This is a genomic window from Chryseobacterium sp. CBTAP 102, assembly GCF_003201365.1.
Lineage (GTDB): Bacteria > Bacteroidota > Bacteroidia > Flavobacteriales > Weeksellaceae > Chryseobacterium > Chryseobacterium candidae.
In genome coordinates this window covers 1-57,671 of record NZ_QICX01000012.1, presented here as the reverse complement: position 1 = coordinate 57,671, position 57,671 = coordinate 1, and the positions used below count along the sequence as shown (strand labels likewise).

63 protein-coding genes and 1 riboswitch (1 of these 64 running past the window's edge) are annotated in these 57,671 nt (G+C 35.1%); of the genes, 50 read left to right on the top strand and 13 right to left on the bottom strand.

The genetic code is table 11. The features are described 5' to 3' along the window. From yidC to C8D70_RS15950, 3 genes are all read right to left on the bottom strand, one after another. Nucleotides 1–284 carry the 5' portion of a membrane protein insertase YidC gene (gene yidC / locus C8D70_RS15960; protein ID WP_110367974.1) on the bottom strand. Its footprint begins 1,516 nt before the window's first position, so 284 of the gene's 1,800 nt are visible here — the first part of the coding sequence; its start codon is at nt 282–284; its stop codon lies off the left edge, out of view. 178 nt (nt 285–462) lie between these two features. Continuing rightward, the gene (locus C8D70_RS15955; RefSeq protein WP_110367973.1) at nt 463–2,070 is read right to left on the bottom strand and encodes a CTP synthase; all 1,608 of its coding nucleotides are present in this window, start codon (nt 2,068–2,070) and stop codon (nt 463–465) included. Between the two features lie 225 nt (nt 2,071–2,295). After that, nucleotides 2,296–2,865 (bottom strand): YceI family protein, encoded by a 570-nt coding sequence (locus tag C8D70_RS15950; protein WP_110367972.1) that lies wholly within the window; start codon nt 2,863–2,865, stop codon nt 2,296–2,298. 138 nt (nt 2,866–3,003) lie between these two features. Here C8D70_RS15950 and radA point away from each other — a divergent pair, with 138 nt between their 5' ends. Then, nucleotides 3,004–4,353: a DNA repair protein RadA gene (radA, locus tag C8D70_RS15945; protein ID WP_110367971.1), complete on the top strand. Its 1,350-nt coding sequence runs from the start codon at nt 3,004–3,006 to the stop codon at nt 4,351–4,353. Between the two features lie 122 nt (nt 4,354–4,475). Continuing rightward, nucleotides 4,476–5,069: an ACP phosphodiesterase gene (locus C8D70_RS15940; RefSeq protein WP_110367970.1), complete on the top strand. Its 594-nt coding sequence runs from the start codon at nt 4,476–4,478 to the stop codon at nt 5,067–5,069. A 5-nt stretch (nt 5,070–5,074) separates the two neighbouring features. On the opposite strand, the gene C8D70_RS15935 is transcribed toward C8D70_RS15940, so the two are convergent. Both C8D70_RS15935 and C8D70_RS15930 read right to left on the bottom strand, forming a co-directional pair. Further along, a complete protein-coding gene (locus tag C8D70_RS15935; RefSeq protein WP_110367969.1) occupies nt 5,075–5,590 on the bottom strand; it encodes a DUF6702 family protein in 516 nt (171 codons plus the stop codon). Between the two features lie 80 nt (nt 5,591–5,670). Next, nucleotides 5,671–8,889, bottom strand: coding sequence for a S8/S53 family peptidase (locus C8D70_RS15930; protein WP_110367968.1), 3,219 nt, complete (start codon nt 8,887–8,889; stop codon nt 5,671–5,673). A gap of 150 nt (nt 8,890–9,039) precedes the next feature. Between C8D70_RS15930 and C8D70_RS15925 the strand changes: the two genes are divergently transcribed. The 11 genes from C8D70_RS15925 (at nt 9,040) to C8D70_RS15880 (ending at nt 18,483) form a co-directional block, all read left to right on the top strand. After that, nucleotides 9,040–9,618 (top strand): HupE/UreJ family protein, encoded by a 579-nt coding sequence (locus C8D70_RS15925; RefSeq protein WP_110367967.1) that lies wholly within the window; start codon nt 9,040–9,042, stop codon nt 9,616–9,618. A gap of 67 nt (nt 9,619–9,685) precedes the next feature. Continuing rightward, nucleotides 9,686–12,073, top strand: a complete 2,388-nt coding sequence (locus tag C8D70_RS15920; RefSeq protein ID WP_110367966.1) for a M1 family metallopeptidase — start codon at nt 9,686–9,688, stop codon at nt 12,071–12,073. A 392-nt stretch (nt 12,074–12,465) separates the two neighbouring features. Next, nucleotides 12,466–12,600, top strand: coding sequence for a hypothetical protein (locus C8D70_RS21220; RefSeq protein ID WP_262484577.1), 135 nt, complete (start codon nt 12,466–12,468; stop codon nt 12,598–12,600). Nucleotides 12,601–12,778: 178 nt separating this feature from the next. Further along, a complete protein-coding gene (locus tag C8D70_RS15915; protein WP_228408046.1) occupies nt 12,779–13,036 on the top strand; it encodes a hypothetical protein in 258 nt (85 codons plus the stop codon). Between the two features lie 115 nt (nt 13,037–13,151). Next, nucleotides 13,152–13,430: a co-chaperone GroES gene (groES, locus tag C8D70_RS15910; protein WP_076597733.1), complete on the top strand. Its 279-nt coding sequence runs from the start codon at nt 13,152–13,154 to the stop codon at nt 13,428–13,430. A 34-nt stretch (nt 13,431–13,464) separates the two neighbouring features. Beyond that, nucleotides 13,465–13,824, top strand: a complete 360-nt coding sequence (locus tag C8D70_RS15905) for a four helix bundle protein (RefSeq protein ID WP_110367965.1) — start codon at nt 13,465–13,467, stop codon at nt 13,822–13,824. 53 nt (nt 13,825–13,877) lie between these two features. Continuing rightward, complete coding sequence (groL, locus tag C8D70_RS15900; RefSeq protein ID WP_076597731.1) at nt 13,878–15,503, top strand: chaperonin GroEL; 1,626 nt, start codon at nt 13,878–13,880, stop codon at nt 15,501–15,503. A 154-nt stretch (nt 15,504–15,657) separates the two neighbouring features. Next, complete coding sequence (locus C8D70_RS15895; RefSeq protein ID WP_110367964.1) at nt 15,658–16,986, top strand: PdaC/SigV domain-containing protein; 1,329 nt, start codon at nt 15,658–15,660, stop codon at nt 16,984–16,986. 48 nt (nt 16,987–17,034) lie between these two features. Beyond that, entirely contained in the window at nt 17,035–17,250 is a 216-nt protein-coding gene (locus C8D70_RS15890; protein ID WP_110367963.1) for a hypothetical protein, read from the top strand. Nucleotides 17,251–17,257: 7 nt separating this feature from the next. Next, nucleotides 17,258–17,758: a hypothetical protein gene (locus C8D70_RS15885; protein WP_110367962.1), complete on the top strand. Its 501-nt coding sequence runs from the start codon at nt 17,258–17,260 to the stop codon at nt 17,756–17,758. A 53-nt stretch (nt 17,759–17,811) separates the two neighbouring features. Further along, nucleotides 17,812–18,483, top strand: a complete 672-nt coding sequence (locus tag C8D70_RS15880; protein ID WP_146212895.1) for a hypothetical protein — start codon at nt 17,812–17,814, stop codon at nt 18,481–18,483. A 25-nt stretch (nt 18,484–18,508) separates the two neighbouring features. Here the strand turns inward: C8D70_RS15880 and C8D70_RS15875 are convergent, their stop codons facing one another. Next, on the bottom strand, nt 18,509–18,766 hold the full coding sequence (locus C8D70_RS15875; protein ID WP_110367960.1) for an XRE family transcriptional regulator: 258 nt from the start codon (nt 18,764–18,766) through the stop codon (nt 18,509–18,511). A gap of 236 nt (nt 18,767–19,002) precedes the next feature. Between C8D70_RS15875 and C8D70_RS15870 the strand changes: the two genes are divergently transcribed. From C8D70_RS15870 to C8D70_RS15810, 13 genes are all read left to right on the top strand, one after another. Next, nucleotides 19,003–19,800, top strand: a complete 798-nt coding sequence (locus tag C8D70_RS15870; protein ID WP_110367959.1) for a hypothetical protein — start codon at nt 19,003–19,005, stop codon at nt 19,798–19,800. A 266-nt stretch (nt 19,801–20,066) separates the two neighbouring features. Beyond that, nucleotides 20,067–20,597 (top strand): carboxymuconolactone decarboxylase family protein, encoded by a 531-nt coding sequence (locus C8D70_RS15865; RefSeq protein ID WP_076595060.1) that lies wholly within the window; start codon nt 20,067–20,069, stop codon nt 20,595–20,597. 57 nt (nt 20,598–20,654) lie between these two features. Continuing rightward, nucleotides 20,655–20,837 carry a DUF1348 family protein gene (locus C8D70_RS15860; protein ID WP_228408045.1) on the top strand — a complete coding sequence of 61 codons (183 nt, stop codon included), beginning with the start codon at nt 20,655–20,657 and terminating at the stop codon, nt 20,835–20,837. Between the two features lie 12 nt (nt 20,838–20,849). Then, nucleotides 20,850–21,731, top strand: coding sequence for a helix-turn-helix domain-containing protein (locus tag C8D70_RS15855; RefSeq protein WP_110367958.1), 882 nt, complete (start codon nt 20,850–20,852; stop codon nt 21,729–21,731). A gap of 565 nt (nt 21,732–22,296) precedes the next feature. Beyond that, the gene (locus C8D70_RS15850) at nt 22,297–23,103 is read left to right on the top strand and encodes an SMI1/KNR4 family protein (protein ID WP_146212894.1); all 807 of its coding nucleotides are present in this window, start codon (nt 22,297–22,299) and stop codon (nt 23,101–23,103) included. 235 nt (nt 23,104–23,338) lie between these two features. Beyond that, nucleotides 23,339–24,157, top strand: a complete 819-nt coding sequence (locus C8D70_RS15845; RefSeq protein ID WP_228408044.1) for a helix-turn-helix domain-containing protein — start codon at nt 23,339–23,341, stop codon at nt 24,155–24,157. Nucleotides 24,158–24,255: 98 nt separating this feature from the next. Beyond that, on the top strand, nt 24,256–25,179 hold the full coding sequence (locus C8D70_RS15840; protein WP_110367955.1) for an alpha/beta hydrolase: 924 nt from the start codon (nt 24,256–24,258) through the stop codon (nt 25,177–25,179). A 359-nt stretch (nt 25,180–25,538) separates the two neighbouring features. Further along, on the top strand, nt 25,539–25,952 hold the full coding sequence (locus C8D70_RS15835; RefSeq protein ID WP_146212893.1) for a phenolic acid decarboxylase: 414 nt from the start codon (nt 25,539–25,541) through the stop codon (nt 25,950–25,952). Between the two features lie 235 nt (nt 25,953–26,187). After that, nucleotides 26,188–26,886: a DUF4386 domain-containing protein gene (locus C8D70_RS15830; protein WP_110367953.1), complete on the top strand. Its 699-nt coding sequence runs from the start codon at nt 26,188–26,190 to the stop codon at nt 26,884–26,886. Nucleotides 26,887–27,119: 233 nt separating this feature from the next. Further along, nucleotides 27,120–27,527 carry a helix-turn-helix transcriptional regulator gene (locus C8D70_RS15825; RefSeq protein ID WP_110367952.1) on the top strand — a complete coding sequence of 136 codons (408 nt, stop codon included), beginning with the start codon at nt 27,120–27,122 and terminating at the stop codon, nt 27,525–27,527. Between the two features lie 20 nt (nt 27,528–27,547). Beyond that, the gene (locus tag C8D70_RS15820; protein WP_110367951.1) at nt 27,548–28,102 is read left to right on the top strand and encodes an ADP-ribosyltransferase; all 555 of its coding nucleotides are present in this window, start codon (nt 27,548–27,550) and stop codon (nt 28,100–28,102) included. Nucleotides 28,103–28,104: 2 nt separating this feature from the next. Then, nucleotides 28,105–28,464: a hypothetical protein gene (locus C8D70_RS15815; RefSeq protein ID WP_110367950.1), complete on the top strand. Its 360-nt coding sequence runs from the start codon at nt 28,105–28,107 to the stop codon at nt 28,462–28,464. A gap of 477 nt (nt 28,465–28,941) precedes the next feature. Then, the gene (locus C8D70_RS15810) at nt 28,942–29,448 is read left to right on the top strand and encodes a hypothetical protein (RefSeq protein ID WP_110367949.1); all 507 of its coding nucleotides are present in this window, start codon (nt 28,942–28,944) and stop codon (nt 29,446–29,448) included. A 185-nt stretch (nt 29,449–29,633) separates the two neighbouring features. Here C8D70_RS15810 and C8D70_RS15805 read toward each other — a convergent pair whose 3' ends face one another. Continuing rightward, nucleotides 29,634–30,062, bottom strand: a complete 429-nt coding sequence (locus C8D70_RS15805) for a CBS domain-containing protein (RefSeq protein WP_076595046.1) — start codon at nt 30,060–30,062, stop codon at nt 29,634–29,636. 424 nt (nt 30,063–30,486) lie between these two features. Between C8D70_RS15805 and C8D70_RS15800 the strand changes: the two genes are divergently transcribed. The 14 genes from C8D70_RS15800 (at nt 30,487) to C8D70_RS15735 (ending at nt 41,391) form a co-directional block, all read left to right on the top strand. Further along, nucleotides 30,487–31,662, top strand: coding sequence for a T9SS C-terminal target domain-containing protein (locus C8D70_RS15800; protein ID WP_181416146.1), 1,176 nt, complete (start codon nt 30,487–30,489; stop codon nt 31,660–31,662). A 92-nt stretch (nt 31,663–31,754) separates the two neighbouring features. Further along, nucleotides 31,755–32,408 carry a DUF4919 domain-containing protein gene (locus C8D70_RS15795; protein WP_110367947.1) on the top strand — a complete coding sequence of 218 codons (654 nt, stop codon included), beginning with the start codon at nt 31,755–31,757 and terminating at the stop codon, nt 32,406–32,408. A gap of 62 nt (nt 32,409–32,470) precedes the next feature. Then, complete coding sequence (locus C8D70_RS15790; protein ID WP_146212892.1) at nt 32,471–32,914, top strand: hypothetical protein; 444 nt, start codon at nt 32,471–32,473, stop codon at nt 32,912–32,914. A 138-nt stretch (nt 32,915–33,052) separates the two neighbouring features. Then, the gene (locus C8D70_RS15785) at nt 33,053–33,712 is read left to right on the top strand and encodes a DUF2461 domain-containing protein (protein WP_110367945.1); all 660 of its coding nucleotides are present in this window, start codon (nt 33,053–33,055) and stop codon (nt 33,710–33,712) included. An 84-nt stretch (nt 33,713–33,796) separates the two neighbouring features. Next, the gene (locus C8D70_RS15780; RefSeq protein ID WP_146212891.1) at nt 33,797–34,273 is read left to right on the top strand and encodes a hypothetical protein; all 477 of its coding nucleotides are present in this window, start codon (nt 33,797–33,799) and stop codon (nt 34,271–34,273) included. A gap of 58 nt (nt 34,274–34,331) precedes the next feature. Next, nucleotides 34,332–35,300, top strand: a complete 969-nt coding sequence (locus tag C8D70_RS15775) for a hypothetical protein (protein WP_110367941.1) — start codon at nt 34,332–34,334, stop codon at nt 35,298–35,300. A 68-nt stretch (nt 35,301–35,368) separates the two neighbouring features. Then, the gene (locus tag C8D70_RS15770) at nt 35,369–36,010 is read left to right on the top strand and encodes a hypothetical protein (protein ID WP_110367940.1); all 642 of its coding nucleotides are present in this window, start codon (nt 35,369–35,371) and stop codon (nt 36,008–36,010) included. Between the two features lie 69 nt (nt 36,011–36,079). Further along, nucleotides 36,080–36,634, top strand: a complete 555-nt coding sequence (locus C8D70_RS15765) for a hypothetical protein (RefSeq protein ID WP_110367939.1) — start codon at nt 36,080–36,082, stop codon at nt 36,632–36,634. A 52-nt stretch (nt 36,635–36,686) separates the two neighbouring features. Then, nucleotides 36,687–37,070, top strand: a complete 384-nt coding sequence (locus tag C8D70_RS15760) for a 5-carboxymethyl-2-hydroxymuconate Delta-isomerase (protein WP_110367938.1) — start codon at nt 36,687–36,689, stop codon at nt 37,068–37,070. A gap of 31 nt (nt 37,071–37,101) precedes the next feature. Then, nucleotides 37,102–37,605, top strand: coding sequence for a DinB family protein (locus C8D70_RS15755; protein ID WP_110367936.1), 504 nt, complete (start codon nt 37,102–37,104; stop codon nt 37,603–37,605). A gap of 399 nt (nt 37,606–38,004) precedes the next feature. Next, on the top strand, nt 38,005–38,784 hold the full coding sequence (locus tag C8D70_RS15750; RefSeq protein WP_110367935.1) for an alpha/beta fold hydrolase: 780 nt from the start codon (nt 38,005–38,007) through the stop codon (nt 38,782–38,784). Between the two features lie 39 nt (nt 38,785–38,823). Further along, nucleotides 38,824–39,264: a DUF1801 domain-containing protein gene (locus tag C8D70_RS15745; RefSeq protein ID WP_076595030.1), complete on the top strand. Its 441-nt coding sequence runs from the start codon at nt 38,824–38,826 to the stop codon at nt 39,262–39,264. Between the two features lie 126 nt (nt 39,265–39,390). Then, nucleotides 39,391–39,516, top strand: a riboswitch (FMN riboswitch). A 92-nt stretch (nt 39,517–39,608) separates the two neighbouring features. After that, on the top strand, nt 39,609–40,256 hold the full coding sequence (ribB, locus tag C8D70_RS15740; protein ID WP_110367933.1) for a 3,4-dihydroxy-2-butanone-4-phosphate synthase: 648 nt from the start codon (nt 39,609–39,611) through the stop codon (nt 40,254–40,256). Between the two features lie 136 nt (nt 40,257–40,392). Next, on the top strand, nt 40,393–41,391 hold the full coding sequence (locus tag C8D70_RS15735; protein WP_110367931.1) for a T9SS type A sorting domain-containing protein: 999 nt from the start codon (nt 40,393–40,395) through the stop codon (nt 41,389–41,391). Between the two features lie 62 nt (nt 41,392–41,453). Here the strand turns inward: C8D70_RS15735 and C8D70_RS15730 are convergent, their stop codons facing one another. Next, a complete protein-coding gene (locus tag C8D70_RS15730; RefSeq protein WP_110367930.1) occupies nt 41,454–43,538 on the bottom strand; it encodes an outer membrane beta-barrel protein in 2,085 nt (694 codons plus the stop codon). A 166-nt stretch (nt 43,539–43,704) separates the two neighbouring features. Between C8D70_RS15730 and C8D70_RS15725 the strand changes: the two genes are divergently transcribed. Then, nucleotides 43,705–44,457 carry a DUF3575 domain-containing protein gene (locus C8D70_RS15725; RefSeq protein ID WP_076595026.1) on the top strand — a complete coding sequence of 251 codons (753 nt, stop codon included), beginning with the start codon at nt 43,705–43,707 and terminating at the stop codon, nt 44,455–44,457. A gap of 107 nt (nt 44,458–44,564) precedes the next feature. Next, entirely contained in the window at nt 44,565–45,857 is a 1,293-nt protein-coding gene (locus tag C8D70_RS15720) for an MFS transporter (RefSeq protein WP_076595025.1), read from the top strand. Between the two features lie 57 nt (nt 45,858–45,914). Here C8D70_RS15720 and C8D70_RS15715 read toward each other — a convergent pair whose 3' ends face one another. After that, on the bottom strand, nt 45,915–46,130 hold the full coding sequence (locus C8D70_RS15715) for a hypothetical protein (protein WP_076595024.1): 216 nt from the start codon (nt 46,128–46,130) through the stop codon (nt 45,915–45,917). Between the two features lie 218 nt (nt 46,131–46,348). Between C8D70_RS15715 and C8D70_RS15710 the strand changes: the two genes are divergently transcribed. After that, entirely contained in the window at nt 46,349–47,023 is a 675-nt protein-coding gene (locus tag C8D70_RS15710; RefSeq protein ID WP_110367928.1) for a DUF4919 domain-containing protein, read from the top strand. 204 nt (nt 47,024–47,227) lie between these two features. Continuing rightward, entirely contained in the window at nt 47,228–47,842 is a 615-nt protein-coding gene (locus tag C8D70_RS15700) for a class I SAM-dependent methyltransferase (RefSeq protein WP_110367926.1), read from the top strand. 88 nt (nt 47,843–47,930) lie between these two features. On the opposite strand, the gene C8D70_RS15695 is transcribed toward C8D70_RS15700, so the two are convergent. The 3 genes from C8D70_RS15695 to truA all read right to left on the bottom strand — a co-directional run bounded on the left by C8D70_RS15695 (nt 47,931) and on the right by truA (nt 51,029). Continuing rightward, on the bottom strand, nt 47,931–49,682 hold the full coding sequence (locus C8D70_RS15695; RefSeq protein ID WP_110367925.1) for an ABC transporter ATP-binding protein: 1,752 nt from the start codon (nt 49,680–49,682) through the stop codon (nt 47,931–47,933). A gap of 243 nt (nt 49,683–49,925) precedes the next feature. Continuing rightward, a complete protein-coding gene (locus C8D70_RS15690; protein ID WP_110367924.1) occupies nt 49,926–50,270 on the bottom strand; it encodes a hypothetical protein in 345 nt (114 codons plus the stop codon). A 27-nt stretch (nt 50,271–50,297) separates the two neighbouring features. Further along, the gene (gene truA, locus C8D70_RS15685) at nt 50,298–51,029 is read right to left on the bottom strand and encodes a tRNA pseudouridine(38-40) synthase TruA (protein WP_110367923.1); all 732 of its coding nucleotides are present in this window, start codon (nt 51,027–51,029) and stop codon (nt 50,298–50,300) included. A 108-nt stretch (nt 51,030–51,137) separates the two neighbouring features. Between truA and lpxK the strand changes: the two genes are divergently transcribed. From lpxK to C8D70_RS15655, 6 genes are all read left to right on the top strand, one after another. Then, nucleotides 51,138–52,163: a tetraacyldisaccharide 4'-kinase gene (gene lpxK, locus C8D70_RS15680; RefSeq protein WP_076595018.1), complete on the top strand. Its 1,026-nt coding sequence runs from the start codon at nt 51,138–51,140 to the stop codon at nt 52,161–52,163. Then, on the top strand, nt 52,147–52,962 hold the full coding sequence (locus C8D70_RS15675) for a purine-nucleoside phosphorylase (RefSeq protein WP_110367921.1): 816 nt from the start codon (nt 52,147–52,149) through the stop codon (nt 52,960–52,962). Before lpxK ends, C8D70_RS15675 begins: the two co-directional genes overlap by 17 nt. Nucleotides 52,963–53,171: 209 nt before the next feature. Further along, nucleotides 53,172–53,687 (top strand): TlpA family protein disulfide reductase, encoded by a 516-nt coding sequence (locus C8D70_RS15670; RefSeq protein ID WP_076595081.1) that lies wholly within the window; start codon nt 53,172–53,174, stop codon nt 53,685–53,687. Between the two features lie 85 nt (nt 53,688–53,772). Beyond that, nucleotides 53,773–54,228, top strand: a complete 456-nt coding sequence (locus C8D70_RS15665; RefSeq protein ID WP_110367919.1) for a GNAT family N-acetyltransferase — start codon at nt 53,773–53,775, stop codon at nt 54,226–54,228. Between the two features lie 181 nt (nt 54,229–54,409). Then, nucleotides 54,410–55,507, top strand: a complete 1,098-nt coding sequence (gene dinB, locus C8D70_RS15660) for a DNA polymerase IV (protein WP_110367917.1) — start codon at nt 54,410–54,412, stop codon at nt 55,505–55,507. Between the two features lie 44 nt (nt 55,508–55,551). Further along, nucleotides 55,552–57,024 carry an alpha-amylase gene (locus C8D70_RS15655; protein WP_110367915.1) on the top strand — a complete coding sequence of 491 codons (1,473 nt, stop codon included), beginning with the start codon at nt 55,552–55,554 and terminating at the stop codon, nt 57,022–57,024. A gap of 75 nt (nt 57,025–57,099) precedes the next feature. On the opposite strand, the gene C8D70_RS20880 is transcribed toward C8D70_RS15655, so the two are convergent. Continuing rightward, nucleotides 57,100–57,267: a hypothetical protein gene (locus C8D70_RS20880; protein ID WP_181416145.1), complete on the bottom strand. Its 168-nt coding sequence runs from the start codon at nt 57,265–57,267 to the stop codon at nt 57,100–57,102. Nucleotides 57,268–57,671 lie beyond the last annotated feature (404 nt).

The following is a 57,671-nucleotide window of genomic DNA, read 5'->3' as shown; positions in this document are numbered from 1 at the left end:
TCTACTTTGGAAACCTGTCCTCCTAAGCTTGAGAATTCAAGTTTTAATTCATTATTTCCAAGACTTGCTGTCTGAATTGCAGTAGGAGTTACATTTGGATTGATATTGCTTGCCTGAGTTTGCTTTACGGCATTTTTAGCCTGTTCCGTTTTCTGCTCCTGAGCTTTCAACTCCGCTTCTTTCGTTTGTTTGTTCTGGAAGTAGAACATAAAACCGAAGAGAACAAGGCATAAAACCGCGAAACTAATCATTTGCTTCTTATCGATTCCGTTGTTTTGTTGCATTTTATTTTATATTAAAATTTTAAATTTAAAATGTACATACTGGCGTACGTAATTTGAGCTGACAAAAATACTGTTTTTTTATCAAAACTCTATGCTTTACGTTGTTACTATATAATAAACTCAAGCTGAGAATAATCAGCCTGAGTTTATGGGTAGACGTTTATGATAAAATTTTACCTTATTTCTTTTCGCAAGCCTTGATGAAAGCTCTGAATAAAGGATGCGGTGTTGCTACCGTACTCTTATATTCCGGGTGATACTGAACCCCTACATAGAACGGGTGATCAGGAAGTTCCAGGGCTTCTACCAAACCTGTTTCAGGGTTAGTACCTGTAGCCAGGAAACCATTTTTTTCAAATTCCTGAAGATAATCACTGTTGAATTCATAACGGTGACGGTGTCTTTCAGAGATATTTTTGCTTCCGTAGACATCATATAATTTAGAACCGTTTTTCAAAGAACATTTCCATGCTCCAAGGCGCATTGTTCCTCCTTTATCTACTACATTTTTTTGTTCTTCCATCAAAGAAATTACAGGATCCGGAGTAGCCGTATCAAATTCCATAGAGTTTGCTTTGGTATATCCTAAAACATTTCTTGCAAATTCAATCGTCATAATCTGCATTCCTAAACAGATTCCCAACATTGGAATTTTATTTTCTCTTGCATATTTTGCGGTAAGAACTTTTCCTTCAATCCCTCTGTCTCCGAAACCAGGAGCTACAAGGATACCATTCACACCTTTCAGTGTATCTTTAATATTTTCTTCCGTAATATCTCCACTGTAAACCCATCTTACTTTTACTTCAGTTTCAAGGTCAGCTCCTGCATGTTTGAAAGCCTCAGCAATAGAAATATAAGAATCCTGAAGGGAAACATATTTTCCTACCAATGCAATTTCAACGGTTTTCTTAGGGTTCTGGAATTTTTTAAGGAAACTCTTCCAGTCTTTAAGATCAGCATCTTTATCACTTTTCAGATCCAGCTCTTTTAAAACTACATCATCAAAGTTTTGTTTCTGAAGATACATTGGAACTTCATAGATGGTTTCAAGGTCTTTACATTCGATAACGTTATCTAAAGGAACGTTACAGAACTGAGCCAGTTTTGCTCTCTGATCTTTAGGAATCTTATGTTCTGTTCTGCACACTAAAACATCTGCCATAATTCCGCTTTCCATCAACTGACGAACGGAGTGCTGGGATGGTTTTGTTTTTAATTCTCCACTTGAAGCAAGATAAGGCAGTAAAGTAAGGTGGATCACCATAGAATTACTCTCTCCCAGCTCCCACTTTAACTGGCGAACAGTTTCAATGTATGGTAAAGATTCGATATCCCCTACCGTTCCTCCGATCTCAGTAATGATGATATCGTAGTTCTGTTTTGAAAGGATTTTAATTCTACGTTTGATTTCGTTAGTAATATGAGGAATTACCTGAACTGTTTTTCCAAGGAAGTCTCCTTTTCTTTCTTTTTCAATGACAGTCTGGTAGATTTTTCCTGTAGTAACGTTGTTGTTTTGGGATGTAGGAGCATCAAGGTAACGCTCGTAGTGGCCTAAATCCAGATCTGTCTCCGCACCATCTTCAGTCACATAACACTCTCCGTGCTCATAAGGATTCAAAGTTCCTGGGTCGATATTGATATAAGGATCTAATTTTTGGATCGTTACATTAAAGCCGCGTGATTTTAGTAGAAGTCCCAGAGAAGCAGAAACGATTCCCTTTCCCAAAGATGAAGTTACACCTCCTGTCACAAAGATGTACTTTGTATTCTTTTTACTCATTAGATTAGGTTTGTGCAAAGTTAGGGGAAAAAGAAATACAAAGCAATCTTTTACATTTTGAAAATGATAAAACATCCCTCAAACAATTATAAAACCTAATAAAATTTTTATCTATATTTGATATAAGCAAATGAAACAAAGCTATGATCAAAAGGATTTTATCTATCAACGAAAAAGGTTTTCCGCTCCAATGGAAAACCTTTTTATAGTTTATATTCTGAAATATTATTGCTTAGTCAGTTCAAAGTAAGCCGTTACTTCAACATCTTTTGCGATTCCTGCTCCTGACGGATCATATTTGATACCATAATCCAGACGGTTCACGGTAAATTTTGTCTGAATCCCCATAATCTCTTTTCCGTCTTTATTTTTTGTAATTCCTCCAAACGTAACCGGAGCAGTGATTTCTTTTTCCACTCCTTTCATCGTCAGCTTCCCTTTTACAATGTAGTTGTTGTTCTTATCTTTTGCAACAGAAGAACTTTTAAATTCAATCGTAGGATATTGGGCAACATCGAAAAACTCTTCACTGATAAGATGTCTGTCTCTCATATCCACTCCGGTATTAATGGAAGGGACACTGATAGAAAAGCTTACATCGGCATTATCCAGATTAGCGCCTCCTGTAGCTGCTTTTCCGTCAAATTTATCAAACCTTCCCTGTACAAAACTAATCCCCATGTGCTTGATATTAAAGTTGACCGATGAGTGCATCTGGTCTACCTGCCAGGTTCCCTGTGCAAAAGCAACGATATTTAAAAGCGTAAATACGAAAGATAAAAATACTTTTTTCATTGTAATGATATTTTACATTAATATTTTAATTGAAGAAAGCTAAGATAAGAAAGATATTTCTACCGCAGACGTATTAGTTTTTTATATTAAATCCATTTAGATTCCGAAAGAAAAATGCTTTTTTTATAACTTCGCAGTATGGCAAAACTGAAAACAGCATATTTCTGTCAAAACTGCGGAACCCAGTACCCTCAATGGCTGGGACAATGTAAAAACTGTGGAGAGTGGAATACTTTAGTAGAAGAAGTTGTAGAAAAACCTTCTCACAAAACTCCTCCTTTCTCAAAAACCAAACAACATGTTATCAATATTGTTGAAGTGGAAACAAGTGAGGAACCAAGGATAAAAACACCTTCTGAAGAACTGAACCGTGTCTTAGGAGGCGGTATCGTTTTGGGTTCTGTGACTTTGATTGGCGGCGAACCCGGAATCGGGAAATCGACCCTTCTGCTTCAGCTTGCTTTAAAAATGAAGAAAAAAATCTTCTATGTTTCCGGGGAGGAAAGTGCTTCTCAGATTAAAATGAGAGCGGACAGGCTTACTGATATTCAGAATCCGAACTGTTTTCTTTTTACTGAAACTTCACTGGAAAAAATCCTTCATGAAGCAAAAAAACTGGAGCCTGATTTCATGATCATCGATTCTATCCAGACTCTGCAGTCTCAGCTGATAGAAAGTTCTCCGGGAACCGTATCCCAAATCCGGGAATGCTCCAATGAGATCATCAAATATGCCAAAGAAAATAATACTCCGGTATTTCTTGTAGGCCACATCACCAAAGACGGACAGATTGCCGGACCAAAGGTTCTGGAGCATATGGTGGATGTTGTTTTGAATTTTGACGGAGACCGAAATCATCTTTTCAGATTATTGAGAGCCAATAAAAACCGTTTTGGTTCTACTTCCGAAATTGGAATTTATGAAATGGTTTCCCAGGGATTGAAAGAGATTAAAAACCCTTCTGAAATTCTGATCACCAAAAAATTTGAAGAACTTTCCGGTAACTCCGTTGCGGTAACCCTTGAGGGAAACAGACCTATGCTGCTGGAAATTCAGGCATTGGTAAGTACGGCCGTTTATGGAACTCCACAGAGAAGCTGTACCGGTTTTGATTCCAAAAGACTGAATATGCTTCTGGCCGTATTAGAAAAAAGAGCAGGTTTTCAATTGGGAGCAAAAGACGTTTTCCTGAATATTACGGGCGGAATAAAAACAGATGACCCTGCACTGGACCTGGCGGTCATTGCTTCTGTTCTTTCCTCTAATGAAGATATTGCCATCTCAGAACATTACTGCTTTGCCGGAGAAATTGGTCTGAGCGGAGAAATACGCCCGGTAGCCCAGATTGAACAGAGAATTACTGAAGCGGAAAAACTGGGTTATGAAAAAATATTCGTTTCCAATCTTAATAAAATTCCGAAAAGAAAATTTGGAATCAAGATTGAAGAAGTGAGTAAGATTGAAGATTTTCACGAGAGGCTTTTTTAATGTGAATAGTCAATTTTGCTACGCAAGTCAATAGTCAATTAATATCACGATAAAAAATTAACAAGCGAAGCGAATTCACTTTTCACCTTTCACTATCCACATTTAATTCATACCTTTAAATTATGAATTATCTGGCGCATTCTTTTCTTTCTTTTACCGACGGGCAGATCGTGGGGCAATTTCTTGAAGACTTTATCCGCAACAGAGATCGTTTCTCTTTCCCAAAGGAAATTCAGGACGGAATTACCCTGCACAGAGCAATTGACACTTTTACAGATTCCCATCCGGCTATCCATGAGGCCAAAAAAGTGTTTGCCCCATTGGTAAGATTGTACGCCGGTGCATTTGTGGATGTTTCTATGGATCATTTTGTAGCCAGAGACCTATCACTGAATTCTCTGACAGAATGGAAATCGCATTCCCTCAAAGTTTATCGTGTTTTAAATACCCATGAACAGTGGCTTCCTGAAAATTTCAAAAAGATGCTGGTAAAAATGGAGCATGATGACTGGCTTTATAATTACCGTGAAGACTGGGGAATCAAATTCAGCATTCAGAATGTACTTAATAAAGCAAAATATCTTGATAGGGATATTCCTGTTTTTGAAGCTTTTTTAAAGAACAAGGATCATCTTCAGCAGTGTTATGATGATTTTTTTCCTGATCTGATGGCTCACGCAAAAGGAATCAATACATTGCTTCAGCTGGAAAATTAATATTCTCAGAACTGTTTATAGAGATAGCGGTTAGGATAGATAAGTTTTTCACTGTTTCTTTGTCCGTTTACAATGATATGAACAATATTGATCTGATCATCAAAAAGATTATACAGAAAACTTACCGCGGTTTCTACTTTTTTCGGAGGGGACACAGGTTCGGATTCTAGAAAGATATTTACAGATTCCTGGTCTTCTTCATAGCCAATATAATTTACTTTTAAAAATTTATTATCAACTTTTAGTTTAAAATATTCTGAGCTGTATTTGTGCAGGGCATCATTCAGTTTGGTCTTGTATTTTTCGTCATTAAAATGAAAAGCGCCTCCATATTTTTTTCCCAAGCCATTTTCCAGGTCATCAAGAAAGAATCTTCCGGTCACTTCAAATGTTCTGGATTTTGAATTATAATTAATTTCTACAGAGCCTACGTGATAGGGGTGAAAAGCTTCACTCCCTGTAAAACTCTGAAAAGTCATTATTAATACGAAAAGAAAACTCCCAAAAAACTTACCTGACATGAATCTTATTTTACAGCAAATATAAAAAAAGCAACAGTTTCTATAACTGCTGCTTTTCATTGAATATCATTGACGAAGATTTATTGTTTAATTATTTTTTTTGTAATTTTTGTGTTATCCTCCAGCATTATGGTGAACAGATACGTTCCTTTTATCAGCTCTGAAACATCAATTTTACCTGAATTAGTATTCACATTTACGGTTTTAATCAATTTTCCTGAAGCATCATAAATGGTTACCGCCCCTTTAGAGTGTCTTCCCAATATCACATTAACAAAATCTTTCGCAGGATTCGGAGTGATATTCACTTCTGAATTCATCTTAACATCGGCTGTGCCTAATGTTGTTCCTGTTTTAACAAAATATCCCCCGAAACCTGTTGCCTGGAAACTGACTTCCCAGTATTGATAGGTATCATTCCAAATAATATCTGCAATATCAGGAGTAATAATTGTTGCTGCTCCACCAAAAGAAGCTATGGTACCAGTAGTGCTTGTTCCCGTATATTTTTCAATAAAAAGATTCGCTTTGTTCGCAACATCAGTGGGTGAAGTAGGTAATTTCACTCCATTGGTCAGATTATAGGCATCGAAATCACTCTGCTTGAAATATAAAGTTACTTTTCCGGTAGCCGTAGTAGTATTTGCATCTGAATTGATTTCATATCTTCTTGCAACATAATTGGGCTGTGCATTATCTACCCATACTTTTGATGTCACATTTCCTGTTACTGTACTGGCTGCTTCTTTTTCTATTCTTGAGATAAGCTGGCAGGAATTTGTAAAATAGTTATAACCATTAGCCACCGTACTGGCTTTTGTCTGGTTGGAAGTTGCTAAATTTTTTACTTCAGCAACATTTTCATAAACTACGGCTCTCATTTTAAGATCAAATGTTCTTGAAGTCCATGCAGTACCATCTGTAGAAGTTTTAGACCTGTTATTCAACACCGCATTCTCAGCTTTCATGGCAATCCTTCCGCCTAATCCGTTTACGACGATATAAAAGTCTTTCCCGGTTACCATTTGTACGTTCAGATCTGAAAGATTTACATAATTCCACGTAAATCTTTGAGAACTATTCAGCCATGAAGTAATGGTTTTAGTGGCTATAATATCTCCTGGATTTCCATTGGCATTCACTTTTCTGATTTGAATATCAACAGGAATATCCGAAGGAAGAGAAGTACCCGTTAAAAATGAAAAGCCTCCCAACTTCCCTGTTAATGTAGGCGTATATCTTACTGCCAGGGCAACATTATCAAAGTAATAGTTAGATTCTGTATTGGCAATAATATAAGGTTCATCGTACCCTACTGTTTCAAAATTAGATTTAACACATCCTAATTCATCCGTAACAGCTTTGTAGATATCCAATTTTCCATATCCCCATCTCATATTAGGAACAGTTCCTGTTGCTCCATCCATTCTTGCATTGGAAGTAAGACGTGCTTTCACCTGTGCCGCCGTTAATGAAGGATTAGCCTGAAGCAATAATCCGACAGCTCCTGCTACACCTGGTGAAGACATACTTGTCCCCTGATTTTTCACATAATAATTGGTTCCTGCAATAATATCTGTCGCTCCGGGAGAAGAATCAGCAGATCTGGAAGAAATTACGTTCTGGCCCGAGCCTGCGATATCTGGTTTCTGAAAACCATCTACTCTTGGTCCCTGCGAACTGAATGAAGAGATTGATTCCTGTGGAGTAAGTGTAAAATAACCGCTTGTTCCGCTATACCAGCTTGCTCTTCCCATGTATGAAGCTACTGTAATTGCATTGGAAGCATTCCCCGGAGATCCTACTATATATTCATTATCTCCGTTTTGCAACGTGGTTTGCACTCCCTGGCTATACAGCCAGCCGTGGGTCGTGATCTGCTGTGTTCCGTTATTCGTAATTTCCAATGCATAATTCCCCTGAACATTGGTGGTTCCTGAAGTTCTGGTAACAACCAGCTGAACATACCTTTTGTTGTTATCATTGCTCCAATAGTTATACATGGTTGCTGTAAGGCCTCCTCCCAATATAGTGTGAGCTGTAGTTGTACTGATATTCTGCGTATACTGCTGGCCGTCCGGAGTAGTCAGCTTGGCAGTAACAGGAGTATTATCATTGGCATACATAATGAATGAAAATACCGAAGCTGCAGAAGTATTGCTTACTACTGTAAAATTATATGTCTGTGCCGCACCAGCTGCAATATCTACTTTTCTGTGAAGATTAGCTCCATAATCATTTCCAGCAGAAATCACAACTACTCTTCCCGCTCCTGAAGTGGTGAAATTATTAACTGCTACTTCATGGCTGGAAGTTCCGTCGTGGGCAGATCCCTGTCCGCCGATACTCATATTGACAACGATGGGTTTGTTGAGAGCAGTAGCTACATTTTTGAAATAAGTTAAGGCATTAATGGTATTGGTTGTGGGAAAAGACCCGTTTCCTCCTTTTACAAAAACAATATCCGCATCAGATGAGAATCCCTTATGTCTTTTATCGGTAAAGGCAGCACCATTCCCGGCTGCCGTGCCAGAAACGTGGGTTCCGTGACCATTGGTATCATTTTCACGAACAAAGCCTGTTGGTGTTCCGTCCAGTTCATCTTCAATCTGCGCTCTGGTATATTCTACACCGGTAGAAAATCCTGCGGGAGCAGTTTCTCCCGCCTGTGCAGTTAATGTCTGATCCCAGATGGAGACAATTCTGCTTTTGGTCTGATCATCAGCTTTTCTGAAATCCGGATGTTTCCAGTCTATCCCACTATCATAGATTCCTACCAATACACCAGTACCATTATAGGCTGTGTTATTGAAAACTCCATCCTGCAAAAGACTTGCCCCGGACTGAGCTCTGCTCACATCGTTATGAAGTACATCAAATTCCGGTGCCATTACTGAGGTTACATAGGGAAGCTGAATCAGTCTTTCAATGTCTTCAATAGAGACTAAAGCTGTAGAAAAAGAAGGCAATTGGCTTTGTACCAGAAATCCGTCTTCCTTTAGTTTTTCAGGCTCTTTAGTGTAAACAATACATGAATACATAGTCTGCGCTCCCTTTGAGGTCACCACCAGGTGCTGGTCTAGTTTCATATCAGGACGTTCCAGTTCTTTTACCGCTCTTCCATTAGCAATACTCTCTTTATTTTTCAATAAAATATCAAAACGAGAATCCAGTTTCTGTACCTGCCCGTAAAAAGCGTAGGAATACAATCCCAAAAAGGCTGCTGTAGCATTTCTGAGAAGCTTCGCTCCTCCATATGAAATGTTTACATTTGTAAAAAATAATTTTTTAATATTCATATTATATTTTTAAGCAATACAATTATACAATTTTTATTCAAAACACAAATGACATAAAATATTAACAAATATTGAGTGCTAAAATTACTCAAAATAATAAAATCAATAACAATTTAACAATATATTCAAAATATATTTTTTTTAACCAAAATGCAGGATTTTCTTTTTTATTTACACCTTGGATGGGAACATATTATTTCTCTGGATGCTCTGGATCATCAGCTTTTTGTTCTGGCCCTGATCGCTGTATATTCTTACAGTGACTGGAAAAAAATTCTGATTCTTGTGACCGCATTTACAATTGGACATTCCATTACCTTAGCCCTAAGCATTCTGGATGTTTTCAGGGTTCCTTCTGATTGGGTAGAGTTTTTAATTCCTTTAACCATTGTTCTGACTTCACTGGATAATATTATCATGAAAAATCAGAAACAGACTTTGATGCGGGCCAACTATTATCTTGCCCTGATCTTCGGCCTTGTGCATGGAATGGGATTCGCCAATACAGCAAGAGTAATGATTGCCAAAAGCCAGAGTATAGCTTTACCTCTTCTTGGGTTCAATATTGGTCTGGAGCTTGGCCAGATTGTAATTGTTGCTGCAATTTTAATCATCCTGTTCCTTTCACTCAATCTTTTCAAGGTGAATAAAAAAGACTGGATACTTTTTGTTTCTTCGGGAGTATTTGCTTTATCCTTAAAAATGACTTTGGAAAGAATTCCTTTTTAAAAGTTAAATATTCTTATGAATTCAACAGGTTATTACTATCTTTGATCATTAAAAAATCATTCCGGTTATGAAACTAAAAGTTGTTATACTTTCACTTTCTGTATTTGCATATACAGGTTTCACCGCACAAAATATTCAGAATAATCCGGGCAGTAATCATGGCAACAGGTTTGAGCAGCTGGGAACAATTCTGCCAACACCCAACATCTACAGAACGGCATCAGGAGCTCCCGGACACGGATACTGGCAGAACAGAGCCGATTATAACATTACCGCTTATCTGGATGAAGATAAAAAAAATCTGAAAGGTTCCGAAACGGTGACGTATTACAACAATTCTCCGGATGATCTGGACTATATCTGGCTTCAGCTTGATGAAAACGAGCATTCCAGCATTCGAAATTCGGGGTATGATACTTCATCTGTTCTTCATCCGTCAACAACAGACCAGCAGCTTAAAGTAACTGAACTTCCTGTTAAGGATAACGGGTATGGTGTAAGTCTTGAGAAAGTGACTGATGTTTCAGGAACTCCCCTGAAATATACCGTTAACAAAACCATGATGCGTATTGATCTTCCCAAAGTTTTGAAAAAGGGGGAGAAATTCGTTTTCAAAGTAGACTGGAACTACAATATTCCCAACAGAATCAGGATGGGAGGCCGCGGCGGTTATGAAAACTTCCCTGAAGACGGAAACGATCTGTACACCATGGCACAATGGTATCCAAGAATGTGTGTATATAGTGATTTCCAGGGCTGGCAGAACCATCAGTTTACCGGAAGAGGTGAATTTGCACTTGTTTTCGGAGACTTTAAAGTTTCCATGAATGTTCCTTCCGATCATATTGTTGGAGGAACCGGAGAATGTAAAAACTACGATCAGGTGTTGACATCTGATCAGCTGTCAAGATACAGAAAAGCTGAAAATGCTTCTGAACCTATTGAAATTGTAACATTGGATGAAGCTAAAAAGGCAGAAAAAAATCATTCAAAACAAAGAAAAACATGGGTTTTTGAAGCAAAAGATGTACGTGATTTTGCATGGACTTCTTCCCGAAAATTTGTCTGGGACGGAATGCGCGTAACAATTCCAGAAAATAATAATAAAGTAATGGCCATGAGTTTCTATCCCAAGGAATCTTATGGTCTTTACAGAAAGTTTTCCACAAAAGCAGTTGCTCATACCATTAAAACCTATTCGGAATTTACGATTCCTTATCCATACCCTGTAGCCCAATCTGTAGAAGCAGCAAACGGAATGGAATATCCGATGATCTGTTTCAACTTCGGAAGAACGGAGAAAGACGGAACCTATTCTGAGGGGACCAAAAACGGAATGATTGGAGTAATCATCCATGAGGTTGGTCATAACTTTTTCCCTATGATCATCAATTCTGATGAAAGACAATGGGCATGGATGGACGAAGGTCTGAATACCTTTACAGAATATCTTACGGAAGAAAAATGGGATAATAAATTCCCATCCAAAAGAGGACCGGCATGGACGATCGTAGATTATATGAAACTCCCGAAAGATCAGCTGGAACCCATTATGAGCAACTCTGAAAATATTGTTCAGTATGGTCCGAACGCCTATTCAAAACCCGCCACAGGACTGAATATTCTTCGTGAAACGATTATGGGAAGAGAGCTTTTTGACAAAGCTTTTAAAACGTATGCTAAAAGATGGGCATTCAAACATCCTGAACCTGCTGATTTATTCCGTACCATGGAAGATGCCAGCGGTGAAGATCTTGACTGGTTCTGGAGAGGATGGTTCTACGGCACAGATCCTGTAGATATCGCTATTGATAAAGTAACGGCAGCTGTTCCAAACCTTGAAACGGATCCAAAAGCAGCTGCTGAAATAAAATATCAGGTTGAAAAACCTTTGGTAAACAGTTTTGAAGACCTTTCAAAAATCAGAAACAGAGAAGATAAGAATATCAAATTCTACGTAGAGGGGGACAAAGATCTTCAGGATTTCTATTACAGATATGACAGAGGCCAGGAAAAGCTTGATAATAATAAGCAATACACCATCAAAACTGAGGCTGGTCTTCCTTTAGATACCAGGGATAAAGAGAAATTCAAAAATATTACAGCATATCAGATCGATTTTGTAAACAAAGGTGGTCTGGTAATGCCTATCATTCTTGAATTCACTTTTGAAGACGGCTCAAAATTATACGATAAATCTGCAGCACAGATCTGGAGACTGAATGAACAAAAAGTTTCCAAAACCTATTATTTTGATAAGAAATTGAAATCTATTCAGCTTGATCCCATGAGGGAAACTGCTGATATTGATACTACCAATAATTTCTGGAGCAGCACCGGAACGGGTACTGAAACTTCAAAATTCCAGCTCTTTAAACAAAAACAGGAAGGCGGAAGTGTAAGAGGAGGCTCAACCGGAAAGGTTAATCCAATGCAGGCTGCAGGAAAAAGTTAACATCAGGAAGTTGTAGACTTTAACAAATACAGCACTGCTTCGTATTAAAAGATGATAAGAATAATTCTTTTTAATACGAAGTAGTGTTTTTTTTTGCTTACAATCTATCTAGTCAAAAAGTTCAGAGATCAATTGCCCTTCCTTAGACAGTGGTCTTATCATAATTATCATAAAGCCGGAAGTGTCCGTATTTTCTATTTATATTCTCAACCTCAGGATTTCGAACAAAAGCCATTAACAACTGATAACCAAAATTTTATTAAAAAAAACACCAATAAAATATATCACATAACAAGGAAAAACAATATCTTTGATTCACTTCTTTTACACCAAATGTCAAAATCCTGATTGACTTTAAATGCTCAGGATGTACAACCAAAATATTTTTAACTATGAAAAATGCCAAAGTATTAAGCAGAGATGCTCAGAAATCTATCAATGGCGGAGCTGCAGGACGTTTTTGCTGCGAGTACAATTACAAAGGACAATGTATTCTATGGATCGGTCCGGGGCAGTATTGTCCGTAATCCGTTACTTGACAACCATTTAAGATAAAGCCGGAAATTTCCGGCTTTATCTTTTTAACTTAAATGTTCTTTTACATTCTTTTTACAGGTTCTCCCCAAAGGAAGTTCTTCACCTTTTTTAAAAAAACATGGCTGGAATTATACGAATTAATATGTTCTGATTATAGGAATTTTAGCGATGAGATTTATCGCGCAGGGGTTTGTTTGTCTCACACAGGTATTTCCTTTCCTGGAAACGGCCGCTTTTATTGTGATTGCTATTTTAGGAATCAAACCAAGTATGTCTTTATATGATCACTTCTACCCTGCTGCGGTATTTGCTCATTTTTTAGCCAGCCATACTATGGAAATTTTAGTTTCCGCTATTACCTTTCTTTTGTTTATAGTACCCATAGCAACGAGTTATCTTTTCGGATTCCCAGCCCGCAAGAAATAATTTTTCTGCCAAATTTTCACATTCACAAATAAAAATCTGCCATTTCAGCCAGCAGTGTCTTATGGCATACATTTAGAGAATTACAAGACAGAATAATTAAAAAATAAATAATATTATGTCAGTAAACTTTAAACCATTGGCAGACAGAGTTCTGGTAGAGCCAATCGCAGCAGAAACTAAAACAGCTTCAGGTATTATCATCCCGGATACTGCAAAGGAAAAGCCGCAAGAAGGTACTGTAGTGGCAGTAGGTCCCGGTAAGAAAGATGAGCCTACAACAGTTCAGGTAGGTGACAAAGTTCTTTATGGAAAATATTCAGGTTCCGAATTAAAATTGGAAGGGAAAGATTACTTAATTGTAAAGGAAGGAGATTTATTGGGAATCATTGGGTAAAATGCAGTAAGCATTAAGCTATAAACAGTAGGCAATGAGAGACTACAAAAAATATGATACCTGGAAAATTGCCCATGAACTGGTAAAAGAAATTTATATTATTTCTGAAAATTTTCCTAAGTCTGAACTTTTTGGTCTTACCTCTCAAATAAGAAGAGCAGCAGTCTCTATTCCTACCAATATCGCAGAAGGTTGTGGAAGATCCACAGAGAAAGAATTTGCAAGATTTTTAGAAATAAGTATAGGTTCCACAAATGAAACGGAATACCTTCTTTTACTTTCTTGTGATTTAGGATTCACTTCTGAAGATAAAATAGCAAATCTTAATGCAACACTGAATTTAATCAGACAAAAACTTATACAACTCAGAAAAAAATTATTAAATAATAATTAATTGCTAAAGGTAAAAGCTTATTGCTTAAAGCCTATAGCCTAAAGCTTAAAATTATGGCAAAAGAAATAAAATTCGATATTGAATCAAGAGACGCTCTGAAAAGAGGAGTTGACGCATTGGCTAATGCAGTAAAAGTAACTTTAGGTCCTAAGGGAAGAAACGTAGTGATCGAAAAATCTTTCGGTGCTCCACACGTAACTAAGGATGGTGTGTCTGTTGCAAAAGAAATCGAACTTGAAGACAGAGTAGAAAATATGGGAGCGCAGATGGTAAAAGAAGTGGCTTCCAAAACCAATGATATTGCAGGTGACGGTACTACTACCGCTACTGTATTGGCACAGGCTATCGTAAGAGAAGGTCTTAAGAACGTAGCTGCGGGTGCTAACCCAATGGATCTTAAAAGAGGAATCGACAAAGCAGTAACTGCTGTTGTTGAAAACCTTAAAACACAGTCTCAGGCTGTGGGAGATTCTACAGATAAAGTAAAGCAGGTTGCTTCTGTATCTGCTAACAATGACGAAACTATCGGTGCTTTGATCGCTGAAGCTTTCGGAAAAGTTGGAAAAGAAGGTGTAATCACTGTAGAAGAAGCTAAAGGTATCGATACAACAGTAGATGTTGTAGAAGGTATGCAGTTCGACAGAGGATACCAGTCACCTTACTTCGTGACGAACCCTGAGAAAATGTTAGCTGAACTGGAAAACCCATATATCCTTTTAGTAGAGAAGAAAATTTCTTCAATGAAAGAATTACTTCCGGTTCTTGAACCAATTGCACAAGGTGGTAAATCTCTATTAATCATTTCTGAAGAAGTGGAAGGAGAAGCTTTAGCTACTTTGGTAGTCAACAAACTAAGAGGTTCTCTTAAAATTGCTGCAGTAAAAGCTCCGGGATTCGGAGACAGAAGAAAAGCAATGTTGGAAGATATCGCAATCCTTACAGGCGGACAGGTGATCTCTGAAGAGCAAGGTTTCACTATGGAAAACATCTCTTTGGATATGCTTGGAACTGCTGAGAAAGTAACGATTGACAAAGACAACACTACAGTTGTAAACGGTGGTGGTGACGAAGCGAAAATCAAAGGAAGAGTAGCTCAGATCAAAGCTCAGATGGAAACTACAACTTCTGACTACGACAGAGAGAAACTTCAGGAAAGATTAGCTAAGTTAGCTGGTGGTGTTGCCGTACTTTACGTAGGTGCTGCTTCTGAAGTGGAAATGAAAGAGAAAAAAGACAGAGTAGATGATGCCCTACACGCTACAAGAGCAGCTGTAGAAGAAGGTATTGTTGCTGGTGGTGGTGTTGCTTTAGTAAGAGCAATTAAATCTCTGGAAAGCCTTTCTGGTGCTAACTCTGACGAAAATACAGGGATCAAAATCGTGAAAAGAGCCATCGAAGAGCCATTAAGACAAATCGTTGCCAACGCAGGTGGTGAAGGTTCTGTAATCGTTGCTAAAGTAGCAGAAGGTTCAGGAGACTTCGGATACAATGCAAAAACTGACGAGTATGTAAACATGCTTGAAGCAGGAATCATTGACCCTACTAAAGTAACAAGAGTTGCCCTTGAAAACGCAGCTTCCGTTTCCGGAATGCTTTTAACAACTGAGTGTGTAATCACTGAAGTGAAAAAAGATGAACCAGCTATGCCAATGGGTGGTGGAATGCCAGGAATGATGTAACGGTCAGCGACCGAGGCAAATTAATATACTAACCGTTCTGCTTTTGTAGAGCGGTTTTTTGTTTTCAAAATTTGAATTTTCATAAAAAACATATCATTGTATTAATATATTTTGTAGATTTAGTTATTAACTGTTATTTATAAAATTCACAATAATGACAAGATTAATTGGAATAGCAATTGATGAATATGAAGACAAATCAATTAAAAATCTAAATAATTGCAAGAAAGACATACAATCAATAATAGCATCATTGACCTCAAAGTTTGTTTTTGATGAAGTAGACTTATTTTCTGAAAAAGAACAAACAACTAGAAGTTCTTTATATAATAGTTTATATGACATACTTATTAATTCGCTAGAAGAAGATCGAATTTTAATTATTTTTGCTGGGCATGGTGAATATAACACAAAAACAGAATCTTCATATTGGTTATTAAATGACTCACTAAGACATGAGACGACTTCATGGTTTAATGTTAATGAATTATTAAACCTCTTGAAGTACTCTCCTGCAAAACATATTGCAATTATCTCAGATAGCTGCTTTTCTGGAGCAATATTTGAAAATGAAAGAGGTGGAGGATATGAAGCCTTAACATCAAAAAGGTCAAGATTTGCTCTAACATCTGGCAGTATCGAAAAAGTTAAAGACGGAAAGCCAAATGAATCAAGTCCATTTGCACTAGCTTTAAATAATTTTATAAATAAATTCAATTCTGATAAATTAAGTATTAATGAACTTGGAGAAAAAACTTTAATAGAATTTAGTAAGTACCACCATCAAACTCCTTGCTTCGGTCCCTTATATAACTCTGGCCACGAAGGAGGATCTTTTATATTAGAATCAATTACAAGTATGGATAAATTCCAAGACTTAAATCTATCTTTAGACATCCATAAAGATATTAAGATTGATTATGATTTTAAAATTCCATTAATAAAAAAAAATGATGCATTCAATTGCGATTTCATTAATAGTTTTATAACTCAAAAAGGTTATTTAATAGTCAATGAAGCCAGAATCTACTTCAAAGAAATGGAAGAATACTTTATTGAAAAAGCTAAGGAGGAAAATCCTTTTTTATTAGAAGTAGGGTACCAAATTCAACTTTTTAATGAAAAATTTTTAAGTATTACAATTTCCAGATTTGATTATTTTGGTGGCGCTTATCCTAATAATTATATATATACTTTAAATTTCACATTCAAACCTGAAAGATTTTTAAACTTCTACGATTTAATAGATTATTCAGAATATGGGAATTTACAAGAGTTCTTATCAGTCAAAATTGATAAACATGCAGACAGTGATTCAAAAGATATTCTCCATCAATACCTAAAATATGTAAGGGATAATGATTTAGATTTTACATTTGACGAAAACACCCTCACTATTTACTTTATGAAATATATGCCTAGAGTTGTAATGGCATCAAGTTTCTTAGAAATTCCAATTGATGATTTAATTTTTAAAATATAATTTACGCAAATTAACAGTTTAATCATCATTAATCTAAAAAATAAAATTATGCATCCTTTAAATTATAAAAAAGAAGATTTAGATAAAATTTTAAATCAAAAAATTGAAGTTAAATACAAAAATTATCAAAGAGAAATCGAAACAATCAAAGGCTTTTTAATAAGATATGACTTAACAAATCTTGGAGATATTCTTCCACATACAATTACTCTTGATTTGGGAAGAGAAGAAAGAACAATAAATATGTTTGATATTGAATATTAGTAAATGAATGATTAACTATATCAAAAGAAATGTTTATACAATAATATTTCTTCTTCTTGCTGTTCTTATTTTAATTTGCTTTTATTTTGATTTACTAAAAAAAGAGTTAATTATTACAACTTTAGGGGTCTTAGTTGCACTATATATAGGTTTACAAAAACAAAAAAGTGATGATGATAATTTATTTAAGAATCTGTTTGAATCATTCAATGAGAAATATGATTCTGAGCTGAATGATTTGATGAATACTTTAAGGATTGAAACAGAAAAAGAATTAAACAGAAGAGAAGTTAATCAAATTATTGACTATTTTAACTTATGCGCAGAAGAGTATCTTTGGTACAAAAAACGCAGAATTCCTAATGATGTTTGGAAAGCTTGGAAAAATGGAATAATTGAAAATTTAAAAATACCTCAAGTTAAAAGTATTTTTGAAAGAGAAATAGCTTCAAAAAATAGCGAATTATCTTATTATGGTTTAATTGAAGAATTAAAACAACATTGTTAATCTACAAGCGGAAGTTAAGTAAACAAAAACCAACAGTAATAATAAACACATTTATGAATATAAACTTGGATTCTATATCTCTAATAATTAGAAAACTTGAAGAATTAGAACAAAATTTTCAAGAGAATAAAGCCTTAATTTTAACTGAAAATGATTTAAAGTGTCAGCTATTCAGATTAATTTATGATTTGTTCCCAGTCAGTCAGGAAACATTTACACCAGATATTAAAGGATGTGCTGTACATTCGGAAGTGAAGTTCTTTGATGAAGACGGTAAACTGACTTTAGTTCCTGACTTAATAGTTGTAAACACTTCAAATATTAGCATTTATCATTCAACGGAATATAAAATTGTAAAACATATACCAGTTTATAATAGTAATCCTTCTAAAAACTTCACGATTGCTGGTGGGGCAATACTAATTGAACTTAAATTCTGTAGGGATAAGAATGGAATTAATGATACTGATATTTTTAACTATCAACAAGATGTTGATAAAATGATTAGATTAAAAGAGATTATTGAAAATAAAAATAATGGTAACGAAAAGGTTTATGGGATATTTGTAGCATTTAATAAGACAAACCTTGGGGAAGATAAATTTCAAATTTTTAAAGATTTAAATAATAACGATGACGAAATTAAAATATTTTATGGAACAGGAATGGTAGACTTTGCAAATAGTACTAAAAATCCATTTAATTATATAGATGATCAACTTTAATCCATAATTCTACTCAGAGAGTACTTTACTTATCTAATTCAGAATAATATTCTTCAAAATCAAAAACGATATCAAATAATTCTTTGGGATGTATTCTTAGTCCAGTTGCAATTTCAATAAAAGTACTGAGTTGACAATCAATCTTGTTATTAGCAACATCACTGATTCTTGCAGCAGTAACATTACATCTTTCAGAAACCTTAGAATAAGGAGTTTCTCCTTTTATTTCTTTTATTTTTTCTGAGACCATTCTTTTGATTTCATCAGTCTTAAACTCGTTCATAATCGCACTGTTTAGTGCAAATTGTAATTATTGGCATAAATTATCATTACCGAATTCGGTAACATTGAAATATTTTTATTATATTTGTCTAAACATTACATCCGAAGATGTAATTTTGCGATACTTCAAAGAAAAAAAGAAGCTATTGCTTAGAATCTCGATCTGAAAACTGGTACTTTAAAGCAACGAGACGATAAGCAGGAAGCTCACGACCTAGGCGTGGGCTCTCTTATCTGTTGCAGGGTATACCAGTACCTCAGATCGGATATTGTAGAGTCTCATGCCGTTTTTATTTTCATGCTGTTCTGCTTTTCTACAATCATCTTTTTCTAAGCCTGCTTTACCACATAAAGTATCATGATACGGTACAATGGGGTGTACAATCCATTGCGGCTTTCGGGCTTTCAGAAAAACACAAATTCTATCATATTACCCTTGGTTCGTATGGGCAGGAAGTTCAGGCATTGCCGGGGCTTCCTCCTTTACAACCAGTAAAAAAACACAAAAACATGACAAAAACCAAAGCAGATATTCAACCCCAGCCCGGGAAAAGCCGAAAAAAACATGGCGGCTTACAGCGGATGGAGACCTTCTTCCGGTTCAATGATCTGGAAACCTCCAAAAAGAAACTCAACAGCATTATGAATCATGCCATAAAAAGAAATAGCTGGATCAAAGAAGATCCGTCCGTTATCTATCACTTTCACCAGTGTATGCAGTCGTTTGTACAGGCAGGCTATCTCATGGCACTGAAGGAAAAGAAACAGACCTTCAATATTCATGTTGAAGAGGTCTATCCTCCTTTTCTTGGCTTGCTGTCTGAGAAAGAATACCAAAATCCTCTGCTGGTCTTCAAAAAAGCATTCAAAGAATACAGCGTACAGGAATTTAATTATTTTTTGTCCGGGATGGTCTATTTCTCCCTCAGGGTTTACCACAACCTGCCGGAAAGGAATATCATCAGTCCGTACCTCCATCTGACCAAAATGCTGGATGCAGCGTACCTTATTCTTGAAAGAAGAGGAAAACAGTAAAGCTTTAAAAATTAAACTGAAAAAGGGTTTTGACGGTATTCGGATCAGATTTAAACTCAACTTCGTTTGTCATTTTAAATAGCACTATTGTATATTAGTGCCGCGGGTAAATTTGGATATTATGTATCATTCTATGAAAGCATACAAGATAAACACCATACTAAAAAAATTGTCCATCTAATTGCGTTGTCTGTCCATTTTATAAGCACCTAAGGAGTTGCACCTTTGTATTGTCAATAACGACAATAATTTAAAAAAATAAAAAGATGACAGTATTCACAGTTCCAACAAGAGAAGAAGTAGCCCCGGCTAATCAAGCAATTTTTGACAATCTGAATAAAGCTTTAGGTTTTGTACCCAATCTGTATGCCACTATTGCTTATTCCAAAAATGGTTTGGAAAGATTTTTGACCTATCAAAATGCAAGGACATCACTTTCAAACAAAGAAAAAGAAGCCGTAAATTTAATTGTAAGCCAAATAAATGGCTGCATATACTGCCAAAGTGCTCATTTAGTATTAGGCAAAATGAATGGGTTTAATGAGGAACAATTAGCTGAAATCAGACACGGCAAATCCTCTGACAGCAAGCTGAATGCATTGGTTGCATTAGCTGCCGATATTACGGAGAACAGAGGTAACGCAAGCGAAAAAAATGTAGATGCTTTTTTTTCAGCGGGATATACCAAAGAAAATTTAGTTGACCTAATCCTACAGGTAAGCGATAAAACAGCTATGAACTATTTGCACAATCTTACCAAAGTCCCTGTAGATTTTCCTTTAGCTCCAACAATTTAAAATGAATACATTTGCGAACTAGCTGTAAAGCCGGTTCGCAAATTTTAAACAAACAGGATGGAAAATATAAAACAACACCTGCCTTTATCACCTTGTACCCCAGAAACAGTTCTTCAAAAAGTACAATTGGCAGAAAATGCATGGAATATCCAAGACCCGGAAAGAATATCCAAGGCTTACCCTATAGATGGCCGGGAAAGAAAATCGGCTATTGATGAAAAAAACAGAAAACCAAAGTAATCTTACCTATATATGATGAGTTCAGATACCTATACTTTGATTAATCCGCAAACGGGAAACTTAGCATTTAAAGTTTTTTCGTTGAACGGCAGCAGCCATTTCGACCATATTCAGCGACTTAATTATTACTCATTGATTTGGATAAAAAATGGGAAAGGAATTGCAAAATCTGACTTTTCGGAATACGATTTCAGACCAAGTACTTTGTTTGCATTTTCGCCATACCAACCTTTTATGTTTCAAACCGATGAGCACATACAAGGCGTTGTAATAAATTTTCATCCCGATTTTTTTTGCATTCACAAGCATCAGCAAGAGGTAGCCTGTAATGGTGTATTGTTTAATAATATATACAATCCGCCATTGGTAGATGTTGATGAAAATGCAAACAATACCTTTAACATGTTGCTGGAGCAGATAACAGCTGAAATGCAAAACCCTGCATTGGCTCAATATGAATTATTGGTTTCTTATTTAAAAATATTTCTAATTACTGCATCCAGGCTAAAAGCTGAACAACAAACCGAAATCCAAATGAATCCTAAAGAATACAAAGAACCTTTTATCCTTCAAAATCTTAAAAACTATATCGAAATCCATTTTAAAACCAAGCATTCGGCTAGTGATTATGCAGACTTGCTGAATATATCAACTAAAGTATTAGCTAAAATTACTAAGACCCATTTTAATAAAACACTCACTGATTTAATTTCCGAGAGAATAATTATAGAAGCCAAAAGAGAACTGTATTTAACAAACAAAGCGGTTAAAGAAATTGCGTATGAGCTGGGCTATGCAGATGAATACTATTTTAGCAGATTTTTTAAAAACAATACCGATATTTCACCGCAAGCGTACAGAAATACGGTTGGCTTTGGAAGAGCAATGGTGTAACACAACCTCTTTATCTGATAGGTTAATAAATATAAAGCCTAACTCTAATCAGAGTTTCTCAACTGTTTGAAGCCGAACAATTCCTGAGGATGAATTTCTAAACCTTCAAAAACTTACTCGTATCCGGAATACTTTTAACAACGGAATGTGTGATCACTGAAGTGAAAAAAGACGAACCAGCTATACCCATGGGTGGTTGAATGTAAGGAATGATATAACGGTCAGCGACCGAGACAAATTAATATATAAACCGTTCTGCTTTGTAGGGCGGTTTTTTGTTTTATGGTTACCGCACGATAATGTCGTGCAGCTTTGTTTTTTATATTACTGGAATCTTTAATCTATGCTATTATAAACCATACGAAAGGAGTCATGCGGAAGCGGGATTTAAATTTTCGTAAAAGTAATCCGCAAAGAACCATTTTTGTTTTTGATTTTTTTATTAATTTCACCAAAAGAAAATGTTTTTTTGCTACGCCGTTTTTAATATAAAAATTTGGTTTTCAAAGCTCTAAAACTGCAAAGCCATTTTTATTTGTCTGTAATTTTACACAAAATTAGAAAATTGAAACAAAATTCATACAAAGAATATTTTGACACTTTAAAATATTATCTAACAATTCTTAATATTGATAAAGGTAAAGGACTTCTTGGTTGTACAGAGGAAGAAATAGAAAGTATAAAATCTAAAAAAGAAAACTTTCCACTTGCATATGAAGAATTTTTGCGAAGTATTGGCAAAAAATTTTTATTTGAATTTATGGATGCTGAAGATATGGCATTTGAAGATTTAGATTATATTAATGAATTTGCAAGTGAAGTATTTAGCAATAATTCTTTGAAATTAGAAAATGAATTTTTAGTAATTTCAGAAAGAAGAAATGATTATATATCTATAATTTTTACGGAAAATGAAAACCCTCCGGTTTGGATGATGAGTGAGTATTGGAACGAAAAAGATGGAGAGAATTTATCAATCAGAACAAAATCATTTACAGACTTAATGAATGTGTTTTTTAGACAGACATTACAAAATCACACAGCGTCTTTTCATTTTGTTTCAAGTAAAATAAAAGATACTGAAAAATACATTCGGAATAAATATATTTCCTGGGGCAAAGGTCTAAATCAAATAAAAGAAAAAATTGATGATAATAAAACTGAAAATAGTTTAGTTAATCAGCTAAACCAATATTTTCTTGATTATTATTTACCTAATAAAAATGCTTTTGCCGAAATATTGAATGATAATAAATCTAAACAAAGTAATAAACAAGAAGGAAAAACTATTATTGAAGGTAGTAAAGCAAAAGAGTACAATTCTGAAAAAAAACAAACACTGTTAGAGAAATTTTTTAATCTCTTTAAATAAAAACTACAGACAACATAGCATTGCCAAAAGCAGGGCTGAAGGAATTCTATTTAAGTTTTGTGCTAAAAATCCTCCACATCGCCAAACTGTGAGCCATTTGGCGATAATTTGAACAAAATCCGTAAAAATTGAAAGCCTTTCTGTAATATTGAAAATCTATTGGAAACAGAAACATATAATTTTGCATTAAAAAAATTTGAACAAAACGTATAACATAACAGAATTTCTTTCCTACTTGAATTTGGAACCACCCAAAAACAAGCATATCCACTTTACCCAATATGGAGCTGAACAGAAAATGCGTCAGCAGTCAAAACCAATCAATATCGATTTTTATTTGTTGGCAATAAAATGTGGTTACGACAAAAGCAAGAATATAGGACAATCAAAATATGATAAAGCCGATTCGTATGTATACTTCGACCAACCGCAAAACACCCTGGAATGGAATATTGAAAGTCAAATAAGCGGCTATCATATTTTACTGGATACAAAACTCTTTAAGCGTTTCGCCAAAGAATATTCCTTTCTAAATTATACAAATCACGAAGCACTTTTTCTTACAAAAGACGAGGAAAAAGAACTTTTAGACTTGTTCGCAAAGGCCTATAAAATCTATTCACAAGATTCATTTTCCCAAGACATCTTATTGTCCTATGCTTCGTTGATTCTATCTTACATCCATACCTTTTACAAACGGCAGTTTGAAACTCGTGCCAATATTTACAATAAAGTAGTTGCGGATTTTTACGAAAATCTGGAAAACTACTTTGAAAATGAGAATGAAATTAAATTGCCATCGGTTCAATATTTTGCTAATAAGGCCAATCTTTCTACCAATTATTTTGGCGACCTGATAAAACAGTTTACGAGCAATTCGCCACAGGAACACCTTAATCAACACATCCTTCAACTTGCGAAAAACCAACTGCGACAAACAACCAAATCTGTAAGCGAAATTGGTTATGAACTTGGTTTTGATTCGGCATCTTACTTTACCCGGTTTTTCAAAAAAGAAACAGGTATTACACCCTCCGTTTTCCGCAATCAGTAAAAAGTGAAACTGATTCCGTAAAACCTGAAAACACAATTGACTAAGTCCCCCATATTTTTGTACTGTAATTTAAAAACAGTAATTTAAAAAGTTATCTAATGAAAAAAGTAACATTTAAAAACAGAAATTGGAATGTAGCAGCAGTATTGCAGTTCCCAAAAGATTTTGACGAAAACAAGAAATATCCAACGATTGTTTGCGCTCATCCAATAAGCAGTTGTAAAGAACAGACCTCCGGAAATATTTATGGAAAAGCTTTGGCAGAAGCTGGATTTGTAACTTTGGCTTTTGATGCTTCCAACCAAGGCGAAAGCGGAGGAAATTTACAATATATTGAAGACCCTGCTTTACGCGTTGAAGACTTCCGATGTGCAGCTGATTATTTGACTACTCTTGATTATGTTGATGAAAACAGAATTGGAGTGATGGGAGTTTGCGGAGGTGGAGCCTATTCTGCCAATGCGGCAATGACCGAACGTAGATTTAAAGCTGTTGGAACAGTTGTGGCAGCTAATTATGGCAGAGTAATGAGAGAAGGAGACTATACAGCAGATTCGGCGATAAAAACCCTGGAAGCGGTTGCCGCTCAGAGAACAGCCCAAGCTCGTGGAGGAGCAGACCTGATTACACAATATATTCCAAACTCTGAAGAAGAAAGAAAGCAGGCAGGAATGGAAGATATTGACATCATTGAAGCAGTTGATTATTATAAAACCCCCAGAGGACAGCAACCAGGTTCACCAAACAAATTGCGTTTTGATAGTTTTGATAAAATTATTGCATGGGATGCCTTTCATCTAGCGGATCATTTATTGACCCAACCATTGCAAATAATCGTAGGCGATAAAGTGGGGGTATTTGGTTCTTACAAAGACGGATTTGAACTTTTTGGAAAGGCAGCTTCTAAAAATAAGAACATCCACGTTGTTCAAGGTGCAAGTCATTATGATTTGTACGACCAACCCAAAGCAACAAGTGAAGCATTGGAAAAACTGATTCCGTTCTTCAAAGAAAACTTATAATAACGTTTAACGAATTTTAAATGCTGAAGCGATTTTAAGAATGGTATCAACCCTCGCTAGCACGACTGTATTATGCAATTTTAACTTTTAGATGTTATTAAAATGTTTAAACCATACGAAGGATTCGTACGGTAGCAGAGCATTAGTAAGACAATTTAATACTAACCGTTCTACTTTTTGTGGAGCGGTTTTTTATTTGGATTATAGTTTTCTGTAAGGAAATAGTATATTTAAATTTTAATTTAATGATTACCCAATCAACACAACATTAGCGCAATTATATATATTGTATATTGGCAATGTGCAAATTTGGATCTTGTATGCAAGCTTAAACCGAAAAATCCTTAAATATCGAAACTATGAAACAAATATTATTTATTTTACTGACAATTTCAATTTTCTTAACTTCTTGTGATGAGAAGAAACAATTTAAAATGGAGAAGCAAATATTAAATAAAACAGAATTAAAAGACATAATTGGCAAAACATACGAATTCAATTACTCAGACAAATATGTGTATCATATAAAATTTGAATCGGATTCTACAGTTAACTGGAAATTAGTAAAAGGAGAATTTCCGGGAGCAAGAGAAGAAACTGACAAGTATATTTCTACTCAAATAAATGAAAATGTGCTTTTTGTTTCCTGGGTTGAAAAAAGTGGATTGGGATATTGTAATATAATGGACTTTAACACAAATAATTTGACAACTCACGCAAGACAAGATAATTCTGTTTTTGTTAATCCCGGTAAATTTAAGGAAGTCAAATAAAGCCTTCATATAAAAAGAGTTTTGTGTCAGGCGGACTGAAATGCAAAACTCAACGGCAGTTTTTCAATTGAACTTTAGTAATCTTATCAGCTATTGTACTTTGATTTCCCACCCGAGCGCAAAGCCCAAACCGTTAAGCCAGTCAGGAAAGCAACCTCCCAACTCAATATAACGAAAAATAAATTTAACTGAAAATTATAAAAAATAACAATCACAAATTTACATTCTCCACAAAATGATCTCAAATAAAAATTTAGCAAGAACTGCAGGCTTTTGCTACTTGATTGTAATAGCTACAGGGCTATTTTCAGAAGTTTTCGTAAGACAGGCATTAAGGGTGTCAAACGATGCATTAACAACGGCTCACAATATTCAGACTAATGAAATGCTTTTTCGTTGGGGGTTTGTGGCTGACCTAATCAATTTTGTAGTTGGCATACCCACAATATTGATAATTTATCATTTTTTTAAAAAATCAAATAAAATTATACTGCAAATCGCTTTAGCATTGGTTATTATCCAAACAGCAATTATTGCAGTCAATCTATTAAATCAAATCACACCATTATTACTATTAAGCAATGACACTTACTTGAATACTTTTCAGCAAAACCAACTCGCAACACTTGCTCTTTTGTCCTTAAATATTCAGGCACAAGGTTATGGAATTGGTTTAGTGTTTTTTGGATTTTACTGTATATTAATTGGATATGTAATTTTTAAAACAAATGCCATCCCAAAAATTATTGGATTAGCTTATGCAATAGCAGGAATATGCTACTTGATCAATAATTTTACAATGTTTCTGTCAAAAGGATTTGTAAATCCTTTGTTCATTTACCTTGCAATTCCGATTTTTTTAGGAGAACTATCTCTTTGTTTGTGGTTACTCATAAAAGGTATCGACATATCAAAACTAGAAAACAACAGATGAAAATCAATACACTTGAAAATGCCTGAACCATTATACCAAAAATGAGAAGGGCTTGAAACCCGAAACAATACTTTTGAAGACATTTTGTAAGTTTCCCTGATTTCCACAATAAAATAAGTAATACGAAGTCTCCTGACTTCGTATTTTTATAATCTTCCCATCTAAAATACCTCACTCTCGCATTTTCTATCCCCCAACTTTTACCTATATTTGTTTCTATAACATACACAAATATGCAAAACAAAAAAATACATCAGGGGAGAAATATCAAGCGTTTTCGGGAGATGCTGGGCATCAAGCAGGAGGCTTTGGCTTTTGATCTTGGTGAAGACTGGAACCAGAAGAAGATTTCGCTTTTGGAGCAGAAAGAAACTATTGAAGATCTTTTGTTGCAAAAGATTTCCGAAGTGTTGAAAATTCCGGTGGAAGCTTTTCAGAATTTTGATGAAGAGCAGGCAATTAATATTATTTCTAATACTTTCGATAATTGTCAGCAACCAGCTTCTATTTTCTATAATTCTACACTTAACCCTGTAGATCAATTGATTAAAGTACACGAAGAAAAAATTGCGCTCTACGAAAGAATGCTGAAAGAAAAAGATGAGATGATGACCAGGCTGGAGGAGCTGATACAGAAATAAAAAACGCCTCCTATTAAGATATGGACAGAGCCCTCATTAAATATGTCAACGAAAGTTTGTCCGCAGAATTGCGAGAAATCTTAACATCAAAACGTGCAGGATATGAGAATGGGTTAACTATTCATGAAAAAGCCATTATTTATCACTACACAGATTCAGGATATGACTCTTTAAATGAACGATTAAGAAATGGGCAAGATATCAATGATTTTGGACTTTTTTTAAATCATAGCTTAGATAAATTACCAGATTACCAAGATCTTTGTTACCGTACCATTCGGTGTCCAAAAAGAGATCTTGAAAAATATTACTCAGCACTCAAGAACAATGGCATTATTATTGAGAAATCTTTTTTATCTTGCAGTAAATCAAGACTATTGGCACTTCAATTCAGTGAGAGCCCCGTCTTCATAATTTTATCAAAAAGAGGAAAAGATATTGAAAAAATCGCTAAATTTGGAGTAGATAGTGGACAAAACGAAAAAGAAATTGTATTTAAATCGGGTTCAAGATTTAAAGTATTAGACATTAAGGAATCAGAAAATAAAATTACGATAACGTTAGAAGAGGTATAAAAATGGATTTAATAAAAGAATATTATAAAAATACAAATTTCAAAAATGACTCTGATTTTTTTGAGAATTTGGAAGACATTTTTATGTTCGGAAATATTAAATCTGAATATAAAAACAATGATTTTATCAACCATAAAGAGTTAATCAATTCACACCTAATAGATTTTCTTAAAAGTTTATTATCAAAAGATTTATTAACCAACAAAAAAGAAAAAGTTGCTGCTATTAATTTGATTTCAGAAATGGATCTTAGAAATGAATTTTTGGAATTAATTAAAGAGAAAAACAACAATAATACAGCTGAAATTTCTGAGAGATTAGGAGCTAAGTTTATGTCATCAGTAGATAAGAATAAACATTAATATGTACTGAAAAAGACTTTCACTATAAAGTTTTACTATACTATATGAAATTTTATACTCATAATAACCGTTCTATTTTTGGAGCGGTTTTATCTTTTAAATTCTGTTACTTTTCGATGATAAATTATCCAACTCTTTTTTATCTTTCCAATTCTCTTCTATATTTATTTCAACAAATAACCAATCAATGGTGCGGACATCCCTCCATGCTAAGTTTCTCCCGAATTTGTATCAATAAAAATCCTCCCTACGCAAACTCTCCCAACTCTGCTACTCTAAAAACTAAACCCGAAGTCTTCCCCACTTCGGATAGCAATGTATCAAACAACACAAGAATGGGACACAGATCTTTTTTCATTTTCTTATAAATTCAGATAGAATCATGTTATATTATTGCATAATTTAAATGTTCAACAAGAATTTATATTAAATTCTTTTTTGATATTTTCGTAGCAAATCATTACAATCACATCATATATGGGAATAACAATTCATTTTGAAGGACAACTTAAAAATGAAGAAAACTACAATACATTTATAAAAAAAGCAATTGAGTATTCATCATTTCAAAACTGGGATTATTTTCAATTTGAAAATGAATCTGTAACTCTGAAAAGAGTAAAAGATGACGAAAATATAGACTATGAAGGTCCTACCAAAGGTGTTCATATACAACCTCACGAAAATTCAGAACCCTTAATTTTCGAGTTTGATAAAGATTTGTACATTCAGGAATTCTGCAAAACACAATTTGCATCCACTGAAATACACATAAAAATAATTGAATTACTTGAGATTTTAAAAGAATATTTCGAATGTCTCAATGTTGTTGATGAAGGAGAGTATTGGGAAACAAAAAATTATGATCAACTAGAAGAACATTGGGAAAACTTCTATATAGCTATGGATAGAGCAATTCAGGAAAATAGCAGTTTGCAGGGGCCATTCAAACTTAAAAGTGGCAGAATCATTGATCTGATGTAACCCAATATTATAACCACACGAAGGATTCGTGCAGCAGCGGGGAACATTCAACAGTCTCTAAAAAAATAAGAACCCTGAAGTCCGGACTTCGGGGTTCTTATACCTATGCAATTTTCAATTACTCTGAATTTGGAAATTTTAAGGAACTCAGTATAAATGGGCATTTAAAGTGAATACTGATCCATTTAATACTGCTGCAATAAATACTTTAAAATATCTGTAGTAGTTACAATACCTTTTAGGTCACCATTTTCTACCACCGGAACAGAATGAAAACTATGTTCGGATAAAATCTCTGCTACCTCTTTTATGGTAGTATCAGGATTTACAGTGAGAGGAGCTTTTGTCATCACCTGCGAAATAGTAAATACGTCGTATACCACTGCTGACACAGGAACATCTTCCGCATCATCCGATTGTTCTACATCCGCATAGCTGATTTTTAATAAATCACTATAACTTAATACTCCTAATAACTTTTGATTTTCTACAACCGGAATATGCCTGATTTTATTTTTTTTAAATAAACTTTCAGCCTCATACAATGATTGTGTAAGATTAAGTGTAATCAGCTCTTTGGTCATAATTTGGGAAATTGGAACTCTTTGTTTCATACCATTTTTGTTTAGATTATTGTGAAAATTAACAATGAAAAACGAACCCTAAATCCCTTTTTCATACTCAAAGTTAGCGAAGAAACACCCGCCTTATCATACAATTACGGCTGATATTTATCAATTTTTCCCGTTGTATGATATGTTAAATATCATGATTGCATTTTTGTGATTTCCCAAAAGACTTTCTAACTTTAGTATATCATTTTCAATACCTTACCAAAAATCAACCTGTTTTTTGCATGCAGGCAAAGCAGATCTTGATGCTGCAGGAAAATATCTCTGCCTGACCAAAAGCATATGATAATTCTCTTCAACTTTTTCCTATCTTTAAACCACAAATATTCGCTTAAAACCGGTATTAAAAATAAACCTGAATCACTGAAAGAAAGTTAAACAGAATCCAACACTGAAACGCATGCCATTGAAAACAAAATTATTATTCCTGTCATTTTTAAGTTCACTGCTCGCCCATGCACAGACGCTTAACTTTAAAAGTCTCGCCAATATGTCTGTGGGCAGAGGTGCTGCAACCAGTATCATTGTGGATGATAATATCTATGTGATCAATGGATATCTGGCAAGCGGAGGTAACGCCAATTATATTGAAAAATATAATATTACGGATAATAAATGGAGTGTTCTCACTGCTACTCTCAGTCCCAAAAAATTTGCTAATTCGGAGACTTACAATAATAAAATTTATATTTTTAACGGTTGGGGAAACAGCCATCTTGAAATTGTAGACCTTGCCACGCATAAGGTAACGAAAGGAGCTGTTAACCGTTCCTATACAGGAAATGCAGGTTCTGCTATTCATAATGGCAAAATATATGTGTTTGGTGGCAGCGGACTCAACGGCGCTGCAACTACTGTATTTTCTAACAGATTCCAATATTACGATATTGCTTCCAATACATGGCATCCATTACCTAATATGCCCACCGCCAGAGAAGCAAAAGGCAAAATAGTGAACGATAAGCTTTATGTCATTGGTGGTTTCAACGGTACTTCATCCCGCCTGATCAATGTTTATGACCTCAACACCAATCTGTGGACCGATCAATTTACGATGCCTGCCGGGATATCCGGACATTCATTAGCGGTATCCGGTGATAAGATTTTTATTGCCGGAGGTTACAATAATCAGACTTTTCTGGCCTATTTTGATACAACAACCCATAAATTCCATCAGCTATCATCCAATATGATTCCCCGAAGACACGCCGCAGCAGAGGTATATAATAATAAATTATACATCCTCGGCGGAAGTACAACGTCTGTAACGAAATCAGCTATTAAAAGTATACAGGCAGCCGATATTACTGAGAATGCCCTCTCTTCAGATACAGCCAGTAAAGATCATGAAACTAAAACAAGAGTGTATACCAATGCACAAAGAGATGGCTTTATCATCAGCAATAAAAATAACAGCAATCAATTTGAATTTACCGTTTACTCTTTAGATGGAAAGGAAATAAGTAAAGGTTTTGCTTACTATAATAAAACGATAGATTTATCCAGAGTAAAACCCGGAAACTATATTTTCAGTTTTAAAAATGAGAAAGGGGTTTTGCAGAAGATTAAAATTTTCAGGTAATTAGGTTATAATTTAATTACCCATATCTTGTTAATACGTATCCCATTTTCATCTGGCTGTACTTATTTATTGTATAATTCAACATATAAACAATGAGAAAATATATTATTTCAGGTATTTTAATTTTATTTTTTCAGGCATTCTCTGCACAGATAAACACTGAGCTTATTAAAAAGAATGTCACTGAAAATCCACAGGAAAATTTTTATAAACTTTTAGATGTATTTAAAGTAAATCCTTCTGAATTGACGCAGGAGCAGTTGAATCAATTGTATTATGGAAGTAAATTCATAAAAATTGATTACACCATTGGAAATTATAACAGTGAATCCGGTACATTCTGGAAACCTGCTCAAAAAAGACTATCAAAAAGTAAAGCGGAAAAAATGCTTGCTGAGGCAGAATCAAAATACGCCATCAATCCTCTTAATAAAAATTTACTGGATGATATGATGAATATTTACCGCGCACTTGATGATCATAAAAAAAGAGAATTATGTGCTAAGCAAAAAGATGTAATCATTCAAACGATAGAAAAAAGTGGTGACGGGAAAAGTGAAGAGACTGCAATTTGTGTTTTAACCCCTGGTGAAGTTTTACAACAGCTTGAAAACCTTGCTACCTCAGGACCAAGAGCTGAATTCAGTCAGAAAATGAGACAACTTTCAGACGGAAGCATTCTAACCATTTATAAAATTGGAGACAGAGAAATATTTGTAAAATTAGTGGGCGGATATTTTTTTTAAATGGCATTCTACTAATAGTATAAAAACAATAACTTGCAACCGTAAAAAACACTATGATTAAAATGAATTTAAATTTTAGTCCTGCTAAAATTGATGAAGCTATCAGAAAAAACTCAAAAAGAAGTTCTATGATATTAGATTTAGCTAACACTTCTTCATACACGAGTGATGGAAAATTATTTTATGGAAGAGAGTTTAAAAATCGAATTGAGGTTACAAGAATAAAAACTCTTTTTTCAAAAGTTCTTCCCACCCTAATTATTGTTTTTAAAAAGAACGATTTTCAAAATCCTAATTTAAGATTAAGTTTTTTCGGATATATATGGTTTTCAATTCTCTTGTTTATATTTTTGTTTGCTTTTATCAAAAAAATTATCGATCCGGACTTTCAAGGAGATCTTGTATTAGTTGCACTTTTAACAGCCTTTTTTTACTCATTATTTGGGATAGAATTCTATCTCACTAAAAAAGTTTTTAATAGACTCAAATTAAGAATCCGAGACTAAAATATGATGTATATTATCAATAGAATAGTTAACAGCTGAGTTTATTTCTATCATTCAAATCCCAGAGTTTATAAATTACATTACAATAAGCCAGAAGACTTTCAGAAATATTCAGGAGTAAAACATCCATACAACAACATGAAAAAAGCATTTGAATTTCTCACCCATTTAAAAGAAAACAACAACCGGGAATGGTTTGCCCAACATAAATCCGAGTACGATGTCATTGTAAAAGAAAACAAAGCTTTTTTTACTCAGATCTATCATGAACTTCAGGAGCATGACCAGCTGAAGGGAATTCATATTTTCAAGATTTACAATGACGTTCGTTTTTCCAAAGACAAGACACCCTATAAAACCAATTTTGGTGTTGGATATTCGCGGTCGAAACCCATGTTGAGAGGCGGATATTATATTCAGCTGGAACCCGGCAACAGTTTTGTAGGAGGCGGTTTTTGGGGTCCGGAAGCCAAAGATTTACTTCGTATCCGTAAAGAATTTGAAATCAGCAGCTCAGAAATTGAAAAAATTATCTCAGATAAGACTTTTATACAATATTTTGGAGAACTCAAAGGTGATGCTGTAAAAACAGCTCCGCGAGGTTTTGATAAAAATCATCCGTCTATAGATTTAATCCGGAAAAAGCAATTTGTTGTAATGCGGAAATTTACAGACAAGGAGGTTTTATCAGACAATTTTCAAAAAGAAGCACTGCAAACCTTACTTGCCATGAGACCTTTTTTTGATTATATGAGTGAAATTCTGACCACGGATTTGAACGGAGAACCTTTATTTTAAAAAGTCATGAAAAAAATGCTCTTATTCATTTTTACCTCTTTCATAATATTTGGTTGTTCTAAGAATTCTCAGAAAACAAAATCCATGGATTTTCGCAGTTTTAAACTTCAGGCTCCTAAAGACTGGAGCAAGTTGAAACTGGGTGCATATGATAGTAATGCCGGAATTATCATTACAAAAAATAATGATTCGATTTTTTATGATTACGGACCTTATTCCTATACATTAGAAGAAAATGTCACGATTATTAACAGAAAAGATTTCAACAAACTTCTAGCAGTGAATCCAAAGGCTGATACAACACAATTTATTGTCATTGATAAAAATGTAAATAGAGAAGATTTTGTCAAAAGTAAAATAACCTATAAAAAAATTGATGGGCACAAGGTAAAAATATTAGAGCCCAAACAAGTGGGAAAAGGAATAACAGGAGTTTATATTGACAGCCTCAAGACTGGACCAATAGGAAAAATCAGATTCAATCTATATGGTACAAATCTGAAAAAAGAAAGTCAGGTAGAACTTTTAAAAGCAATTCATACATTACAGTTTACACAATAATATTCAGGACACAGAAAAAATCAGATTTCCTTTTTTTATGTTAACCAATTAAAAAAACATGAAAATAAAAATTCTTCTCATTTTTTTATTCTTCGTCAATGCTGTCAAAGCACAAATCACGGAGAAAATAACCATTCCCAATGGCGTGGTTTATCATTATGCAGATGATAAAATCAACGAAAAAGTAAAAAAAACACTTAATGAGAGCCTAACCAATACAACCAATTATGATGTACTGGGAAATAATTTAATTATAGGACCAACTCTGTGGAAAAGATTTAAAAATATAGAAAACTTAAAAAGTATTCCTGATAGTTTGATTTTCTATATAGATGATGTGGAAATTGAGGGGAAAATGGCCAAGAAACCGGATGACTCAAAAAAGATATGGAATGAATTTAAGAAAGAAGTTTTTGGAAATTATCAGATTAGAAAAGCCAATGAAGATGAATTAAAATACTATTGGTCTACCATTTCATTTGACATCGAAGAGCCTTTATTCATTCTGCAAACCGAAAACCAGCGTTATATTTTAAACTTTCTGAAAAAAAATCAGACATTATTCTGGCTTGATGAATTCCCGTATAAAAACTCTTACAATAATCCTATTGATAACGGAACCTATACAACGGAAGGAACAATTAAAACCTATAAAAATGGCAATGAAGTGTATGTTACCGATAAAGGAAACAGAGAAACTAAACTGGAAAAGGTCATATTTTTGACCGGTGATTCTGAATTAAAGGCGAATTCTTCCATTGAGGATATTAAGTCTGTTATTGACAAAACCAACAAGATATTTGAGAATTTGTTTAAAAATTCCAAAAGGGAAGGAAAAATAATGGTCCAATTTGAATTAGGAAAAAAGAAAAATGACATTCAGTTTGCAGTTAAAGATGATCTGGATCTGGAAATTATGAAAGAATTCGAAAAACAGGTAAATGAAGAAAAATATCCGAATTCTAAAAAAGATACCATCAAGTTCCAGCTGCTTTATAAGGTTAATTCTTACAGCGAAACCGAATAAACTTTCTTTTTATTCTATTTTCGCTATCTACTTATTTGTAATTTAGCCGCTGAGAAAAAACAAAACCCATGAAACTGTATATTTTATTTGCTCTTCTTTTTATTTCCAGCATAGTAACAGCACAAGAAAAAGAATATCCATCCATCAAAAAAGGAGATTTTCCGGAAGGCATTTATATGACTTTGGAAGATGTTTTAAATAAAAAGCCTTCTTCAACCGAAGAGGTCTATTTCAAATCCTGTGAAAAGTGTGATTCTCTTGATATGCCGGAAAAAGCATTCTTTTATTTCAAACAAAAAAATAAAAAAGTAAAAATTCCATTAGCTGTTTCGCATAAAGGAGAAATGTATTTTCAGACTTATCGGAAATATACCAACAAGAAAGACAATGGCTATGATCCTGACCAGTATTCAAGATTCTGCAAAGTTTTAAACTATGGAAGATTCATTTATTTTGAAGAAAACATGAAAGGCTTATGGTCCAAGGCTTTTTGGGGAGCATTAAGTCCTCTTACCTACTCTATCAATGGGAAAACCAAAGGAATTGTTTTAGATTTAGACAATAAAGAATTTAATATTCTGCAAAATTGTGATGATTTAAATGATTTCTTATCCAAGCACGATATTCCTGAATTCCAATGTAATTCAGAAACCTTTACCATTGGAGATTTGAGAACAAAAATTGAAGAAATCAATTTGCCTTATCGATAAGCTGATGTTGACAATATATTGAAAGCTGTTCCGTTACAAGAGCGGCTTTATTTGTTTAAAATTTAACCTATGAAAAAAGCATTATTATTCATTCTACCCTTTATATTCAATCTTCTTACTGCTCAGAACAATGACAATATATGTAAATACTTATCTGAAAACCTTAAAGAAAAACCTTTAGAATGTATTGATAAATCGACCTTTAAAGAAAATAATGAAGTATATCAGTTTTTCAAATGGTCTGCATTTCGAGATAATCATTTACTCAGGATAGAAAAAAAAGGACACAAATATATTCTTGTCAAAAAGAAAATATATACAAGTGAATACGATCAGAAGACAGGTGAAAAAAGAAATTCATTGTTTACCATTCTTGTACAGAAAAATTTAACTCAAAAACAATATGTACAATTCATGAAATTACTATCTGAAAATCATTTTTGGCTCAATAACAATTATGATGTTCCTTCAAATTGTACAGACGGAAATGGAATATTTATTTATGCAATGAAGAAAAACAGTCTGTTAAAAATGAGCAATGGCAATTGCGCCCCTCATAATGAATATCTGAATGATCTGTATCAAAAAATAACCAAACTATTTAATCTAAGTACTGAGGCATAAACAATTTTTATTACTTTTATCTCACACAAAATCAAACCACAAAATATAGTCTATGCCTCATTTTATTATAGATTGTTCACAGGATATTCTTCAGCGGAGAATTCCCGATGAATTGATGGATGCCGTTTACGGAGTGGCTGGCGCTACTGGTTTGTTTGCTCCCAATGATATCAAAATAAGAATCCAGCCTTATCAGTATTACAGATTAGGGGAAGGCAAAAAAAATTTTCTTCATGTATTCGGATACATCATGCAGGGACGAAATACAGAACAAAAAGCCAGTCTGTCAAAACAAATCAGTATCCGGCTTTCAGAATTGCTGCCTGATATTTCTTTTCTTTCTGTAAACATTAGTGATTTTGAAGCAGCAACCTACTGCAACAAAGCACTCATCAATCCTGAAAACATTAATAAAGACCGGCATTTCGGATTATAGCACCTTCTTAAAACCTACAAAATATAATACTATGAGCCTAAAAACATTAGTCAACAAAAGCGTACAGTACAACAATTGGGTAGTCAATAAATACATTGACTGGTTATCCACAAAGTCTGACGAACAGCTGAATCAGGAGACAATCTCCAGTTTCCCGACTATCTTAAAAACCCTGCATCATATCTGGCAGACCCAGGAATACTGGTGGAGCCATATTTCAGAGAATAATGATTTTGATTTTACCCAAACAACAGACACCAGCAGTAAAGAAGATGTTTTTAATGCGATAAAAAACAATTCTCAAAAACTGGTGGATTATGTGGAAAGCTTATCTGAAGAAGATCTTGCAAAAAATGTAAAGATAGAATCCCAATGGTTTCAGTGCAATTTTTCAAAATACGAATATATCCAGCATGTTATTCTTCACGGAACATATCACAGAGGACAAATTGTAACAATGGGAAGAAATATCGGAATCACGGATGCACCCATGACCGATTTTAATTTCTGGAATATTTACAAAGATCAGCAATAAAACCAATCAATTTGTGGATAAGTCTGATAAAGAATTTCACATCATCAACTTAAATACTATTAAATCATTGATTTAAAACAATTTAAATCAAAAACAAACCGTTATCCACATTTCAAAATATCTGTGGATAACTTTTTATCCTTGAATATACCTCTGTGGATAAACTATGGATAACTTTTTGATGAATTAAAAAGTTATCCATAATTACCTGTATTTCTTTAATTTACAATAAATATAAATTTTCGCAAAATTCCCATAATACAAGATCATGTTGATAAGTTTTGTGGATAACTTATCCGCATTTTTAGAGTGAGTTTCCATTTATCTGCGGTAACAATTCTTATATGATCACTGCGATTTGTAAATTTGATTTATAATAACCAATACTCACAATTTTAAATGGAAAAACACACAGTATCATCAGACGGTCAGAAAATATGTTACAAAGAATCCGGAAGCGGAAAAACAACCCTAATCTTCATTCATGGATGGCTTGGGAATGCTGAATGGTGGGACGCTCAGCAAAAATATTTAAACAGTCAGTATCACATTGTACAAATGGATCTCGCAGGGCACGGAAAATCTGATTCCTCAAGAAAGGAATGGACGAGCGCCGGATATGCTGATGACATTAAAGCAGTTGCCGATACTGTGAAATCAGATGCAATCATTCTTATAGGACATTCTATGTCCGGCGCCTATGTACTTGAAGCTTCTTTGAAAATACCAAAGGTAAAAGCTCTGATTCTGATTGATACCCTGAAAAATCTGGATGAAGCTTTCACAGAACAACAGGCTGAAGAAATTTTATTCACACAGTATATGACGGATTTTAAATATGCGGTGGAAAACTTTTTGCCTCAATACCTGTTTGTTGAGCAAACTCCTGCTGACGTAAAAGAAAGACTGCAGTACGAATTTCTTCAGAATAAGCCTGAACTAGCCATCAACCTTCTCAGACCTCTATATAAAACGGATTTCAATACCATTGCGAAACAAGTTCAAATACCAGTTATTGCCATCAATTCTGATGCCTCTCCTACTGATCTGGAAGCAAACCGTAAATATTTGAAAAACTATGATTATGTTATTATCGAAGGAGTCGGACATTATCCTATGCTGGAAAAACCGGATGAGTTCAATGCTATTTTAGATAATGTCCTGAAAAGACTGATTTGAAATATATGATAAAAATGATAACTAAAAAAATGGGAAACCATGGCTAAAGCAAATAAAACTAACGAAACTGACGTAAACGTAACTGATTTCATTAACTCATTTGTAGAAAAAAATGAAAAAAAATCGGATAGCTTTCAATTAATACAATTGATGAGTGAATGGTCGGGATTTGAGCCTAAAATGTGGGGACCAACCATTATCGGATTTGGAAGTTATCATTATAAATATACAAGCGGACATGAAGGCGATATGCCGCTCATAGGCTTTTCACCACGTAAAGCAGAGTTTTCACTGTATGTTTATTCGCCTACCGAAGAAAGCAAGCGGTTATTGGATGACTTTGGAAAATTTAAAATGGGAAAATCCTGCATTTACATCAAGAAGCTTTCTGACATCAATATTGACATCTTAGAAAAAATATGCAGGACAACCATTGCTTATTTAAATGAAAATCATGAATGTGCCTGTAGAGAAAAATAATGTAAGCTGATTCGTCATCAATTTCTTCTCCAATTCAAAAAACTTCCCGAAATTAGCAGTCTGTGCGTTAAATACTATTCAATGAAATAAAAATTTAAATTACAACATACAGCAAAACTTAGTATAAGTTTTCTTCGGGGCAGGGTGTAATTCCCTACCGGCGGTTACAGTCCGCGACTCCTTTTTTCTGAAAGGACTGATCTGGTGAAATTCCGGAACCGACAGTTAAAGTCTGGATGGGAGAAGAAAATGAGATGACCAATAAGAGTCCTAATGGATTCTTGTTGCGTTGTATTTCATTTCCATGTACCGAAGAGTATTTTAACTTTTAAAAGTAAAATAACATGGAAAAATTATTAGAACAATTCGGAGCTAGCTCCAGAGAACGTGTAGAAAAAGCACTTCAAACATTACAAAAGGGAAAAGGTATTCTTTTAGTAGATGACGAAAACCGTGAAAACGAAGGTGATATCATCTTTCCCGCTTCCACGATTACAGAACAGGACATGGCACTTCTAATCCGTGAATGCAGCGGGATCGTCTGCTTATGCATTTCTGAAGAGAAAAGCCGCCACCTCAACCTTCGCCCTATGGTGGAAAACAACAATTCAAAAAATCAAACTGCCTTTACCATTTCCATTGAAGCTAAAGAAGGTGTGGAATCAGGAGTTTCAGCAAAAGATCGTATAACCACAATCAAAACAGCGATAGCATCAGGCGCACAGGCAGAGCATATTGCCAGCCCCGGGCATGTTTTCCCGCTGATTGCCAGAAAAGGTGGTGTATTTGAAAGACGTGGACATACCGAAGGAAGTGTAGACCTTGTAAAAATGGCCAACCTGGGTGAAGATGCTGTACTTTGCGAACTAACTAAGGAAGATGGTTCTATGGCAAGGCTTCCGGAAATTGCAGACTTTGCTCTCAAAAAAGGAATGAGTGTGGTAACCATTGAAGATATTTATGCTTACCGTAAAATGATAATGAGTAACTAGACCTAAACATTTTTTAACGCACACACCGCCTGTTGAACCGATCAACAGGCATTTTTTATTAAAAACTCAACCAAAAGGCAATTAATTTGATAATTGAATGCCATTTTTTATTTACATTTAACAAAAATTTTTGACTATGAGAAAATCTTTACTCCTTTTATTAGGAGCTTCTGCCATGCTTTCTGCGCAGATTACGCTTACAAAAGCAGCCAATGATCCTATTTCCGGAAATATTGTTAATTACAACAACACAACCGGCACCGTAAACAATTCTGCAACAGGACCTAACGCAACATTTTCAAATGGAGGACTTACCATGGGAGCCGCGTCACAAACAACCTATTCAACTCCTTCTTCTACTGAAATAGCAACTTTCCCGGGTTCTAATCTTAAAATGGTAGACGGCTCAACAACCGTTTATTACAAAAGTTCTTCCACTAAACTGGAAATTACAGGAATTGTAAATACACAGGCAACTTTAAACTTTAATGTGGATAACGGTACTCACATTAATTATCCAACAACTTACGGACCTGCACAAAACGACACTGCCAAAGGAACTTTCTCCTCATCATCTGCCAGCGGATTGTTCAGTGGTACAATGACTGCCATTGCTGATGCATATGGAACTTTAATTATAGGCAATCAAACATACAGTAATGTTCTCAGAGTAAAATTCACACAGAATTTAAATCTGTATTCATCTCTGGACGTTACTTATTCCAACCCTATCGGAGCAATAACCAATACAGCATATTCTTATTACGATGCTTCTCACAGGTATGCTCTGCTTAGTTCTACAAGCGGAAATATCAGTATTCCATTGTTGAGTATCAACCAGAATGTAAAAACTTCATTTGCATTAAGTGAAACATTTCTGGCGGTAAACAATGCAGTGAAAAAAGAAAACCTAGTGGTTTATCCAAATCCTGCACAGGATTTTATCAGTTTCAAAGGAAATACAGATCATTATTCCAAAGCAAATATTTACAGTCTGGACGGAAAACTGGTTAAAACTTCAGACGTAAAATCCGGAAATATACAGATCTCAGATCTTCCTCCTGCATCCTATTTCATTCAGATCAGTGGAAAAAATGCTGCAGACACAAAGAACACGAAATTCATTAAGAAATAATAAAGCAAAATCCCCGCTCCTACAAATGAGCGGGGATTTCTTATTAACATTCAAAATAGCTTCTAAAAGGTAGCTGCAGGAGCAGTTTCGTTATTAAGCTTTCGCTGAATTTCTGTTTTTTTTCCTTTCGAGAAATCATAACTCAGCCCTAATACAAACATGGATTTATTGTTCATAATCTGTGTATGTACCTTATAATCTACCAGGCTTTCCGATAAACTTTTTGTTTTATACTCTGAAGGCATTCCTATCCAATACATCCCTGTGGAAAAGGTCCAGCTTTTATGTTTATAGTTCACAAAAATATTATTTTGGTTTTCATTCGTATTCAGGAATGCTCCACTAAGGCTATACACCGGAATATTAAACTGGTACTGAACGGAGAAAGATTTATATTCTGAAGAAATCGAAAAATAATTTCCCAAATAATCATTCTTTATCAAAACACCTTTACTTGTTTTCACAGTTTCGGAAGTAGGTGTGATCACAGCCTTTATAACCAAAAGGCTATTCCCGAAAGGTTTATAAGAACCTGTTAACTGAACTCCATATCTCTGAGCATTTTTTCCGTTTTCGTAAGTTAATGCATATCCATTCAATACCTCATCCTGAACATAGTACTGATTGATCACCCTGTTGGTATATCGGTAAAATAAACCTGCATTAAAATCAAAATACTTATTATTAAAAGAATAGATAAGGTTATTAGAAAAAACCTGTTGGGATTCTAAAAAAGGATTTCCCCTCTGAACAATATTAGGTACCAACTGTACCACATTACTACTCAAAGCATTACTCCATGGACTTACCGGATTATAACTTACCGTAAAACGAAGGTTGTGATTTCCTTTAATCTGATAGGCTAAAATAACCTTTGGAGTAAAAGTCCATTCATCAAAAGTATTTTCTGCACTTTTATTGTGAATATTGGTAAGCCCTGCTCCGATACGATAGCTAAATTGATCAACTTTTCCGGCAAATTCACTATAAAAATACTGTTCCAGATAGTTGACATTGTATTGGGAATATCCTGCAAGATTATTCAAATCATTGGATATAGAAGACCTTGAAATACGGTATCCGGATGAAAGTTTTCCTGCCTTGAAATCATGTATATGCGCCAGCTCTCCAACCCAGCTCGTTTGTTTTGCTTTCAATACCATATCATTATCATACACAGACAATCCTGAACCTACTATCCATTCTTTGGCTGTTTCTGTAGTATTGGTAGTGTAATGAGAACCTAATACATTAATACTTAACTCATCTTTTTCACCAATTTTTTTAGAAAAATAAAGATCCAGCTTAGGAATCACATAATCCGAACCATTATTTTTGAACATATTATGTTCTTCCTTCAGATTATCTTCAGTAAAGACACTTTGTCCTACTCCTTTCGAAAATCTGCTGAAAATATCCATATTCAGCTTTGTCTGAAAAGCATAATCGTCAGGAACAAATCTCGTATAACGCAAAGCAATATTCTGGAAAGTATATCCAAAATGATCTTTGCGGTTTTCATCAGAGCGGTAATGCTTCCCGTTCAGCTGATAATCATAGATACTGTTGACTCTTCTGTCATTATAATCTCTGAGGTTGAGGGAATACTCAAGTCCGAAATTATTTTTTCCTTTTGTATAATTAGCATAAGCAGAACCATTCACAAAACCGGTATTCAAAGCCGCAGACACATCTGCCCCGAACATATACCCTGTTTCTGTAGATTTTGTCAGAATATTAACTACCGTATCTGCTCTTGTCGCCCATCTTGCAGGAGGAATATCATAGTACTCTACTTTCAAAACCTCGTTGGGCGCAACACTACGGATCTGCATATCTGTAGCTTCAATCCCGTTGATAAGAAATAGTATGGTTCCTCCTTTAGTACTCGTAATGGTGTTTTCTACCGGATTCAGCTGCAATTCCGGAAGGGTACGAAGCAGATCTTTTGCATACTGGGCCTTTTCCAGTGCTTCTTTATCAAAAGTATAAACGGCTTTGTCTGCAAATTGCTTTTTACGCTGTGATTTCAAAATAACTTCCTGAATTTCTTTAGTGGCTGCTGCATCCATTGTATCATTCTTCTTCTCCTGTGAAAATATAAAAGCACTGCAAAGAAAGAAAATGGTATATATAGTTTTTTTCATGTCTGAAGATGAATTATACTATCAGGACAATCAATTCCCGGTAAATATTACATTTATAAAAGCAAACAAATAAATAATTGACCTATTTTTCTTTAAATTCAAATTATTATGTTAAATCCAGCCCGTTTTTTGCTGGTACTTTTTTTATATCACAAAATATTGAGTCATGAAAAAAGCATTTCTATTAATTCCGTGCTTCCTGTTTTCTGTTCTGGGAGCTCAGGAAATTCATAACAGCGCGGCAGAGAAGATGAATATCATCAAGACCAATGGTACGGCTTATGCATTCAGAAATATCAATCTGTCTTATGAAAGAGCCATTAACCAATGGTTTTCTGTGAATATCGGATTCGGGACTATGACTGAAGGGAAAGTCCCTTTTATCAATGCTTTTCTGAAAGATAAAGATGAAGAAAGATTCCAGAATCTGAGAGTAAAAGCTACCAATTTCACCATAGAACCCCGGTTTTATATTGGAAAAGGCTATGGGAAAGGTTTCTATTTTGCACCGTATTACCGTTATTCAAGTGTTACCTCAAATACTTTTAATTTTTATTATGACTACAATGGTCCTGACGGGAACACCTATCCAATTCCTCTAAGAGGCCAGGGAGACACCAAAGGCAACAGCGGTGGGTTAATGGTAGGCGTACAGTTCTTTCTGACCAGAAGTCAGAATCTTGTCCTTGATTTCTGGATCGCAGGAGCTCATTATGGAAGTGGAAAAGGTGATTTTACCATGACCTCAGATTATGTGCTGACACCTGATATGCAGGCTGAGCTTAAAAAAGAAATTGAAAATCTGGATATTCCATTTGTTAAGTATACCGTAGAAACCAATGCCAATGGTGCCAGAATAAAAGTGGACGGGCCGTGGGCAGGTTTCAGAAGCGGACTTTCCATTGGATATAGGTTTTAGAAAAATCATTCTTATTTGGGATTAAACCGCTCTTTTAAGAACGGTTTATTTTTTCCTGAAATTTGTATCTTGGATGCCATTATTAAAAACTTTCTGGAAATACTTCTATGGACTCACACTCAATCACCACAGGCCAAAGGATCAAAGCCATCATTGGCGGATCTATCGGAAATCTTGTTGAATGGTATGACTGGTATGCGTATGCAGCCTTTGCCATTTATTTCTCCCATTCATTTTTCCCGGATTCTGACCTGAATGCCCAACTGATGAATACCGCAGGAATATTTGCTGTCGGTTTTTTAATGCGCCCAATCGGCGGATGGATGTTCGGAAGTATTGCAGATAAAATCGGAAGAAAAAAAGCAATGACGCTTTCCGTTCTGCTGATGTCTTTTGGATCTCTGCTGATTGCTCTTACACCTACTTATCAGTCCATAGGTATTCTGGCTCCTTTATTACTTTTACTGGCAAGGTTACTTCAGGGATTAAGTGTTGGCGGTGAATATGGGGTTTCTGCAACTTACCTCAGCGAAATGGCCACGCAGGACAGAAGGGGATTTTATTCAAGTTTTCAATATGTCACTTTAATTGGCGGTCAGCTTATTGCTTTAGGTATTCAGCTTATTTTACAAAAACTATTACTCACAGAGGCTCAGCTTGAGGAATGGGGATGGAGAATTCCGTTTGTGATTGGAGCAATGCTTTCTATTATTGCATTATATCTTCGCGCCAACCTTCATGAAACCGAAGCTTTTGAGAATAAAAAAGAAGTCAGCGAAAAGAAAAAAGGAACAGTGAAAGAACTGATGAAACACCCTAGAGCATTACTTACCGTTGTAGGGCTGACATTAGGAGGAACACTGGCATTTTATACCTATACAACGTATATGCAGAAATTCCTGGTGAATACCGTACACCTTACAAAGGAAGAATCTACATTAGTCTCTTTTATTTCACTCTTTATATTTGCATGCCTTCAGCCTGTATTTGGAGGTTTATCTGACAGGATCGGAAGAAGACCACTTCTTTTAGGCTTTGGTATTTTGGGTACTTTGTGTACCGTTCCGCTTCTTACAGCACTAAGTACAACCACATCAATCTGGGGTGCATTTTTCCTGATTATAGCAGCTTTAATTATTGTAAGCGGCTACACATCCATCAATGCAGTAGTAAAAGCAGAACTTTTTCCTTCTGAAATCAGGGCACTTGGCGTTGGTTTGCCGTATGCAATAACAGTTGCGGTATTTGGTGGAACGGCAGAATATATTGCACTCTGGTTTAAAAAGATGGGTTCTGAAGAATACTTTTATTGGTACATTACCGGATGTATTCTTTTTTCACTGGTTGTTTATATCGGAATGAAAGACACCAAAAAAACGTCAGCACTGGATAAAGATTAGTATCAGAAAATTATAAAAAGCGAGCGCCGCAGAAAATCTGTGGCGCTCGTTCTATTTTTAATGATAGGCCTGTTTAAATTTTTCAATCATACTATCCAGATTATGACGCTGGACGTATATGCTTTTTATCTCTTCATACCTCGGTGATTTGTAGAAAACCTCGTGAAAATCCATACTACCGTTTCCTACTTTTACCACTTTCTGTACTTCGATATTCAACTTTCTTAATTCGTCTTTGAAGACTTTAAATTCATCTTGGATACTACTGCTCATTAATATTTATAGTTTTTTAGTTAAAAATTCCTTTTACCCCTTCAAATGTCAGGGGTAACATCTTAAATTCCGAATAAAGTTAGTAAATTTATCAACACAAAGTAACACTCTGGTAATATTTTATTGTTTTTTTTATAAATAGCTAATCGATATTATTCAATTGATGTATATTTCGTATTTTTAACCTTACAGAAAATTGTCACAACCTTATACAAACCATGAATATTAAAGCATTTTTCTCTTTATTCTTTTTCACGCTGCTTACTTTCCTTCATGGTCAGAAAATGGAATTTAAAGCACCGGATTATGCTGTCATTCAAAAAAATATTGAAGATAAAAATTCAGAATTCTATTATCCGAAACTTTTAAAAAGATTAAAACAGAACGATACGCTCCTTACCAGGAATCAATATCGTCATCTTTATTTCGGATATACATTTCAAAAAGCATATCAGCCTTATAAAACAGGAAAGAAAGCCGAAGAAGTTGCCAAGTATTACCGAGGCGAGGGTATTTCACAAAAAGATCTGTCCAAAGGAATCCAGTTATTTCTCGATGCTTTGGATGAAAATCCACTGGATCTGCGTGCTATGAATTATCTGGCTTATTTATATCATTTAAATAAAGACGATGCCACTGCTGAAAAAATTGCGGGAAATTTCCACGGATTATTAAATGCTATCCTTACCTCCGGTGACGGACTTACATGTGAAACAGGTTTTCATGTTATTTCCGTAACGGATGAATATGTACTTTTAAACAGATTCCAAATGGAAACAAAATCACAAAGTCTGAAAGGAAAATGCGACTATCAGGAGTTCGAAAAGGACAAATACAAAGTGGGAGGATTTTATTTTGACATCAGCAGATTCTACGGAAGAATATTAGATTAATCATTTTCCGGGAATGTGTTTTTTATGTATGAATATACTTCAGGAATGACGGTTTGGATCAGGTATTCTCACTTATGCAGTAACGCTTGTCTGGACTCGCTTCAATTGGTTTTATCTGAAACCACTAACCATAAAGAAACAGCAGGGTAAACTTGGCGAATTAATTAATAAATTTGAAGAGATCAATAATCAATTAAAAGAATCATGATATCTTCAGACAACAAAAATCATTGGGAAAATGTATATGAAACCAAAAGTCCTGATCAGGTAAGCTGGACTCAGAAAAAGCCTCAGAGATCACTTGATTTTATAAGATCTTCCGGATTGGGAAAAGAAGCCAGCATCATTGATATTGGCGGCGGAGACAGTAACCTTGTTGATTTTCTTCTTGAGGATGGTTACGAAAATATTACCGTACTTGATATTTCTGCCAAAGCTCTGGAAAAAGCACGGCAAAGACTGGGTGATTCTGCAGGTAAAGTAAAATGGATTGTCACTGATATTACGGATTTCGAGCCTACAGAAAAGTATGATATCTGGCATGACAGGGCTGCTTTTCATTTTCTCACAACCCCGGAACAGGTTTCCAGATATATTGGTATTGCAGAAAAAAATGTGAACAATTTTATAATCGTCGGAACTTTTTCGAAAAACGGTCCAACGAAATGCAGTGGATTGGATATTCAACAGTATGACGAGGAATCATTATCAGAAAAATTTGAAAAAAGTTTTAAAAAATTACAATGTATTACTGAAGATCACACGACTCCTTTCGAGACCATTCAAAATTTCATATTCTGTAATTTTAAAAAGCAGTAACGAGTGTATTATTTAGATAAAAAAAGAGAATCATTACTGGCTCTCTTTTTTGTTTATCTCATTTCAAAGGAATGATTATTCTTCCTGATTATAATTCTTTTTCTTCTTCCACTTCTACTCGCAGCTGGGCTTTGTAAAGAGTGGCATAGTAACCGTTCTTATCCAGAAGTTCAAGGTGCTTGCCTTCTTCCACAATTTTACCATGCTCCATCACAATAATCTTATCTGCTTTTTCAATAGTGGAAAGTCTGTGGGCAATAATAATGGAGGTTCTGTTTTTGGTAATATTCTCTGTTGCTCTCTGAATCAGTTTTTCGCTTTCGTGGTCAATAGAAGATGTGGCTTCATCCAGAATTAAAATTTTCGGATCTGACAGATAAGCTCTCAGGAAAGACAGTAATTGTCTTTGTCCTAAAGAGATGGATGAACCTCTTTCACTTACTACATAATCATATCCGCCGGGAAGCTGCTGGATGAATTCGTCTACTTCAATTTCCCGTGCACCTGCTTTTATTTTATCCAGTGTTATACTGTCATCCCCGAAGGCAAGATTTTCAAAAATACTTCCATGGAAAAGGAATACATCCTGCAATACCACTCCGATATGGCTTCTCAGATTATACAATTCATAATCCTTTAAATCCACATCATCAATGAGAATATTTCCGGAGTTGATATCATATAATCTTGTAATCAGGCTGATGATGGTAGATTTTCCGGCACCAGTTGCCCCTACAATCGCTACCGTTTCTCCCGGGTTTACTTTAAAATCTATTCCTTTCAGCACTTCCTGCTTTTCATCGTAAGCAAAGTGTACTTTTTGGAATTCAATTTTTCCGTCAAAGTGATCTTTCTTCACGGTGCCGTTATTTGGCATTGAGTTTTCTTCATCCATTAATCCCAGTACTCTTTCCGCTCCTACAATTCCCCGCTGGATATTGTTAAAGCGGTCTGCAATCTGTCTTAATGGACGGATCAGCATTGAAATATACTGGATAAATGCAATTACAACTCCTGCACTGATGGTAATATATCCTCCATAGAAAAGAATAAACCCTATGAATAATGAAGAAATAAGTTCCACTACAGGAAAGAACAGTGAGAAAATAAATACCGTTCTCAGTAATGCTCCTTTCAGCGTAATATTGATATCATCAAATTTCTTAAACTCAGATTCCTGTCTGTTGAAGACCTGAATGATCGACATTCCTGCCAGTCTTTCCTGAACAAAAGAGTTCTGATTGGCCGTCCAGTTTCTCTCATCCCCGAAAGCTTTTTTCAGTCTTTTCTGGAAGAATCTTGTAATCACAACCATTAAAGGTAAAATGGCCAGCGTAATATAACTCAGGTGAACATTGGTACTGAACATCATAATCAGTACAAACAAAATTCTCAGAATATCCCCAAATACCATCAGGAAACCATCTGTGTATACCGTTGCAATGGTCTCCACATCTCCTACAGCACGCGTTACCAGCTGCCCGATAGGCGTTTTATCAAAAAATGAGGTCTTAAAATAAATCAGCTTGGCATATAAACGCTCTCTGATATCCCTGATTACATTCTGCGAAATGAAATTTGAAAAATAAACCAGGAAAAAGTTTAAAACTGTTTCAGCAAAGACCAATCCAACAAGGATATAGATATGTTTCATCATCAAAGCCTTATTATGCAGCTTTGTAATATCATTATCCACCACCTGCATGGTAAGATAAGGCCTGTAAGTAGAAACGATAGAAAGGAATATGGAAATGATAAGGGTAAGGATGAACCATGAACGAAATTTCATTCCGATAAAGAACAGCCTTTTTATAATTCCCCAGGTATCTTGTTTTTTCATTGTACGAATCGAAAGAAAGAATTAAAATAAAATTCTATGCAAAAATAAGACATTATAACCGGACCGCCTTTACAACTTCTGCAAATCGTAATAGAAAATATAAGATACCTACTATTTACAATATGAATATATTAAACACTTTTTTCCATTCAGACCAGTATATATTTTTCATCAATTGCAAACCTCTATTGATAGTAAAACTCTTTTTATTAAAGGATAATCTTAATTTCCAATACTCAGATCTTACTGATCCGAGATCTTTCCTATTTCTTCAATTTCGATAATTGGTTTTACAGATCTTTCTTTGACAAATTTATTTTCAAGGAATTTATAAACACCCCAAACAGCGACAATAGAGATTAACCAGCCAATGATATTCACGGCGGAAAATCCTGTATAATTAACATTTTCTGCGGATTCAGGATCTGTTAATCCCATATACATACCATAACCGAAACCTAATAAAAGCTGGGTACCCAGATAAATACCGATGGCCAGAATACCATACTGCCACTTTGTTTTTCCAAACCTTTCTGCTAATTGCGCATAATATCGGTAAGCGCCGATAAGAATAAAAATTGATAACATGATTATTATTTTGTTTTTAGTTTTTATTTAAAATTCATATCCCACATCTACAAGATACAGCCCGTGCCCTGGTGCTGAAGTTCCTGCAGCGTTCCTGTTTTTATCTTCAATTATTTTACGGAGATCTTCAGGTTTCAGTTTTCCTGTTCCAATTTCCACCATCGTTCCGACAATAGCACGAACCATATTTCTCAGGAAACGATTGGCAGAAACGGTGAATTTCAGCTCTGAACCATTCTGTTCCCACTCTGCTTTGTATATTTTACAGATATTGGTTTTGTTGTCGGTTTTTAATTTGGCAAAGCTGGTGAAATCTTCATATTCAAAAAGAATTTTGCAGGCCTCATTCATCGCATCCATATCCAGCCCTCTTTTCCAGTGCTGCCATGCAGATTCCTGAGTGAACGGATTTTTTTCCAGGGAGATATAATATTCGTAGGTTCTGTAAGTCGCATCAAAACGGGCATGAAAATCATCTTTTACCGGAAAAATCCTTTTAATGGAAATATCGGGTGGAAGAAAACTGTTCAGTCTGCGTGTAAGCTGATCATCCAACTCTTTTCCGGTATCAAAATGGGCAAATATTTTTTTGGCGTGAACTCCTGTATCTGTTCTTCCTGCTCCTGTTGTTTTAATCTCTTCGCGCAAAATTGTAGACAGCGCTTTTTCCAGTTCTTCCTGTACAGAAATAGCATCCGGCTGTATCTGGTAGCCGAAATAATTCTTTCCGTTATAAGAAAATTCAATAAAGTATCTCAATGTATTGTAATAACTCCACAAAAATACTTTAATTTAACGAAATATTTGTTGAAAAGTCTTCGAGAATATTACATCAATGCTTATGAAAATTCCTATTTTTGCAATCGTATGAAAAGATGGTACCTTTATCCTTTTTCCCTTGGTTATCATTTGGTAACGGGTATCCGGAACACAATGTATGATCTGGGAATTTTTAAGTCGACGAAATTCAAAACACCGATAATCAATGTCGGAAACCTTTCTGTGGGCGGAAGCGGAAAGTCACCCATGGTGATGTATCTTGCTCAGCTCCTATCCAAACATTACAGAACCGGAGTGCTTTCACGTGGCTACGGAAGGCTTACCAAAGGCTATGAAGTAACGAATTACGAAAGCAACTACAAAATGGTAGGTGATGAAGCAATGCAGCTTTTTGAACGCTTTAAAAACCGTTTCGTAATTGCCGTTTCCGAAGAACGTGTTCCCGGAGCCAAAAAAGTGATTGATGACATGGATCTTGAAGTTCTTGTACTGGATGATGCTATGCAGCACAGAGCCATTAAGGCCGGATTCAATATTCTGATGACTGATTTTAATGATCCTTTTTTCAAGGATTATATTCTTCCTGCCGGAGATCTTAGAGAATCAAGAGCAGGTTATAAAAGAGCAAACATCATCATGGTCAGCAAATGTCCTGATGAACTCACAGAAGAAACAAAAAGGTATTATATCTCAAGAATAAGACCTTCTTACGGACAAAAAGTATTCTTTTCATCCATCGGCTATGACGAAAATGTATACGGAAAAGATAAAATGCTTCCGGATAACAACCTGAATTATTATGATATTTTACTCATTACCGGAATTGCCAATCCTAAACCGCTTCTGGAACATCTGGCAAAATTCTCAAAAAGAGTGAAACATTTAAAGTTCAGAGATCATCATAATTTCACAGATGATGATATTAAAAAAATTATTGCTGAATACAAAAAACTCGGAGAATATAAACTGATATTAACCACGGAGAAAGATTATGTACGTCTGAAAACTTTTGACTATCTTAGAGATATTGTTTACTACTGGCCTATCAATGTACTTATTGATAAGAAAGAAGAATTCAACCAAATCATCTTAGATTATGTTAGAAAAAATTAAAGAGACCGCAGATTTCATTAAAAATATCATTCAGGAAACTCCTGATTTTGCAGTTGTTTTAGGATCCGGTCTTGGAAAGTTACAAAATGAAGTAGAACCCATCCACGTTTTAGAGTACAAAGACATTCCCCATTTCCCACAAACTACTGTTGTCGGACACACCGGAAAACTGATTTATGGACTTCTGGAAGGAAAAAAAGTACTGATGATGAGCGGACGTTTCCATTATTACGAAGGACATTCAATGGAGACGGTCACTTTCCCGATAAGAGTTTTTCATCTGCTGGGAATTCAAAATCTTATTCTTTCCAATGCCTGCGGCGGGGTAAACCCTGCCTATAGCGTGGCTGATATTGTTATTCTGAAAGATCATATCAATATGATGCCCGAGCATCCGTTACGCGGAAAAAATATAGATGAGCTTGGACCACGTTTTGTGGATATGAGCGAGCCTTACAACAAAAAAATGATTGCCATTGCGGAACAGGCAGCTGCAGATCACCAGATTAAAATCCATCAGGGAGTTTACGTGGCATTACAAGGTCCAACTTTTGAAACTCCTGCCGAATACGGAATGATTAAAGCCATTGGTGGTGATATGGTAGGAATGAGTACTGTTCCCGAAGTCATCGTTGCCCGACATATGGGGATGGATGTATTCTGTATTTCTGTCATCACCGATCTTGGCGGGCCAGATGTGGCTTTTGCCGTTTCTCACGAAGAAGTTCTGAATGCAGCCAACAAAGCAATGCCGAATGTAATTGCTGTTGTCAAAGGTTTGATTAAAAACTATCGGTAAAAATAACCTAATACTACAACTGAAGACGTAACATTCCCATCCTCTGGAGGGGTGGCAAAAATTCAAAGAATTTTTGATGGGGTGGTTTTCACACTCCCACTCTCCCATCCCATAGAATCCATCAATATTATAAATTTTTCCTAATTCCAGATAAATCAATCCCAGATTGCAATTCATTGTTTAGATTTGTACAAATGAAATTGTACGGGATGAGAAAGTTGATATTATTATTTATGATAGGTATTTTTGGAATAAGCTATTCACAAAAAGCGCCTTCAGTCCTTAAAACAGGATTTTCAAAAGAAGCTTTACAACAGAAACTGGAAGATGAAGAAGGAAAAGCCATTACCATTCAGCAGATACTGGATCAGCATAAAGGAAAAGTTTTAGTGATTGATTTTTGGGCAGGATGGTGCCGAGACTGTTTAAATGCTCTTCCAAAAGCCAAGGAATTAGAAGAACACAACAAAAATATTGATTTTGTATTTCTGTCATTAGACCGTTCAAAAGAAGGGTTTGAAAAAAGTCTGGAAAGATTTGATATGAAACACAAAGAAAATTACTGGTTTTCTACGGGCTGGAAAAACGATTTTAATAATTATGTAGATCTTAACTGGATCCCAAGATATATGGTGATTGATCAGAAATCTTCTATTGCCAAATATTATGCAATCTCCCCTGACGATCCTGAAATTCAGCAAACCATAGACAGACTTTTAAAATAGTTGCCATTTATTTTTAATTCGAAAAACATAAAACTCATTGGAACTCATCTGCTTTCAATGAGTTTTTAAAATTTTATTAAACACCATGATCACAAGACAAGCCACAGAACAGGATTTAGAAATTCTTTTAGAATTTGAACAGGGAGTTGTTACTGCAGAAAGACCTTTCAACAGTACATTGATTGATGGAGAGATTCATTATTATGATTTAAAATCTCTGATACAATCTCCGGAAGCAACCTTAATTGTTGCCGAAGAGAATAATGAAATCATTGCATCAGGCTATGCCCTGATCAAAAAAGCAGAGAAGAACTATTACCGGTTTAAAGAATATGCCTATCTCGGTTTTATGTATTTAAAGCCTGAGTACAGAGGAAAAGGAATCAATAAAGTGATTACCGATGAACTCATTGCCTGGGCAAAATCAAGAGGAATCAATGAGGTAAGACTAGAAGTATATGCTCAAAATGAATCCGCTATAAAAGCTTATGAAAAAGCAGGTTTTGAATCCCATATTCTTATGATGAGATTAAAACCGTAAAAGGCTGGAAGATGGGATATGGAAGTAATCTTAATGCGTTAAATAATCCGTTATTTTTTTAATTCATTTTCAATAAACAGGTCATCAATTTCCATATTATCCTCATTACCTTCCAGTCTCCAGCTTCAAACTTCCCTTCTATAAAAATTTACCGTAAATAAAGGAATCCATATCTTTGTATATGGATTTTTCTTTGCCTCTTCGTAAAATTATTCATGTGGATATGGATGCATTCTATGCTTCTGTGGAGCAGCATGATAATCCTGAGTTGAAAGGAAAACCGATAGCCGTAGGAGGACAGCACCGAGGTGTAGTGGCAGCCGCAAGTTATGAAGCCAGAAAATACGGTGTACGTTCTGCAATGCCCAGTAAGACGGCCAAAGAAAAGTGTCCTCAGCTCATTTTTGTTCCCCCCCGATTTAGCAGATATAAAGAAATTTCAAAAAAAATCCGGGAAATTTTCTATGAATATACCGATCTGGTAGAACCCCTATCACTCGATGAAGCTTATCTGGATGTTACTGAAAATAAAAAAGGAATGGAATCGGCTAACCTCATCGCCAAAGAAATACGTCAGAAAATTTTTGAACAGACCGGTCTGACGGCTTCTGCAGGTATTTCAGTTAATAAGTTTCTGGCTAAAGTAGCTTCTGATATTAATAAACCGAATGGCCAGAAAACCATTCATCCTGATAAAATGGAGCATTTTCTGGAAGAACTGCCTGTGGAAAAATTTTATGGTGTTGGAAAGGTAACAGCCAACAAAATGTTTAGTTTAGGAATTTATAAAGGAAAAGATCTAAAGAAAAGATCGCTTGAAGATCTGGTAAGGCTTTTTGGAAAGTCCGGTCAGCATTATTACAATGTGGTGCGCGGGATTCATACTTCTGAAGTAAAGCCTCATCGTATTCAGAAAAGTGTGGCTGTGGAAAGAACATTTTTTGAGGATCTTCTGGATGAACAGCAGATCAATGAAAAGCTGGAAAGCCTTGCAGAGGAAATCCACCAAAGATTACAGAAGAATAATATTCTCGGAAGGACTTTAACTTTAAAGATAAAATATAAAGATTTCTCTCTTTTCACAAGAAGTATAACCAGGGAAGATTATTTTTCGTCTCCTGAGCAGTATTATATTACCGGAAAAAAACTTTGGGAACTTCGTCCTTTTGATAAAGCAGTACGTCTGCTCGGATTATCCCTCTCTCAACTGAATACAGAAGAGAAAAAACAGGTTTCAGTTCAACTAAAAATCCCGTTTGAAGAATTCGAAAATGAATAGGTCATATTTTTTCGCTATCTTGTATCAACCAAATCAGCAAATTTATGAACCCAACCATGATTCAGTTTTTCCATTGGTATTCTGAAGGCGACGGAAAATTGTGGAAAGAAGCAGAAAAACAGGCCGGATACCTGGCAAAACTTGGAATTACTTCTGTATGGTTTCCTCCAGCCTATAAAGGAACAAATGGCGGTTATTCTACCGGATATGATGCTTACGATCTTTATGATCTGGGAGAGTTTGATCAAAAAGGCACGCTTCCTACCAAATACGGCACGAAAAACGAGTATACAAAAGCCATTAAAGCCTTAAAGAAAAAAAATATACAAGTCATTGTAGATATTGTTCTCGGGCATAAAGCCGGTGGTGACGAACTGGAAAAATTTAAAGTCGTAAAAGTAGATGAAGAGAACAGGGAAAAAATAATTTCCGATGTCATCGAAATAGAATCTTATACAAAATTCACTTTTCCCGGAAGAGGAAAAAAATATTCTGATTTTGAATGGAATTTCACCTGTTTCAGCGGTGTGGATTATGCAGAAGGGATGGATTCCCATATCTTTAAAATACAGTCAGAATACGGAAATGACTGGGAGGAAATGATAGATGATGAAAAAGGAAATTATGATTACCTGATGTATAATGATATTGAGCACCGGAATCCTTTTGTACGGGAAGAGCTCAACAATTGGGCTAAATGGTATTTTGACGAGACCGATTTTGATGGAGTGAGACTGGATGCTTTAAAACATATTTCTTTTGATTTTTATAAAGAATGGCTTATGCTGCTCCGTTCTAATTCCGGAAAAGACATTTTCGCCGTTGGAGAATACTGGGCTCCCGGATATCTCCATCTTCTCCAAAAATATATTGAAGTGACGGAAGGATGCATGAGTCTTTTTGACAGTTCCCTGCAGAATAATTTTCATACAGCCTCCAGGGAAGGAGCTTCTTATGATCTCAGACGAATTTTTGATGAAACGCTTACCCAGGCAGATCCTATACACTCTGTCAGTTTAGTAGCCAATCATGATACACAGCCTTTACAGGATCTTGAAGCCCCTGTTGAGCCATGGTTCAAACCTATTGCTTATGCCCTTATTTTATTGAGAAAAGATGGCTACCCATGTATATTTTATCCTGATCTCTATGGTGCTCATTATGTGGATAAAGACAGAGAAGGCAATGATCAGGAAATATTCATGCCCAAAGTAGACGGTATTGAAGAGTTACTAAAAGCAAGGAAAGATCATGCCTATGGAGACCAGCATGATTATTTTGAGGATGCGAACTGCCTCGGCTGGGTACGTATGGGAGATGATCAATATAGCGGATGTGCTGTTGTTCTGAGCAATAAAGATTCTTACAACAAGCCTATGGAAGTGGGAACATTGTATGCAGGAAAAAAATTCAAAGATGTGTTGAAAAGATTCAAAGAAAAAGTAACCATTGATGAAAACGGGTGGGGAGATTTTCCTGCTCCGGCAGGAAACGTGAGCGTCTGGATTCCTGAATAAGATTAAATTTCAGCAAAACAAAAGGCATACCTGGCCAGACGATCAGTTATGCCTTGTTCTTATCAGAAGTATATTTTAGCAATAGATATACTGGCAGTACCAAATATCTTTAGCCCATTCACAACATTGACCGTCTTCGTTGGAAGTACAGCATACCTTACCTCTGTTAATATCTCCGGCTTTTAAACTCTTTAATTCCTGTCGATTCAGTTTTCTCACTTTGAAATCTTTGTTTGTTTTCATAATTACTATTTTTTATGGTTTAATCATTAAATATACATTAAAAAAATACAATTATGGATAAACATTAAGTATTATTTATTGATTTAACATACACAATTTATATAATAAAAATATAAATATTGCAAATATGATGAACCACCCCGTTTAAGGATGTCAATGTTTGCCTCTTCAGTTGGAATATTGATTAAGGTAAGAGGTTTTAAAATTTTGATGACCAGCTACATCTTTCGGAGCTCCAGATTTGGTGTCATCTTTACAACGGTGAAAACTTTTAATTATTTAAACAGGTAATGTGGTCAAAAATAGTTAGTGTTTTTGTCAAAAATAATTCGTAATATTTTACAGTTGATTGGAAGAGGAAGTAAGCAATGCTGAGGAGCAACTTACCAGCAATACAATCAACG

What these genes read in the sequence shown, in the direction of transcription:
- groES (WP_076597733.1), top strand. Translation starts at nt 13,152, where the DNA reads ATGTCAGTAAACTTTAAACCATTGGCAGACAGAGTTCTGGTAGAGCCA.
- C8D70_RS15785 (WP_110367945.1), top strand. Translation starts at nt 33,053, where the DNA reads ATGAAAAAAGCATTTGAATTTCTCACCCATTTAAAAGAAAACAACAAC.
- C8D70_RS15875 (WP_110367960.1), bottom strand. Translation starts at nt 18,766, where the DNA reads ATGAACGAGTTTAAGACTGATGAAATCAAAAGAATGGTCTCAGAAAAA.
- C8D70_RS15885 (WP_110367962.1), top strand. Translation starts at nt 17,258, where the DNA reads ATGATTAACTATATCAAAAGAAATGTTTATACAATAATATTTCTTCTT.
- C8D70_RS15830 (WP_110367953.1), top strand. Translation starts at nt 26,188, where the DNA reads ATGATCTCAAATAAAAATTTAGCAAGAACTGCAGGCTTTTGCTACTTG.
- C8D70_RS15780 (WP_146212891.1), top strand. Translation starts at nt 33,797, where the DNA reads ATGGATTTTCGCAGTTTTAAACTTCAGGCTCCTAAAGACTGGAGCAAG.
- C8D70_RS15840 (WP_110367955.1), top strand. Translation starts at nt 24,256, where the DNA reads ATGAAAAAAGTAACATTTAAAAACAGAAATTGGAATGTAGCAGCAGTA.
- C8D70_RS15905 (WP_110367965.1), top strand. Translation starts at nt 13,465, where the DNA reads ATGAGAGACTACAAAAAATATGATACCTGGAAAATTGCCCATGAACTG.
- C8D70_RS15940 (WP_110367970.1), top strand. Translation starts at nt 4,476, where the DNA reads ATGAATTATCTGGCGCATTCTTTTCTTTCTTTTACCGACGGGCAGATC.
- C8D70_RS15655 (WP_110367915.1), top strand. Translation starts at nt 55,552, where the DNA reads ATGAACCCAACCATGATTCAGTTTTTCCATTGGTATTCTGAAGGCGAC.
- C8D70_RS15710 (WP_110367928.1), top strand. Translation starts at nt 46,349, where the DNA reads ATGAATATTAAAGCATTTTTCTCTTTATTCTTTTTCACGCTGCTTACT.
- C8D70_RS20880 (WP_181416145.1), bottom strand. Translation starts at nt 57,267, where the DNA reads ATGAAAACAAACAAAGATTTCAAAGTGAGAAAACTGAATCGACAGGAA.
- C8D70_RS15930 (WP_110367968.1), bottom strand. Translation starts at nt 8,889, where the DNA reads ATGAATATTAAAAAATTATTTTTTACAAATGTAAACATTTCATATGGA.
- C8D70_RS15700 (WP_110367926.1), top strand. Translation starts at nt 47,228, where the DNA reads ATGATATCTTCAGACAACAAAAATCATTGGGAAAATGTATATGAAACC.
- radA (WP_110367971.1), top strand. Translation starts at nt 3,004, where the DNA reads ATGGCAAAACTGAAAACAGCATATTTCTGTCAAAACTGCGGAACCCAG.
- C8D70_RS15695 (WP_110367925.1), bottom strand. Translation starts at nt 49,682, where the DNA reads ATGAAAAAACAAGATACCTGGGGAATTATAAAAAGGCTGTTCTTTATC.
- C8D70_RS15955 (WP_110367973.1), bottom strand. Translation starts at nt 2,070, where the DNA reads ATGAGTAAAAAGAATACAAAGTACATCTTTGTGACAGGAGGTGTAACT.
- C8D70_RS15820 (WP_110367951.1), top strand. Translation starts at nt 27,548, where the DNA reads ATGGACAGAGCCCTCATTAAATATGTCAACGAAAGTTTGTCCGCAGAA.
- C8D70_RS15770 (WP_110367940.1), top strand. Translation starts at nt 35,369, where the DNA reads ATGAAACTGTATATTTTATTTGCTCTTCTTTTTATTTCCAGCATAGTA.
- C8D70_RS15815 (WP_110367950.1), top strand. Translation starts at nt 28,105, where the DNA reads ATGGATTTAATAAAAGAATATTATAAAAATACAAATTTCAAAAATGAC.
- C8D70_RS15735 (WP_110367931.1), top strand. Translation starts at nt 40,393, where the DNA reads ATGAGAAAATCTTTACTCCTTTTATTAGGAGCTTCTGCCATGCTTTCT.
- C8D70_RS15670 (WP_076595081.1), top strand. Translation starts at nt 53,172, where the DNA reads ATGAGAAAGTTGATATTATTATTTATGATAGGTATTTTTGGAATAAGC.
- C8D70_RS15715 (WP_076595024.1), bottom strand. Translation starts at nt 46,130, where the DNA reads ATGAGCAGTAGTATCCAAGATGAATTTAAAGTCTTCAAAGACGAATTA.
- C8D70_RS15795 (WP_110367947.1), top strand. Translation starts at nt 31,755, where the DNA reads ATGAGAAAATATATTATTTCAGGTATTTTAATTTTATTTTTTCAGGCA.
- C8D70_RS15775 (WP_110367941.1), top strand. Translation starts at nt 34,332, where the DNA reads ATGAAAATAAAAATTCTTCTCATTTTTTTATTCTTCGTCAATGCTGTC.
- C8D70_RS15920 (WP_110367966.1), top strand. Translation starts at nt 9,686, where the DNA reads ATGAAACTAAAAGTTGTTATACTTTCACTTTCTGTATTTGCATATACA.
- C8D70_RS15665 (WP_110367919.1), top strand. Translation starts at nt 53,773, where the DNA reads ATGATCACAAGACAAGCCACAGAACAGGATTTAGAAATTCTTTTAGAA.
- C8D70_RS15675 (WP_110367921.1), top strand. Translation starts at nt 52,147, where the DNA reads ATGTTAGAAAAAATTAAAGAGACCGCAGATTTCATTAAAAATATCATT.
- C8D70_RS15745 (WP_076595030.1), top strand. Translation starts at nt 38,824, where the DNA reads ATGGCTAAAGCAAATAAAACTAACGAAACTGACGTAAACGTAACTGAT.
- C8D70_RS15730 (WP_110367930.1), bottom strand. Translation starts at nt 43,538, where the DNA reads ATGAAAAAAACTATATATACCATTTTCTTTCTTTGCAGTGCTTTTATA.
- C8D70_RS15765 (WP_110367939.1), top strand. Translation starts at nt 36,080, where the DNA reads ATGAAAAAAGCATTATTATTCATTCTACCCTTTATATTCAATCTTCTT.
- lpxK (WP_076595018.1), top strand. Translation starts at nt 51,138, where the DNA reads ATGAAAAGATGGTACCTTTATCCTTTTTCCCTTGGTTATCATTTGGTA.
- C8D70_RS15880 (WP_146212895.1), top strand. Translation starts at nt 17,812, where the DNA reads ATGAATATAAACTTGGATTCTATATCTCTAATAATTAGAAAACTTGAA.
- C8D70_RS15760 (WP_110367938.1), top strand. Translation starts at nt 36,687, where the DNA reads ATGCCTCATTTTATTATAGATTGTTCACAGGATATTCTTCAGCGGAGA.
- C8D70_RS15790 (WP_146212892.1), top strand. Translation starts at nt 32,471, where the DNA reads ATGAATTTAAATTTTAGTCCTGCTAAAATTGATGAAGCTATCAGAAAA.
- C8D70_RS15895 (WP_110367964.1), top strand. Translation starts at nt 15,658, where the DNA reads ATGACAAGATTAATTGGAATAGCAATTGATGAATATGAAGACAAATCA.
- C8D70_RS15750 (WP_110367935.1), top strand. Translation starts at nt 38,005, where the DNA reads ATGGAAAAACACACAGTATCATCAGACGGTCAGAAAATATGTTACAAA.
- C8D70_RS15690 (WP_110367924.1), bottom strand. Translation starts at nt 50,270, where the DNA reads ATGTTATCAATTTTTATTCTTATCGGCGCTTACCGATATTATGCGCAA.
- C8D70_RS21220 (WP_262484577.1), top strand. Translation starts at nt 12,466, where the DNA reads ATGAAAAATGCCAAAGTATTAAGCAGAGATGCTCAGAAATCTATCAAT.
- C8D70_RS15835 (WP_146212893.1), top strand. Translation starts at nt 25,539, where the DNA reads ATGAAACAAATATTATTTATTTTACTGACAATTTCAATTTTCTTAACT.
- C8D70_RS15865 (WP_076595060.1), top strand. Translation starts at nt 20,067, where the DNA reads ATGACAGTATTCACAGTTCCAACAAGAGAAGAAGTAGCCCCGGCTAAT.
- C8D70_RS15755 (WP_110367936.1), top strand. Translation starts at nt 37,102, where the DNA reads ATGAGCCTAAAAACATTAGTCAACAAAAGCGTACAGTACAACAATTGG.
- C8D70_RS15935 (WP_110367969.1), bottom strand. Translation starts at nt 5,590, where the DNA reads ATGTCAGGTAAGTTTTTTGGGAGTTTTCTTTTCGTATTAATAATGACT.
- C8D70_RS15950 (WP_110367972.1), bottom strand. Translation starts at nt 2,865, where the DNA reads ATGAAAAAAGTATTTTTATCTTTCGTATTTACGCTTTTAAATATCGTT.
- C8D70_RS15725 (WP_076595026.1), top strand. Translation starts at nt 43,705, where the DNA reads ATGAAAAAAGCATTTCTATTAATTCCGTGCTTCCTGTTTTCTGTTCTG.
- groL (WP_076597731.1), top strand. Translation starts at nt 13,878, where the DNA reads ATGGCAAAAGAAATAAAATTCGATATTGAATCAAGAGACGCTCTGAAA.
- C8D70_RS15810 (WP_110367949.1), top strand. Translation starts at nt 28,942, where the DNA reads ATGGGAATAACAATTCATTTTGAAGGACAACTTAAAAATGAAGAAAAC.
- C8D70_RS15855 (WP_110367958.1), top strand. Translation starts at nt 20,850, where the DNA reads ATGATGAGTTCAGATACCTATACTTTGATTAATCCGCAAACGGGAAAC.
- dinB (WP_110367917.1), top strand. Translation starts at nt 54,410, where the DNA reads ATGGATTTTTCTTTGCCTCTTCGTAAAATTATTCATGTGGATATGGAT.
- C8D70_RS15720 (WP_076595025.1), top strand. Translation starts at nt 44,565, where the DNA reads ATGGACTCACACTCAATCACCACAGGCCAAAGGATCAAAGCCATCATT.
- C8D70_RS15860 (WP_228408045.1), top strand. Translation starts at nt 20,655, where the DNA reads ATGGAAAATATAAAACAACACCTGCCTTTATCACCTTGTACCCCAGAA.
- ribB (WP_110367933.1), top strand. Translation starts at nt 39,609, where the DNA reads ATGGAAAAATTATTAGAACAATTCGGAGCTAGCTCCAGAGAACGTGTA.
- C8D70_RS15805 (WP_076595046.1), bottom strand. Translation starts at nt 30,062, where the DNA reads ATGAAACAAAGAGTTCCAATTTCCCAAATTATGACCAAAGAGCTGATT.
- C8D70_RS15925 (WP_110367967.1), top strand. Translation starts at nt 9,040, where the DNA reads ATGCAGGATTTTCTTTTTTATTTACACCTTGGATGGGAACATATTATT.
- C8D70_RS15825 (WP_110367952.1), top strand. Translation starts at nt 27,120, where the DNA reads ATGCAAAACAAAAAAATACATCAGGGGAGAAATATCAAGCGTTTTCGG.
- C8D70_RS15915 (WP_228408046.1), top strand. Translation starts at nt 12,779, where the DNA reads ATGAGATTTATCGCGCAGGGGTTTGTTTGTCTCACACAGGTATTTCCT.
- C8D70_RS15890 (WP_110367963.1), top strand. Translation starts at nt 17,035, where the DNA reads ATGCATCCTTTAAATTATAAAAAAGAAGATTTAGATAAAATTTTAAAT.